Origin of the sequence: Chryseobacterium sp. G0162, from assembly GCF_003815715.1 — a bacterium.
Classification (GTDB): domain Bacteria; phylum Bacteroidota; class Bacteroidia; order Flavobacteriales; family Weeksellaceae; genus Chryseobacterium.
This window is the reverse complement of sequence record NZ_CP033922.1, coordinates 1,372,672-1,430,342: the sequence shown is the minus strand read 5'-3', so window position 1 is coordinate 1,430,342 and position 57,671 is coordinate 1,372,672. Positions and strand designations below refer to the sequence as shown.

General features: G+C 36.2%; 58 protein-coding genes and 1 riboswitch (1 of these 59 running past the window's edge). Of the genes, 19 read left to right on the top strand and 39 right to left on the bottom strand.

What is annotated here, in order from left to right; translation table 11 throughout:
• Nucleotides 1-189 precede the first annotated feature (189 nt).
• The gene (locus EG344_RS06605; protein WP_123859239.1) at nt 190-960 is read right to left on the bottom strand and encodes a DUF3108 domain-containing protein; all 771 of its coding nucleotides are present in this window, start codon (nt 958-960) and stop codon (nt 190-192) included.
• Nucleotides 961-1,111: 151 nt separating this feature from the next.
• Between EG344_RS06605 and EG344_RS06600 the strand changes: the two genes are divergently transcribed.
• Nucleotides 1,112-2,167 carry an NAD(P)/FAD-dependent oxidoreductase gene (locus EG344_RS06600; RefSeq protein ID WP_123908798.1) on the top strand — a complete coding sequence of 352 codons (1,056 nt, stop codon included), beginning with the start codon at nt 1,112-1,114 and terminating at the stop codon, nt 2,165-2,167.
• A 12-nt stretch (nt 2,168-2,179) separates the two neighbouring features.
• The gene (locus tag EG344_RS06595) at nt 2,180-2,509 is read left to right on the top strand and encodes a 2Fe-2S iron-sulfur cluster-binding protein (protein ID WP_045493683.1); all 330 of its coding nucleotides are present in this window, start codon (nt 2,180-2,182) and stop codon (nt 2,507-2,509) included.
• 78 nt (nt 2,510-2,587) lie between these two features.
• Here the strand turns inward: EG344_RS06595 and EG344_RS06590 are convergent, their stop codons facing one another.
• The 4 genes from EG344_RS06590 to EG344_RS06575 form a co-directional block, all read right to left on the bottom strand.
• Nucleotides 2,588-3,169, bottom strand: a complete 582-nt coding sequence (locus EG344_RS06590) for a TIGR00730 family Rossman fold protein (RefSeq protein WP_123908797.1) — start codon at nt 3,167-3,169, stop codon at nt 2,588-2,590.
• A gap of 177 nt (nt 3,170-3,346) precedes the next feature.
• A complete protein-coding gene (locus tag EG344_RS06585) occupies nt 3,347-4,789 on the bottom strand; it encodes an aminoacyl-histidine dipeptidase (RefSeq protein WP_123908796.1) in 1,443 nt (480 codons plus the stop codon).
• 122 nt (nt 4,790-4,911) lie between these two features.
• A complete protein-coding gene (locus tag EG344_RS06580) occupies nt 4,912-5,403 on the bottom strand; it encodes a hypothetical protein (protein ID WP_123908795.1) in 492 nt (163 codons plus the stop codon).
• A 20-nt stretch (nt 5,404-5,423) separates the two neighbouring features.
• On the bottom strand, nt 5,424-6,029 hold the full coding sequence (locus EG344_RS06575) for a hypothetical protein (RefSeq protein ID WP_123908794.1): 606 nt from the start codon (nt 6,027-6,029) through the stop codon (nt 5,424-5,426).
• A gap of 402 nt (nt 6,030-6,431) precedes the next feature.
• Between EG344_RS06575 and recR the strand changes: the two genes are divergently transcribed.
• Nucleotides 6,432-7,043 (top strand): recombination mediator RecR, encoded by a 612-nt coding sequence (gene recR / locus EG344_RS06570; protein ID WP_123908793.1) that lies wholly within the window; start codon nt 6,432-6,434, stop codon nt 7,041-7,043.
• Nucleotides 7,039-7,878 carry a glycosyltransferase family 2 protein gene (locus tag EG344_RS06565; RefSeq protein ID WP_123911773.1) on the top strand — a complete coding sequence of 280 codons (840 nt, stop codon included), beginning with the start codon at nt 7,039-7,041 and terminating at the stop codon, nt 7,876-7,878. Before recR ends, EG344_RS06565 begins: the two co-directional genes overlap by 5 nt.
• A gap of 229 nt (nt 7,879-8,107) precedes the next feature.
• Here the strand turns inward: EG344_RS06565 and secG are convergent, their stop codons facing one another.
• The 3 genes from secG to EG344_RS06550 form a co-directional block, all read right to left on the bottom strand.
• A complete protein-coding gene (gene secG / locus EG344_RS06560; protein WP_123908792.1) occupies nt 8,108-8,464 on the bottom strand; it encodes a preprotein translocase subunit SecG in 357 nt (118 codons plus the stop codon).
• A gap of 270 nt (nt 8,465-8,734) precedes the next feature.
• On the bottom strand, nt 8,735-10,765 hold the full coding sequence (locus EG344_RS06555) for a M16 family metallopeptidase (RefSeq protein WP_123908791.1): 2,031 nt from the start codon (nt 10,763-10,765) through the stop codon (nt 8,735-8,737).
• A 7-nt stretch (nt 10,766-10,772) separates the two neighbouring features.
• Complete coding sequence (locus tag EG344_RS06550) at nt 10,773-12,086, bottom strand: M16 family metallopeptidase (protein ID WP_123908790.1); 1,314 nt, start codon at nt 12,084-12,086, stop codon at nt 10,773-10,775.
• A gap of 252 nt (nt 12,087-12,338) precedes the next feature.
• Here EG344_RS06550 and EG344_RS06545 point away from each other — a divergent pair, with 252 nt between their 5' ends.
• Nucleotides 12,339-14,672, top strand: coding sequence for an ATP-dependent helicase (locus tag EG344_RS06545; protein ID WP_123908789.1), 2,334 nt, complete (start codon nt 12,339-12,341; stop codon nt 14,670-14,672).
• Nucleotides 14,673-14,899: 227 nt separating this feature from the next.
• Nucleotides 14,900-17,671: a TonB-dependent receptor plug domain-containing protein gene (locus EG344_RS06540; RefSeq protein WP_123908788.1), complete on the top strand. Its 2,772-nt coding sequence runs from the start codon at nt 14,900-14,902 to the stop codon at nt 17,669-17,671.
• Between the two features lie 101 nt (nt 17,672-17,772).
• Here EG344_RS06540 and tenA read toward each other — a convergent pair whose 3' ends face one another.
• The 8 genes from tenA to EG344_RS06500 all read right to left on the bottom strand — a co-directional run bounded on the left by tenA (nt 17,773) and on the right by EG344_RS06500 (nt 25,119).
• Nucleotides 17,773-18,423, bottom strand: coding sequence for a thiaminase II (tenA, locus tag EG344_RS06535; protein WP_123908787.1), 651 nt, complete (start codon nt 18,421-18,423; stop codon nt 17,773-17,775).
• Nucleotides 18,410-19,243: a bifunctional hydroxymethylpyrimidine kinase/phosphomethylpyrimidine kinase gene (gene thiD / locus EG344_RS06530; RefSeq protein ID WP_123908786.1), complete on the bottom strand. Its 834-nt coding sequence runs from the start codon at nt 19,241-19,243 to the stop codon at nt 18,410-18,412. The genes tenA and thiD overlap by 14 nt, the downstream gene beginning before the upstream one ends.
• Nucleotides 19,240-19,875: a thiamine phosphate synthase gene (gene thiE, locus EG344_RS06525; protein WP_123908785.1), complete on the bottom strand. Its 636-nt coding sequence runs from the start codon at nt 19,873-19,875 to the stop codon at nt 19,240-19,242. Before thiE ends, thiD begins: the two co-directional genes overlap by 4 nt.
• A complete protein-coding gene (thiM, locus tag EG344_RS06520; protein WP_185145594.1) occupies nt 19,872-20,669 on the bottom strand; it encodes a hydroxyethylthiazole kinase in 798 nt (265 codons plus the stop codon). The genes thiE and thiM overlap by 4 nt, the downstream gene beginning before the upstream one ends.
• 60 nt (nt 20,670-20,729) lie before the next feature.
• Nucleotides 20,730-20,822, bottom strand: a riboswitch (TPP riboswitch).
• A gap of 59 nt (nt 20,823-20,881) precedes the next feature.
• Nucleotides 20,882-22,723: a carbon starvation protein A gene (locus EG344_RS06515; protein WP_185145593.1), complete on the bottom strand. Its 1,842-nt coding sequence runs from the start codon at nt 22,721-22,723 to the stop codon at nt 20,882-20,884.
• 185 nt (nt 22,724-22,908) lie between these two features.
• On the bottom strand, nt 22,909-23,952 hold the full coding sequence (locus tag EG344_RS06510) for an alpha/beta hydrolase (protein WP_123908784.1): 1,044 nt from the start codon (nt 23,950-23,952) through the stop codon (nt 22,909-22,911).
• A gap of 23 nt (nt 23,953-23,975) precedes the next feature.
• Nucleotides 23,976-24,359 carry a DUF3037 domain-containing protein gene (locus EG344_RS06505; RefSeq protein WP_123908783.1) on the bottom strand — a complete coding sequence of 128 codons (384 nt, stop codon included), beginning with the start codon at nt 24,357-24,359 and terminating at the stop codon, nt 23,976-23,978.
• A complete protein-coding gene (locus tag EG344_RS06500; protein ID WP_123908782.1) occupies nt 24,346-25,119 on the bottom strand; it encodes a HipA family kinase in 774 nt (257 codons plus the stop codon). Before EG344_RS06500 ends, EG344_RS06505 begins: the two co-directional genes overlap by 14 nt.
• Nucleotides 25,120-25,219: 100 nt before the next feature.
• Here EG344_RS06500 and EG344_RS06495 point away from each other — a divergent pair, with 100 nt between their 5' ends.
• Complete coding sequence (locus EG344_RS06495; RefSeq protein WP_123908781.1) at nt 25,220-26,062, top strand: alpha/beta hydrolase family protein; 843 nt, start codon at nt 25,220-25,222, stop codon at nt 26,060-26,062.
• 94 nt (nt 26,063-26,156) lie between these two features.
• Entirely contained in the window at nt 26,157-26,672 is a 516-nt protein-coding gene (locus EG344_RS06490; protein ID WP_123908780.1) for a hypothetical protein, read from the top strand.
• A 94-nt stretch (nt 26,673-26,766) separates the two neighbouring features.
• Here the strand turns inward: EG344_RS06490 and EG344_RS06485 are convergent, their stop codons facing one another.
• The 10 genes from EG344_RS06485 to EG344_RS06440 all read right to left on the bottom strand — a co-directional run bounded on the left by EG344_RS06485 (nt 26,767) and on the right by EG344_RS06440 (nt 37,205).
• Nucleotides 26,767-27,372, bottom strand: a complete 606-nt coding sequence (locus EG344_RS06485) for a hypothetical protein (protein ID WP_123908779.1) — start codon at nt 27,370-27,372, stop codon at nt 26,767-26,769.
• 14 nt (nt 27,373-27,386) lie between these two features.
• Nucleotides 27,387-28,208, bottom strand: coding sequence for a flavin reductase family protein (locus EG344_RS06480; protein WP_123859259.1), 822 nt, complete (start codon nt 28,206-28,208; stop codon nt 27,387-27,389).
• 78 nt (nt 28,209-28,286) lie between these two features.
• Nucleotides 28,287-28,598 carry a GxxExxY protein gene (locus tag EG344_RS06475; protein ID WP_262697954.1) on the bottom strand — a complete coding sequence of 104 codons (312 nt, stop codon included), beginning with the start codon at nt 28,596-28,598 and terminating at the stop codon, nt 28,287-28,289.
• A gap of 129 nt (nt 28,599-28,727) precedes the next feature.
• Nucleotides 28,728-29,975, bottom strand: coding sequence for a fumarylacetoacetase (gene fahA, locus EG344_RS06470; protein WP_123908778.1), 1,248 nt, complete (start codon nt 29,973-29,975; stop codon nt 28,728-28,730).
• 56 nt (nt 29,976-30,031) lie between these two features.
• Nucleotides 30,032-30,493 carry a hypothetical protein gene (locus tag EG344_RS06465; RefSeq protein WP_123859261.1) on the bottom strand — a complete coding sequence of 154 codons (462 nt, stop codon included), beginning with the start codon at nt 30,491-30,493 and terminating at the stop codon, nt 30,032-30,034.
• A gap of 73 nt (nt 30,494-30,566) precedes the next feature.
• Nucleotides 30,567-31,697 carry a 4-hydroxyphenylpyruvate dioxygenase gene (hppD, locus tag EG344_RS06460; protein WP_123908777.1) on the bottom strand — a complete coding sequence of 377 codons (1,131 nt, stop codon included), beginning with the start codon at nt 31,695-31,697 and terminating at the stop codon, nt 30,567-30,569.
• Between the two features lie 237 nt (nt 31,698-31,934).
• Nucleotides 31,935-32,726 carry a hypothetical protein gene (locus EG344_RS06455; protein WP_123908776.1) on the bottom strand — a complete coding sequence of 264 codons (792 nt, stop codon included), beginning with the start codon at nt 32,724-32,726 and terminating at the stop codon, nt 31,935-31,937.
• A gap of 138 nt (nt 32,727-32,864) precedes the next feature.
• A complete protein-coding gene (locus EG344_RS06450) occupies nt 32,865-34,139 on the bottom strand; it encodes an acetyl-CoA hydrolase/transferase family protein (RefSeq protein ID WP_123908775.1) in 1,275 nt (424 codons plus the stop codon).
• 220 nt (nt 34,140-34,359) lie between these two features.
• A complete protein-coding gene (locus EG344_RS06445; protein ID WP_123908774.1) occupies nt 34,360-35,871 on the bottom strand; it encodes a succinate CoA transferase in 1,512 nt (503 codons plus the stop codon).
• A 182-nt stretch (nt 35,872-36,053) separates the two neighbouring features.
• Nucleotides 36,054-37,205, bottom strand: a complete 1,152-nt coding sequence (locus EG344_RS06440) for a homogentisate 1,2-dioxygenase (protein ID WP_123908773.1) — start codon at nt 37,203-37,205, stop codon at nt 36,054-36,056.
• Between the two features lie 122 nt (nt 37,206-37,327).
• Here EG344_RS06440 and EG344_RS06435 point away from each other — a divergent pair, with 122 nt between their 5' ends.
• Together EG344_RS06435 and EG344_RS06430 are read left to right on the top strand one after the other, a co-directional pair.
• The gene (locus EG344_RS06435) at nt 37,328-39,397 is read left to right on the top strand and encodes a TonB-dependent receptor plug domain-containing protein (protein WP_123908772.1); all 2,070 of its coding nucleotides are present in this window, start codon (nt 37,328-37,330) and stop codon (nt 39,395-39,397) included.
• Nucleotides 39,398-39,447: 50 nt separating this feature from the next.
• Entirely contained in the window at nt 39,448-39,855 is a 408-nt protein-coding gene (locus EG344_RS06430; protein WP_228412871.1) for a thioredoxin family protein, read from the top strand.
• 365 nt (nt 39,856-40,220) lie between these two features.
• On the opposite strand, the gene EG344_RS06425 is transcribed toward EG344_RS06430, so the two are convergent.
• Nucleotides 40,221-40,700: a cupin domain-containing protein gene (locus tag EG344_RS06425; protein WP_123908770.1), complete on the bottom strand. Its 480-nt coding sequence runs from the start codon at nt 40,698-40,700 to the stop codon at nt 40,221-40,223.
• A 3-nt stretch (nt 40,701-40,703) separates the two neighbouring features.
• Nucleotides 40,704-41,696 carry an NADP-dependent oxidoreductase gene (locus EG344_RS06420; protein ID WP_123908769.1) on the bottom strand — a complete coding sequence of 331 codons (993 nt, stop codon included), beginning with the start codon at nt 41,694-41,696 and terminating at the stop codon, nt 40,704-40,706.
• 91 nt (nt 41,697-41,787) lie between these two features.
• Between EG344_RS06420 and EG344_RS06415 the strand changes: the two genes are divergently transcribed.
• Nucleotides 41,788-42,177, top strand: coding sequence for a winged helix-turn-helix transcriptional regulator (locus EG344_RS06415; RefSeq protein WP_123911770.1), 390 nt, complete (start codon nt 41,788-41,790; stop codon nt 42,175-42,177).
• Nucleotides 42,178-42,246: 69 nt separating this feature from the next.
• Here the strand turns inward: EG344_RS06415 and EG344_RS06410 are convergent, their stop codons facing one another.
• The 4 genes from EG344_RS06410 to EG344_RS06395 form a co-directional block, all read right to left on the bottom strand.
• Nucleotides 42,247-43,101 carry a glycine betaine ABC transporter substrate-binding protein gene (locus EG344_RS06410; RefSeq protein WP_123908768.1) on the bottom strand — a complete coding sequence of 285 codons (855 nt, stop codon included), beginning with the start codon at nt 43,099-43,101 and terminating at the stop codon, nt 42,247-42,249.
• Between the two features lies 1 nt (nt 43,102).
• Nucleotides 43,103-43,930: an ABC transporter permease gene (locus EG344_RS06405; RefSeq protein ID WP_228412870.1), complete on the bottom strand. Its 828-nt coding sequence runs from the start codon at nt 43,928-43,930 to the stop codon at nt 43,103-43,105.
• A 1-nt stretch (nt 43,931) separates the two neighbouring features.
• Complete coding sequence (locus EG344_RS06400; RefSeq protein ID WP_123908767.1) at nt 43,932-45,182, bottom strand: glycine betaine/L-proline ABC transporter ATP-binding protein; 1,251 nt, start codon at nt 45,180-45,182, stop codon at nt 43,932-43,934.
• A gap of 543 nt (nt 45,183-45,725) precedes the next feature.
• Nucleotides 45,726-46,091 carry a DUF1304 domain-containing protein gene (locus EG344_RS06395; protein WP_123908766.1) on the bottom strand — a complete coding sequence of 122 codons (366 nt, stop codon included), beginning with the start codon at nt 46,089-46,091 and terminating at the stop codon, nt 45,726-45,728.
• 65 nt (nt 46,092-46,156) lie between these two features.
• On the opposite strand from EG344_RS06395, the gene EG344_RS06390 reads away from it, so the two are divergent.
• The 3 genes from EG344_RS06390 (at nt 46,157) to EG344_RS06380 (ending at nt 47,675) form a co-directional block, all read left to right on the top strand.
• Nucleotides 46,157-46,729, top strand: coding sequence for a Crp/Fnr family transcriptional regulator (locus EG344_RS06390; protein WP_123908765.1), 573 nt, complete (start codon nt 46,157-46,159; stop codon nt 46,727-46,729).
• 63 nt (nt 46,730-46,792) lie between these two features.
• Nucleotides 46,793-47,224 carry a DoxX family protein gene (locus tag EG344_RS06385; RefSeq protein WP_164464397.1) on the top strand — a complete coding sequence of 144 codons (432 nt, stop codon included), beginning with the start codon at nt 46,793-46,795 and terminating at the stop codon, nt 47,222-47,224.
• Nucleotides 47,225-47,231: 7 nt separating this feature from the next.
• Entirely contained in the window at nt 47,232-47,675 is a 444-nt protein-coding gene (locus EG344_RS06380; protein WP_123908764.1) for a carboxymuconolactone decarboxylase family protein, read from the top strand.
• A 124-nt stretch (nt 47,676-47,799) separates the two neighbouring features.
• Here the strand turns inward: EG344_RS06380 and EG344_RS06375 are convergent, their stop codons facing one another.
• From EG344_RS06375 to EG344_RS06355, 5 genes are read right to left on the bottom strand one after another with little or no spacing between them, the layout of a single operon-like run.
• Nucleotides 47,800-48,783, bottom strand: a complete 984-nt coding sequence (locus tag EG344_RS06375; protein WP_123908763.1) for an aldo/keto reductase — start codon at nt 48,781-48,783, stop codon at nt 47,800-47,802.
• Between the two features lie 3 nt (nt 48,784-48,786).
• Nucleotides 48,787-49,542, bottom strand: a complete 756-nt coding sequence (locus EG344_RS06370) for a type 1 glutamine amidotransferase domain-containing protein (RefSeq protein ID WP_228412869.1) — start codon at nt 49,540-49,542, stop codon at nt 48,787-48,789.
• 2 nt (nt 49,543-49,544) lie between these two features.
• Entirely contained in the window at nt 49,545-49,832 is a 288-nt protein-coding gene (locus EG344_RS06365) for a putative quinol monooxygenase (RefSeq protein ID WP_123908762.1), read from the bottom strand.
• 2 nt (nt 49,833-49,834) lie between these two features.
• Nucleotides 49,835-50,719, bottom strand: coding sequence for an NAD-dependent epimerase/dehydratase family protein (locus tag EG344_RS06360; RefSeq protein WP_123908761.1), 885 nt, complete (start codon nt 50,717-50,719; stop codon nt 49,835-49,837).
• Nucleotides 50,716-51,333, bottom strand: coding sequence for an NAD(P)H-dependent oxidoreductase (locus tag EG344_RS06355; RefSeq protein ID WP_123908760.1), 618 nt, complete (start codon nt 51,331-51,333; stop codon nt 50,716-50,718). The genes EG344_RS06360 and EG344_RS06355 overlap by 4 nt, the downstream gene beginning before the upstream one ends.
• 288 nt (nt 51,334-51,621) lie before the next feature.
• Between EG344_RS06355 and EG344_RS06350 the strand changes: the two genes are divergently transcribed.
• Together EG344_RS06350 and EG344_RS06345 are read left to right on the top strand one after the other, a co-directional pair.
• Nucleotides 51,622-52,368: a metallophosphoesterase family protein gene (locus EG344_RS06350; RefSeq protein ID WP_123908759.1), complete on the top strand. Its 747-nt coding sequence runs from the start codon at nt 51,622-51,624 to the stop codon at nt 52,366-52,368.
• Between the two features lie 40 nt (nt 52,369-52,408).
• The gene (locus EG344_RS06345) at nt 52,409-53,314 is read left to right on the top strand and encodes a LysR family transcriptional regulator (RefSeq protein ID WP_123908758.1); all 906 of its coding nucleotides are present in this window, start codon (nt 52,409-52,411) and stop codon (nt 53,312-53,314) included.
• A gap of 17 nt (nt 53,315-53,331) precedes the next feature.
• On the opposite strand, the gene EG344_RS06340 is transcribed toward EG344_RS06345, so the two are convergent.
• Entirely contained in the window at nt 53,332-53,796 is a 465-nt protein-coding gene (locus EG344_RS06340) for a GNAT family N-acetyltransferase (protein WP_123908757.1), read from the bottom strand.
• A 484-nt stretch (nt 53,797-54,280) separates the two neighbouring features.
• Between EG344_RS06340 and EG344_RS06335 the strand changes: the two genes are divergently transcribed.
• The 3 genes from EG344_RS06335 to EG344_RS06325 all read left to right on the top strand — a co-directional run bounded on the left by EG344_RS06335 (nt 54,281) and on the right by EG344_RS06325 (nt 56,882).
• Nucleotides 54,281-55,156: an aldo/keto reductase gene (locus EG344_RS06335; protein WP_123908756.1), complete on the top strand. Its 876-nt coding sequence runs from the start codon at nt 54,281-54,283 to the stop codon at nt 55,154-55,156.
• Nucleotides 55,157-55,322: 166 nt separating this feature from the next.
• Nucleotides 55,323-56,384, top strand: coding sequence for an NAD(P)H-dependent flavin oxidoreductase (locus tag EG344_RS06330; protein WP_123908755.1), 1,062 nt, complete (start codon nt 55,323-55,325; stop codon nt 56,382-56,384).
• Between the two features lie 48 nt (nt 56,385-56,432).
• Complete coding sequence (locus EG344_RS06325) at nt 56,433-56,882, top strand: lipocalin family protein (RefSeq protein ID WP_123908754.1); 450 nt, start codon at nt 56,433-56,435, stop codon at nt 56,880-56,882.
• 98 nt (nt 56,883-56,980) lie between these two features.
• On the opposite strand, the gene EG344_RS06320 is transcribed toward EG344_RS06325, so the two are convergent.
• Nucleotides 56,981-57,671: the 3' portion of a UDP-N-acetylmuramate--L-alanine ligase gene (locus EG344_RS06320; protein WP_123908753.1), read on the bottom strand. Its footprint extends 647 nt past the window's final position; the window shows 691 of its 1,338 coding nt (coding positions 648-1,338); its start codon lies off the right edge, out of view — the gene reads right to left on this strand; the stop codon is at nt 56,981-56,983.

Below are 57,671 nucleotides of genomic sequence, written 5' to 3'. Positions count from 1 at the left end.
AAAATTTACACGTGTCTGTTTCTTATATCCATACTTCGGGTACGCTAGGGATCCAAACGAAGTATTGACATGGCAGCCTCATTGCTGCTTCTATTAGTAAGACAATCTGTATTTGGAATCTATTACATTCAAAATAAAAAATGTCTGTAAAAATTACAGACATTGATTCTTTAAAAAATTGGTATACGTTTACTTAGTAAATTTTAAAGGATATTTTACGTTTTTGTAATCATCAATACTTGCTTTAAGAGACCCTACCGCTAATTCAGCTTTCAAAAGCATTGGCAGGTGGTTGGCGTCATTGGAAACCCACATTGTTACCCCTTCTTTTTCTTTGAAAACCCTTCCGCTTTTTACAGACGGAATAATTTTTAAACAATTGATCGTACCGAATTTTGTCTTTAAATTCTCAGTTCCTGTCACTTTAAGCTGAAAAGGGAACATTTCATCATCAATCCATACATTCATATTGATTACTGTTCCTACTTTTAATTCATCCGGGCTTTTGCTTCGCAGATAATAGAAACAGGAAAGCATATCCTGAACACCTTTCACAGATTTGATAACCTTTGAGCCATTGGCCGGCGTTTTCTTATCCGTTAAAATTAAAGTATTGTTATCGTGATTAAAAGCGGTTTCAAAATGCTGACGGTAGCTTCCTTCACGTACATTTCGAACATAGTAGCTAGGTAATCCGCTTGCGCTATCAATAAAACTTTCATAGAGGTCTTCTACTTTGAAGAAAGCCTTTACTGCACCTGTAGTTTGCCCGGTACCTTTTACATAAAGATGAGGAGCACCTTTATAAGTAGTCTTTTTAGTAGTAAGATTGGCGGTTCCGGCATTTAAGAAGCCGTAGTGGATTCTAAGGGTGATGGATTCGCCGTCTGCGATGTTATCAATCTGGGCAGAGCCTAAAAAGAATATAAATACTGCAAAAAGGTTTAAAATTTTCTTCATGATAAGACATTTACAAAAACATTGCCAAATTTAATATCTTAAATAATAGATATTTGACAAATCTCAGGTTTTTATTTAGAATCAATTAAATATGCTTCGCATTAAAATTAGTAAATTTGCAGTTACATGTATAATTAAATTATCTTAAATTATGATAACCACTGATATATTGATCATAGGTGCAGGGCCTACAGGGCTTTTTGCCGTTTTTGAAGCAGGTCTTTTAAAAATGAAGTGCCACATTATTGACGCACTTCCACAACCGGGAGGGCAATTGGCTGAACTTTATCCGAAGAAACCTATTTTTGATATTCCGGGGTATCCTTCAGTAAACGCTGGAGAATTAGTGGATAATTTGATGGAGCAGATCAAGCAGTTTCAACCTGGATTTACATTGGGAGAAACAGCCGTTTCTTATACAAAAGTAGATGATGAGTGGTTTGAAGTGGTTACTAACAAAGGAACTGTTCACAGATGTAAGGCGATTGCTATTGCAGGTGGATTGGGAACTTTTGAGCCTAGAAAACCTACGTTCGAAAATGTAGCTGATTATGAAGAGAAAGGGTTGGAGTATTTCGTTAAAGAACCTGAGCACTTCAGAAATAAAAAAGTAGTGATTGCCGGAGGCGGAGATTCTGCCCTTGACTGGAGTATTTTCCTTTCTAATGTAGCCAGCGAAGTTACTTTGATCCACAGAAGAAATGAGTTCAGAGGAGCTTTGGATTCTGTAGAAAAAGTTCAGGATCTGAAAAACGAGGGAAAAATCAAGTTGATTACTCCTGCTGAAGTAACTGGTATCAGAGGAGATGGAAAAGTAGAAGCAATTACTGTACAAAAAGATGGTGAGGATGCTTTTGAAATTGAAACAGATTACTTTATTCCATTATTCGGATTAACTCCAAAATTGGGTGAGATCGGAAATTGGGGACTGAATATCGAGAAGAATGCCATTGTTGTAAACAATGCTCTGGATTATCAGACTAACATTGATGGTATCTATGCAATCGGAGATATCAACACATATCCTGGAAAGCTGAAGTTGATTCTTTGTGGTTTCCACGAAGCAACTTTAATGTGTCAAAGTGTTTACAACAGATTGAATCCTGGTAAGAAATTCGTACTAAAATATACTACTGTAAGTGGAGTAGATGGGTTTGACGGAAGCCGTAAAGAAGCAGAGAAGGCTGTTGTGAAAAAAATTGACTAATTTTGCAGAATTATGTCAGATATTAATATTAAAATCACCGACAGAGAAGGTGTAACCCACGATGTTATTGCTCCAACGGATATGTCCATGAACTTAATGGAGATTATCCGTTCCTATGAATTGGCTGAAGAAGGTACTATTGGTGTATGCGGCGGAATGGCGATGTGTGCTTCATGCCAGGTTTATGTAATCAATGATCCTGGTCTGGAACCAATGGGAGATGAAGAAGATGCTATGCTTGCTGAAGCTTTCCATGTGAAAGATAACAGCCGATTAGGCTGCCAGCTGCATATTGCAGATGCCATGGAAGGGCTTGAAGTGGAAATTGCTCCTTATCCCTAGAAAATATTTTTTAATCTTAATAATAAACCCGTTCGAGTTTTTCGAACGGGTTTTGTTTTTTATTTAATTAAGAACAGATTATATTTCTTCCTTAGAAATCCATTTTCCAACGGTGGGAGCCTGATAGTTTTTCATTTTTTCTAATAGCTCGTCTATATTATCACTTACTAAAAGCATATCTCGATTTACAGCCTTTAAAAAACCTTTGTTCACCATATTTTCTACCAAATTGATGAGGTCATTGTAGAAGCCGTCAATATTCAGAATAGCAATAGGTTTTTTATGAAGACCAAGCTGTGCCCAGGTAATCATTTCGAAGAATTCTTCCAGTGTTCCATATCCTCCGGGAAGCACGATTACGCCATCACAAAGCTCACTCATTTTCGTTTTTCTTTCATGCATTGTTTCCACGAGAACTAGTTCAGTAAGGCTTTTATGAGCAATTTCCTTAGCCTGTAAAAAATGAGGGAGAATACCCGTTACCTTTCCGTTTTCACTTAATGCTCCATTGGCTATCGTTCCCATTAAACCGGTTTCCGAACCGCCGTAAATGAGTTGTATATTTTGTTTTGCTAACGTTTGTCCAAGTAAAAATGCCTGCTCTTCATAGATTTTATCTGTGCCGAAACTTGAACCACAGAATACCGTAATACTTTTCATATTTGAATGTCTTTTTATTAAAGCTAAAAAAGGTAAGAAAATATTCATTGAAATTCTAAATTTTAATTTACAGATTCTTATTATTCTTAATTTCTTAATATAGCTTAATGATTGGGTTAAATTAAAAATATCCAAAATCATAAGACTTTGGATATTCAATATAGATATTTTCCTATTCTATTTCTGAGGAATATTCGCTAAAATATCTTTCAGGAAGCTCCAGAATTTCTGAGCTGATGGAATATTTGCTTTCTCATCAGGAGAGTGCGCTCCTCTGATGGTAGGTCCGAAACTTACCATTTCCATTTCAGGATAATTAGCACCAATGATACCACATTCTAAACCTGCGTGACAAGCTACTACATGAGGTTTTTCATTGAACTTCTCTGTATAGATCTTTTCCATGATCTTTACGATTTCAGATCCTGGTCTAGGTTTCCATCCTGGGTATGAACCGCTGAATACTACATTCATTCCCGCTAATTCTGCTACAGATTTCAATTGTTCTGCAGTAGAATATTTAGAAGAGTCTACAGAAGATCTTGTAAGGTTAAGAATCTTCAATTCCCCACCTTTCAATTCAACTCTAGCTACGTTGTTGGATGCTTCTACAAGGTCCGCTACATCCGGGCTCATTCTGTATACTCCGTTGTGAAGAGCTTTTAAAGTAAGGATTACTTTTTTAGAATCACCTTCGGAAATCGCTTTATCAGAAGACGTAGAGTTTTCAATATTGATTTGAAGACCTGCTTCTACAGATGCAAATTCTTCTAAAATTTCTTTTTTAAGAGCAGTGGCATCTTCAATGAATTCCTGTGCATTTCTTACAGAGATGATGGCAACCCCTTCTCTTGGAATTGCATTTCTTAATCCGCCACCATCAATAGAGATTAATTCCAGATTTTGCTTTTCCAACCCTTTGTAAAGAAGTCTTCCCAAGATTATGTTTGCGTTTCCGAAACCTTTATGGATATCCATTCCTGAGTGACCTCCCTGTAAACCTTTCACTTCAATTCTTACCACTTGTCCTTTCGCAGCTTCTGTTGCATAGTTTTGAGTGATGGTCACATCAACACCTCCTGCACAGCCGATGTCAATTTCATCATCTTCTTCCGTATCAAGGTTTAATAGGATTTCTCCTGTAAGCTGTCCTGGTTTTAAACCGATAGCTCCAGTCATCCCTGTCTCTTCATCAATGGTAAATAAAGCTTCTAGTGCAGGGTGAGGAATATCTGAGCTCTCAAGGATAGACATAATGGTAGCCACTCCTAAACCGTTATCAGCTCCTAAAGTGGTTCCTTTTGCTTTTACCCAATCACCATCAATTTCCATTTTGATTCCTTCTGTTTCGAAATCGAAATTAACGTCATTGTTTTTCTGACAAACCATATCCAAATGCGACTGAAGCACAATCGATTTACGGTTTTCCATTCCTGCAGTAGCAGGTTTTTTAATAATTACGTTTCCTACTTCGTCTACAGTAGTTTCTAACCCTAAATTTTCACCAAATCCTTTGATGAAAGCAATTACTTTTTCCTCTTTTTTAGATGGTCTTGGAACTGCATTTAATTTGGAAAAGTTTTTCCAGATTATTTGCGGTTCTATAGTAGATAATTCCATTGAAATTTATTTTTCTCAAATTTACAAAATAAAAAATGCTTCCGTGGGATACAGAAGCATTTTTATGAATTATAAAAGAACGAATAAGCAAATTGTTGGATGAGCTTATTCGTTTTTAATTGTTAACATCCACATTCTCCGTAGATGGGTGTTGTAATAACGCTGCCATCCGGTTTTTCAATCGTAAGGGTACCTTCGAAGAGTAAGGCTTCTTCACCTTTGATCTTTTTGCCTTTTACGGAGATTTTGTAATCATTATTTTCAATTTCTTTGGTCAGCTCTTCATCTACTTCCATATCACTTGAAGAGATAAGGTTCATAGAGAGTCTTTTACCATCCAGTTTCATGTAAGCTGTTTTTCCTGCATCGTCTGCATAGATGTATTTTTCAGCTTCAAAATCAGACTTATTTCTTGCAAAATAGCATGAACATTCTTTGATTTCCTCAGGAAATGAAATGGTTTCAATCTGGATTTTTCCAGAAGGAATACTTGCTGTAGCAGAATCCTTAGCAATATTTGAAGAATCGGCTGCAACATTTGCAGAAACTGTTTCTTTGTCCTTTTTACAGGCTACTAAAAGAAATGCAGAAAATAAAATGATTAGATATTTCATGTGTTTATGGTTTTGAAATGTTAGCCTCTTGCTCTTTCAAGAAGGGTCATCATTAATAATGAAAGGATTACTAAACTTTCTTCCTCATCATCAATGTCAATCAATCTGTCTAATTGGAATCTTCTTCCAAAGAATGAAGGCATTTTTTTAAGTTTGAAGTATGCTTTTCCGTCAATACCGGTAACCGTATAAGATGGGTTAAGGAAGTATCCTGTAAACATTCCGATGATAGGAAGCTCACCTACAAAACTGTCCCAGAATCTTACCCATGCACTGTCTTCCTGTACTTTGAACTTAGGCTGGTCTTTAGGATCAAGGATATCATAGCTGGCTTTCCAGATAGAACGCATTCCTTTTCTTGCCAGTCTACCGTAGCTTTTGTTATCTACAATATCATTTAAAGAATAAGAAGCATTGAAATCAATCCATTGATTGGCTCTGATTCTGAAAAGTTCTTTTGATTTGCTTTCGTCATTGAAAACGATAACGTCTTCTTTCAGTTTGAACATTTTTTGACGTACGTAAGCTACGTAGTTCCCATTTTTGTCAGTAATGTTGAAGTCACTGGCTAGTGTCGAAATTTTAAACTTGAAATCCAGTGGATAATTTAGGTTGTTAAGTACCATGTGTTAGTTAATTTTTTTCATATTTAATTTAAGCCGCAAATATAACGGTTTTTTTAGAGTTATGGGAAATAAGGATAGAATAGGTATTTAAAATATCAGAATGGGACATTAGGGAGGTGAAAGTTGTAGAGATGAGGTTTGGAAATGATGGATAATACACGGTGGGCTGTGAAAATGAGAAAAAATTATCCTGAACTTTATAGGGCAAAAGTTAATTAATCGGTAATCCTAAATATTAAGCTTTAAACATGAAAAGTGAATTTTTGTTTCGCAATTGAATAATCACTCAAGATAGGAATTAAAAAGCGTGCCGGATTGAAGGTTGACCATTCCCTTTTAATACCTCAAAAACTCCTCTACAGGATAGATCATTTTCTTCAAATAATCCTTATTTTTGTACCTATGGATTACCCAAGTAAAGTGTTGGCAAAGGCGGTTGATGAAATTTCAGGGTTACCTGGGATTGGAAAGAAAACGGCTTTGAGATTAGCATTACATTTATTAAAGCAACCCAGTTCCAGAGCAGTGAGCCTTGGAAATTCCCTGATTAATCTTGTCAACGAGATAAAATACTGTAAAGAGTGTCATAATTTTTCTGATTTTGACATCTGTGAGATTTGCAGTAATGAGAAAAGAAGCGGTGAGTTGATTTGTATTGTTGAAGATGTTCGGGACGTAATTGCCATTGAAAATACAGGGAAGTACGGTGGGAAATATCTGATTTTGGGTGGGAAAATCTCTCCGATGGAAGGCGTAGGGCCAAGCCAGCTGAATATTCCAAGTATTGAAAGAAAACTGAATGAAGGGAAGGTAAAGGAGTTTATCTTTGCGCTGAGTGCTACGATGGAAGGAGATACCACAGCCTATTATATTTATAAAAAGTTTAAAAACTTTAATGTGAATTTTTCAAGTATTGCAAGGGGAATTTCAGTAGGAGATGAACTGGAATATGCTGATGAAATTTCACTCGGAAGATCTATTATCAACAGATTACCATACAACGAAAAGGATTAATATGAAGCTGTCTATCATTATTGTTAATTACAATGTTACCCAATTACTCAGAAATTGCCTTTGGTCTATTCAGAAATATGTAAAAGAGGTGGAATATGAGGTAATTGTAATCGATAATGCTTCTACAGACAGTTCATGGCGGGATCTCATCTCAGAATTTCCCGAAGTACAGTTTATTGCTTCGGAAATGAATGGTGGTTTTTCAAAAGCTAATAATCAGGCTATACATTATGCAAAAGGAGAATATATACTGCTTTTAAATCCCGATACGGAATTCGAAGGTTTTTATATGAAGAATCTTTTAGACTTTTCTGATAGCCAACCGAATTTTGGGTGCCTTGGAATACGGATGCATGATGCAGAAGGAAATTTTCTGCCGGAAAGCAAACGTTCGGTTCCGGATATGTTTAATTCCTTTGAAAAACTGTTTACCAATTTTAAAAAAAATAATTCCAAATCTTACTACAGGAATGACTTAGAAGAGGATGCTGTGGCTGAAATAGAAGTGATGACGGGTGCATTTTTATTGGTGAAAAAAGAGGTGTATGAAAAGATAGGAGGATTGGATGAAGCCTATTTTATGTATGGGGAAGATATTGATCTTTGCTATACTTTAATAAGAAACGGATATAAAAACTATTATTATGGTCAGGCTTCTCTTCTTCATCACAAAGGAGAAAGTACAATAAAGAATGATATTTATTTGCAGCGCTTTTATGGTGCTATGCAGATCTTTATTGATAAATATTATAAAGAATCAAAACCAATGCAGTATTCTTTCTTAAAAGCAGGTCTAAAGCTTCGTTACCAGATTGAGAAGATTAAGCTGAAGTAATTTTAGGTTGGAAGGAAGCTGGAAGAGAGAATCTGGAGGTTATTGATGAATGATATACATTTATTTGTGTTATTCTAGGATGTAATGGAATATATGAGCTTCTTCCTTCGTCAGAATGACAATGGATATACACTGAGACAATCACCCAAGACTAAATATTGAAAATACAGGATAATAAAAAAGCAACTCAATCTGAGTTGCTTTTATTATATGTAGAAAAATTATCTTCTTATTTAGCCGGTGCAACTGGTGCTGGAGCCGGAGTAGTAGTTGTAGAAGAAGCAGGAGCAGATTGTTTTGCCGGAGCTTCTTTTTTAACTGGTTGCTGTTGAGCTGGAGCCACTTGTGACGGTTTACCAGTAACAACAACGCTTATAAGGATAAGAACGATGATAGTTCCGCCTAGAGTCCATGTTGCTTTTTCCATGAAATCATTGGTTCTCTGTACTCCAAACTGAGCAGAAGATGCCCCTCCGAACGTACTGGAAAGACCTCCACCTTTTGGGTTTTGAGCCATAACAACAATCACTAATAAAATACTAGCAATCATAATAAGAACCATCAATAGTGTAAATATAGTATCCATTAATTCTGATATCTTTTTGAATGGGCAAATTTAATCTTTTTTTACTGAATGACAAAAAAAGATATCGGTAAATATGGCACAACAACAAAAAAATTAGAAATCAAACAATGATTGGATGCTTAGAGGGAAACAAATGTGAAGATAAGAATAACCGCGTTCAAATGTATACGTTGTTGTTAATTTTTCTCACAAGTTGAATGTCCGGTAAAATCAACAATAAAAAAAGGCTATCCCAACATTGAGATAACCTTTTCTATCATTGTTTGTTTATTATTTAAAGTCAGAATCCTTAGCCTGGTTAAGCTGGTAAGACTGTACAGCCAGGTTGATCTCCATTCCACCCATATTCTGGATAATAGTGAACGGAAGTTTCACGCCTGATACGTCTCTATAGTCAGCGAAGTTTGTTGGCATAGAACCTCCTTCTCCAACTTTTATCTCACCCGTTTTTAAACCGGTTTTTACACTGTAATAATAGGTTTGCTTCGGTCCTTTTACCACATAAGAATCTTCATTGTTATACTTTTCGATTCCTGCTAATTTCAATTCTGTTGATTTAGCAAAAGTAAGTTCCGGGAAAAGTTCCGGTTCTGTCATAGAAGCTTTTTGTTTATCATTCAAAGGAATTTTTTGTCCCTGTGCTTCAGCATATCCCTCTTTACCATCAAAAACGATTTTCTGAAGGGTATTGCCCATCATTTTCATTTCCATCATCATTTTTCCACCTTTCCCTTGGATCAGCTTCATGTTCATATCCATTCCCTGAACTTTAGTTGTTGCATCGGCAGTAATGGAAGTTACTTTTTGAACAGTTGCTAAGCCTCCAATTGCATTGATGTATTTATCCGCTACAGATCCAATGGTTACACTAGCATCAACTTTCTGTGCTGATGGTTTTGTTACCGGATTGGCTTCTTTATCAAAATATTTTACAGGATAGCCTAGTTTTTCAAGCCCTTCAGCAATATCAGAAGCTTTCCCTGCAATGAAAATTCTGCTTTGATTCGGAAGAATAGTTGCTTTTACAGCATTAGAGACATCCGCTGCGGTAACCTTGTCAATAGATTTTAAATAATTAGTATAAAAATCTGAAGGAAGGTCCTGTACTTTTTGGTTTAAAGCAAATTTGGCAATGGTTTCAGGTTTTTCCAAAGACATAATGAAAGAACCTTTCAGTTTAGCTTTAGCATTTTCTAATTCTTCTGGCTTAACCGTAGAAATGGCGTTAAGTTCATTCATCATTTCTTTCACGGCCTTATCTGTAACATCATTTCTTACGCTGGTTTCCGCTGAAAAATCAGGAGAATACTTGCTTGCATTCATACTTGAATAGGCCCCGTAAGTAAATCCGTTCTTTTCTCTAAGATTCATGAAAAGCCTTGCTTCGCCACCGCCACCGAGAATATAATTGGCCATCGTAGCAGGGAAGTAATTAGGGTCTTTCATCTTAAGATTGTTCAGGTTGCTTACAGATAATACAGATTGTACAGCAGAAGGTACATCAACCACATTGATCTCTGTTTTGGCAACATTCGAAGCGGGTTCTAAAGCTGCAAATTTTGTATTTGATTTTTTCCAGTTTCCAAAAGCTTTCTCAACCAGAGGTTTGATCTGGTCAAATTTTACATCTCCTACAATGACTAAGTAAGCATTATCCGGAGCGTAGTATTTATTGTAAATATTCTGAATGTCCGCCAGTTGAATTTTATTGATAGATTCAATAGTTTCAAATTCTCCTCTTGATGTATTCTTTCCATACATCAAAGCATTGGATACTTTTTCAGCAATAGAGGAAGCATTTTTTTCATCAGCTTTTAATCCTTCAACAATTCTTTCTTTTGCATTTTGAACTTCTTCAGCAGAGAATTTTGGATTTACGATGGCATCAGCCATGAGTCCCAACACTTCTGGGAAATATTTTGAAAGAGAGTTTGAAGCAGCTCCGTTAGAAGAGAAGTTGATATTAGCTCCCAGAAAGTCTACTTTTTTATTAAACTCATCCTTGCTAAGATGAGTTGTTCCATTATCAAGTTGCTCTGCCATAAGCATGCTTACTCCTGTTATGTTTCCTTCATAATAAGGAGGTCTGTCCATAGAGAGCGTAGTATTTACTCTTGGCAGTTTATTGTTTTCAACAACCATTACGGTTAATCCGTTGCTGAGCTGAAATGTTTTTGGTTTGGCAATGTTGATTGCAGGAGTAGGTCCCGGTTTTGGCATTGCATTAAGGTCAATTTTTTGGGCAGAAAGCATTCCTGCAAATAAAAATGCCGCTGCTATATAAGTGAATTGCTTTTTCATGGGTAAATTATTTTTTCTCAGGAACGTAATTGATGATGATTCTTTGGTTGGAATTCAGATATTTTTTAGCTGCATTCTGGATATCCTGTTTCGTGATAGATCTGTAGATATCAATTTCCTTATTAATAAGGTTAGTATTTCCCATTAATACATGGTTTGTTGCTAAAGATGCCGCGATTCCCTGAATGCTTGAATTCTGATTCACAAATTGATTTTCAAACTGATTCTGAATTTTTTGATAATCCTCATCAGAAATTAAAGTAGTCTGAAGTTTTTTAATCTCCGCATCAATATCAGTCTGTAAAGTCTGCTTAGAAGTTTGTCCCATTGGAATGGCAAAGAAGGCAAAAATACTGTAATCTTCAAGCCCTTGATTAAAAGCAGCTACCTGAAGTGCTTTTTTCTCCTGGTCAACTAATTTTTTGTATAAAACAGAAGATTTTCCATTGCTTAAATAAGAAGAAAGCATGTCTAAAACATAAGCATCTTTTTCTTTATTAGCTGGTGTTCTGTAAGCAAAAACATAAGCCGGAAGCTGAATATTCGGATCAGTAGCAGTCACTTCTTTTTCCTGAGTAATTGGAGCATCTTTAGGGAAATCTTTTGGAGTAACTGTCCCTTTTGGAATAGCGCCGTAATATTCTTCAATCCATTTTTTAGTCTGTTCAGGTTTAATGTCTCCTGCAACCACTAAAGTAGCATTGTTTGGTATATAGAATTTCTTATAAAAAGCCTGGAACTCTTCAAGTTTTGCCGCGTTAAGATCTTCCATGGAGCCAATGGTTGGCCAATTGTATGGGTGATTGGTAAAAAGATTCTTCTGAATTGTGGAGAAAAGGTTTCCATAAGGCTGGTTATCCATTCTTAATCTTTTTTCCTCTTTTACTACTTCTCTTTGGGTATCTACTCCAATCTGATTGATAACAGCGTGACGCATTCTTTCAGCTTCCATCCAAAGCCCAAGCTGCTCGTTATTGGAAGGGAAAGTTTCATAGTAATAGGTTCTGTCGTTGGTGGTATTGGCGTTGTTCTGGCCTCCGTTTGAGGAAACGATCTTAAACCAATCTCCTCTTTTAATGTTTGGAGTTCCTTCGAATAAAAGGTGTTCAAAGAAGTGGGCAAAACCAGTTCTTCCTTTTACTTCATCTTTAGCTCCTACATGATACATCACACCTGTAGTGACTACCGGAGCTGAATTATCCTGGTGAAGAATTACATGAAGACCATTGGGAAGGTCATACTCTTCGAATTTGATTTGCTGTGCATTCAGCATGAGCCCGAAGAAAGCTACGGCAGCAGCAGAAAGAAGTCGCTTTTTCATAAAGTTAGAAATTGTTTATCAATGAGTAGGAAAAGTGAATTAAATGTTACAGAAATTTTGAAAGCTGATAAGTCAATAGTGGATAGCCAATTCGATGCGCTTGTCAATTTTTTGTGACTGCAATTATTCACGATTCACCTGCGAAGCAGAATTCACGATTCACTTGTAAAGCAAAATCGACTATTGACATTTCATAATTTGAATTCTCCTCTGAATATCTTAATTTTGTCATTCCAAAAATTTTTTTGCTGTATGGATTATCTGAAAGGACTCAATGAATCACAATATGAAGCCGTTACCTCTTTACAAGGACCTTTGATGGTGCTTGCAGGGGCAGGTTCTGGTAAAACACGTGTGCTTACGATGCGTATTGCTCACCTTATCTCTAACGGAATAGATCCTTTCAACATCCTTGCCCTTACCTTTACGAATAAAGCGGCCCGTGAAATGAAAGAACGTATCGCAAAGGTAGTAGGAGACAGCAATGCAAGAAGTCTTTGGATGGGAACTTTTCACTCCGTTTTTGCCAGAATTTTACGGATTGAAGGGCATAATCTTGGGTATCCTTCCAATTTTACCATTTACGATCAGCAGGACGCATTGAATGTGATTAAAAAAGTATTGAAGGATATGAATATCGATGCTGATCTTTATAAACCCAAAAAAGTTCAGGCGAGAATTTCTACTTACAAAAACAACCTGATTACAGTAAAAGCTTATTTCAACAATCCGGAACTGATGGAAGCTGATGAAAAAGCAAATATGAAATTCATTGGACAAATCTATCAAAAGTATGTAGAAGCATGTTTTAGAAACGGATCTATGGATTTTGATGATCTGTTATTGAAAACCAATGAGTTATTGACCCGTTTTCCGGAGGTATTAGCCAAATATCAGGATAGATTCAGATATATCATGGTAGATGAGTACCAGGATACCAACCATTCCCAGTATCTTATTGTAAAAGCACTGGCTTCTAAATTTGAAAATATCTGTGTGGTAGGGGATGATGCCCAATCTATTTACTCTTTCCGTGGAGCTAATATTTATAATATCCTGAATTTTAAAAAGGATTACCCGGATGCCATCACTGTATCTTTGGAACAAAACTACCGTTCCACACAAAACATTGTAAATGCAGCGAATGTTGTTATTGCTAAAAACTTACAGCAGTTTAAGAAAAATGTTTTCAGTGATAACGAAGAAGGAGATAAAATAAAAATATACCGTTCCCTTTCTGATGCTGATGAAGCGAACTTTGTAGCCGGAAATATCTGGGAACTGCGAAACCGTGACCAGAGAAAGTATAGCGACTTTGCTATTTTATACAGAACCAATTCTCAGACCAGAGCATTTGAAGATGCGCTGAGACGTAAAAATATTCCATACAAGGTGTATGGAGGACTTTCATTCTACCAAAGGAAAGAAGTTAAAGATTTAATCGGTTATCTGCGTCTTTTAATCAATGAAAATGATTCGGAGGCATTAATGAGAATCATTAACTATCCGGCCAGAGGAATTGGAGAAACTACACAGAACAAATTAATTGTTTTTGCAGATGCTCAGAATCTTTCTGTTTCAAAAGTGTTGGATAACCTGCCCATGTATGCTCCTCAATTAGGACTTAATAATGGTGTTTTAAACAAGCTGAATGATTTCTGGTCAATGATTAAAGCATTCCAGGTATTGTTGAAAACCGAAACTGCCTACAGTGTAGCTATGGAAGTGGCTAAACGAAGTGGGTTGATTAAGTTTTTAAAAGATGACCAAACCCCTGAAGGAATATCAAGAGTAGAAAACGTTCAGGAATTGATGAACTCAATGCAAGGGTTTATTGAAGAACAAATACAGCTGGAAGACGGAGATCCGAGTCTTTCCAATTTCCTTGAGAATATTGCCCTTTCTGCAGATACTCAGGATAAGGAATCAGAAGATGATATGGTATCATTAATGACCATTCACCTTTCCAAAGGTTTAGAGTTCCCTGTTGTACACTTGGTGGGTCTTGAAGAGAACCTTTTCCCAAGTTTCATGAGTTCAGCCACCCGAGAAGATCTTGAAGAGGAAAGAAGATTGTTCTATGTAGCATTAACCAGAGCTGAAAAACAAGTATTCTTCTCTTATGCAATTTCCCGCTTCCAATGGGGGAAAATTACAGATGCAGAACCATCAAGATTCTTAAGTGAAATTGATGATGAGTATATAGAATTCCTTAATCCGGCTATGGAAAAAAGGTTTATCAATAATTCTGGAGTAAAATCCAATATTTTTGATGAACATCCATCTGAATTAAAATCTTTCAAAAAGGTAGAGAAAAAGACACTTAATAGAAGTGAAGATAATTCAAAACCTGCTCAGGAAGTAAGAAAATTGAAACCGGTAAGCACTGCCAAAATCATCAATCCAAGTGGAGCTTCCTCTCAGGATATTGAAGTGGGAGATAAAGTGAGACACGATCGTTTCGGCGTTGGGGAAGTTACTTTCCTGGATGGGACAGATCCTCAGAATATCAAAGCAAAAGTTGTATTCATGCATGAAGGAGAGAAGAACCTGATTCTGAAATATGCTAAACTTATTAAGATTTAATGCTTTAAAATAGCCTTTAAATACGATAAACGGATTCATTTTTGAGTCCGTTTTTTTATTAAATACCTTTACCTTATTGGAAAAAGTAGTAATTTTAAATAAGGGATAGAAAGAAACGATTATCATTTTTTACAAAAACAAAGTCTATTGATTTTGTAGACTAATAAATATACTTTACATTTGCACCTGCAAAAAACATAAATGTTTAATCAAATTGATGAGATGATATGAGAAATAAAAAAACTATTCTTTCCGCTTCTGTTCTATTCTTTTTAGGAGTTTTTACCTATGGACAGGAGAAAGACAGCATTAAAACAAAAAAAGACAGTGTCACAACCAATAAAGTAGAAGAAGTTGTTATCCTTGGATCCAGAGCCGGAGCCAGATCAAAAGCAGACAGTCCGGTACCTGTAGATGTATTCAACCTTAAGGAAGCTTCAGTTGTACTTCCCCAGTCAAGTATCGGGCAAATTCTAAATGCCATTGCACCCTCTTTTACCTCTACTGTTCAAACCAATTCGGATGGAACAGATCATTTGGATCCTGCCCAGTTGAGAGGATTGGGACCGGATCAGGTATTGGTATTGGTCAACGGAAAAAGAAGACACACTTCTGCACTGGTTAATGTAAACGGAACACCGGGAAGAGGAACTGTAGGAACTGACTTAAATGCTATTCCTTCTTTTGCTTTAAACAGAATAGAAGTCTTAAGAGATGGAGCTGCCGCGCAATATGGTTCTGATGCAATTGCCGGAGTGATGAACCTTGAATTAAAAAGAGATACCGGAAAACTAACCGGTCAGATCAGCTATGGTGGAAACTTAACGCCTGCAGCGAACGATCATACCGGGAATTTTGACGGACAGAATATTCAGCTTGACCTGAATTATGGAAATAAAATAGGAACCAAAGGTGGTTTTTTCAATATTACCTGGTCTTCACAGTTTAGAAACCCTACGTACAGGGCAGGAACAGAAAATGCTCCTATTTATAATGCTTATAATGCTATTGAGCAACGTGCCCTGAAAAATGGAGTCAATCTTTCTTCTCTTTTTACTGATATTGGAAATACTCCAAATTCTCAGCAAATTGTAAACTATATTCACCAATATGCACCAGAAGTAAGTTATTTTTCTCAGGATTTACAAACTGCTATACAGGGAGCTAATTCTATTTCCGCTTTACAGAAAGTTTTGTCGGATCCTACCAGGTTTACTACCAATTATTTGAATTATATCACCGATCAGGAACTTGCTTACAGAGGGCAGACGAGAAAAGATTTCAACATGCAGGTAGGGCAGTCTAAACTTAATAATCACCAGCTTTTTATCAATGCTGAGGTACCTGTAAGTGATAACTGGAAGGTGTATACTTTTGGAGGATACAGTTTAAGACATGGAGTTTCTGGAGGATTTTACAGAAGACCGAGGGAAAGCAGAACCTTTACAGGCTTATATCCTAGCGGTTACCTGCCACAGATAGGAACCGATATTCAGGATATTTCATTAGCAGCAGGAATTAAAGGAAAATGGGAAGGATGGAATATTGATTTCAGCAATACCTTTGGACAAAACTCCTTTACCTACAATATCAGAAATACCGGAAACACTTCTTTAAGGTTTGCTTCTCCTAATGAGTTTGATGCAGGAGGATTAAGGTTTACCCAAAATACCATCAATTTAGATTTCTCTAAAAAATATGATGTTCTGGAGGGATTGAATGTAGCATTTGGAGGAGAGCACCGTTTTGAGAATTTTAAAATGACTGCTGGTGAAGAAGCATCATATACTACCTATGATGTTTTAGGAAATCCATGGAATAATACTACATCAAGGCCTACAGACTTTTTTGGAGCTTCTTTGCCAGGAGGTTCACAGGTATTCAGTGGTTTCAAACCTGAAAATGCGGTGAATAAGAATAGACAGTCGTTGGCAGCGTATGCAGATGTAGAGTTAAACTTTACCAGCTGGCTTTTAGTGGATGCAGCAGCGAGATATGAGAATTATTCGGATTTTGGATCTACATTTAATTATAAATTAGCTTCAAGAATCAAAGTAGCTCCTAATTTTAATGTGAGATTTGCAGGGTCTACAGGATTCAGGGCTCCATCTATACACCAGATTTACTATAATGTAACTTCTACCTTATTTACAGGAGGACAGCTTCTGGAAGTGGGAACATACAGTAATGATTCCCGATTGGCAGGACAGTTGAATATCCCAAAACTTAAACAGGAAACCTCAAAGTCAGCGAGTGTAGGATTTACGTATAAAATTCCATCAGTGAATTTGACATTCACAGCGGACGGTTATTTTACTAAGATTGATAACAGAATTATTCTTACCGATCAGTTTTTAAGAAAAGATGTACCTACCGATGCTCAAATAGAATTTGATAAATTAAATGTAAATGCAGCTCAGTTTTTCACCAATGCCATCGATACGGAAACAAAAGGGTTGGATATTGTTATTTCCCATAACGCAAGATTTTCAGGCGTAAAACTGGATAATAATTTTGCGATCAACTTGAACCAGACTAAGCAGGTGGGTGAAATTCATTCAGCAGGGCTGTTGAAATCTCCGGCTCTTGAAAAGGTCTATTTCTCTGAAAAATCAAGAATCTATCTGGAAGAGGCCGTACCAAGAGTAAAAGCAAGCCTTTCTCACACATTAACATGGAAAGGAGCAAGTTTCTATCTTAGAAATACTTATTTCGGAAAAGTAACCGGTGCCGATGTTCTTGATGCTAACGGAGATGGAATTATAGGATTTAATGAGCATCAAACAATAGGAGATAAGATTATCACCGATATTTCTGCAGCGTATCAGTTTACCAAAAATATCGGGTTGACGGTAGGTGTTAATAACCTGTTTGATATTTATCCTACTAAAAATTTACCGGCTTCAAGTAATAACGATCAGTTTATTTATTCGCGCTCCACTTCACAGTTTGGGCAGAACGGACGGTATGTTTTCACAAGACTTAATTTCAATTTTTAATCAAATTTTATATCTATAAAAAAACGGAATCAAAAGTTGGTTCCGTTTTTTGTTGTAGTGGTTGATAACATAATGGATGATTGAGGTATTGTGTCTCTTCTTTACTTCCATCTTTTCAATTCGTAAGCAGCTTCCCAAAAGTGGAATTCCATTCTGGATGCCATAATAAAAGCTTCGGTCATTTTTTTTCTGGTTTCTTCAGTACTATTTTCTGCTATTTTATCACCTATAGCAATAGCCTGTTCCACTGCCGCTGAAAACTCTTCTCCAGCATAGGTGGCGATCCATTTTTCATAGGGATTGTTAACGGTGTTTTGAATCTCGTAAATATAATTTCCAACCTCACGATAAATCCAGAAGCAGGGGAGAACTGCGGCAACTGCAATTTCCACAGATTCCAGAGCTGCCGTACTTCTCAGAAAGTGAATATAATGATGGCAAGCAGGTTCTAAAACCCCTTTATCACTCAAACCAAAATCTTTGAAGTAAGATTCATGCAGGGCATTTTCTACTACAATGGCATTTTCAGCGAACCGCATAAAAGTGAGTACATCCTGAAGATCAGTAATCTTTGCAGCAATGATTGAGAGTGTTCTTCCAAAGTGCTCCAGATATAAAGAGTCCTGAGCCATATAAAAACGGAATTTTTTCTGTGGTAGGGTACCATCAGAAAGTTCTTTGATAAAAGGCATATCAAGGATAGACTGATAATGTTTTTCTATAGCGTTCCAGGTTTGTTCAGACCATTTCATTTTTGATAAGTTTTTGTGGATTAAAAAAGTGATTAAGAGGACCATTTCCTAGCCCTGTTTGCACATCTATGCCGTTTTTTATGGCTTGATAAATATATTCTTGTCCCAGTGAAACAGCATTATATAAGGATTTTCCCTGAGCAATATATGCTGCTATTGCTGAAGAAAGTGTACAACCGGAACCATGAGTATTGTTCGTGTCAAATTTTATTGTTTCGAAAGAATGAAAATTCTCATGTTCATCATAAAACAGTGACGTAATCGTTGAGGTTTCCTGATGACCACCTTTAAGAAGAATTGTTTTACACCCCAGCTTTTTGATTTTCTTTCCGGCTGTGTATAAATCTTCTAAAGTTTCTACTTTCATATCTGCTAAAATTGCAGCTTCATCCATATTGGGAGTGATAACATCAGCAATGGGGAAAAGCATTTCAGTGAGTGCTGTGATGGTTTCTTCTTCAATTAAACGATGTCCGCTGGTGGCAACCATTACAGGGTCAAAGACAATAGGTATTTTAGGATATTCTGCTAATGTGGAAACAATAGTTTCTACCAGTTGAGGCGTATGAACCATTCCAATTTTTATAGCATCGGGAACAATGTCTTCCAAAATGGCTTTGATCTGGTCAGCAACTGCCTCTACGGGAATAGGATATATTTTTCGTACTCCCTGTGTATTTTGTACAGGCAAAGCCGTTAATACAGATGTGGAAAAGCAACCTAGAGCAGAAGTTGTTTTAATGTCAGCCTGAATACCAGCACCGCCGCTTCCGTCGAAACCTGCAATAGTTAATACGGAAGGATATTTGTATTTTTTCATTTTACAATTTCATTTTTTAATTCATAAGCTGCTTTTTGAGGATCAGCAGCACTGCATATTGCGGAAACTACTGCGAGACAATCTGCTCCGGCATTGATTACTGCTCTTGCATTTTTCAGATGAATATTGCCTATTGCAACCAAAGGCTTTTCTGTAAGCTGCCTGATTTGAGTAATTCCTTCCAATCCCCATTCTATAATAGTATCTGTTTTGGTTTTTGTTTTAAAAACAGGGCTTATTCCCAGATAGTCGGCTACTGCAGTTTGTTCGTTGCCAAGCTGAGCCAGGTGTTCTATAGAATAACCAATCATTTTATTCCCGATCAAAGGTCTCTGCCTTAGACCCCGAGGAGTTGCATCGCTGCTGCCAACGTGTATTCCAGCTGAATTTACTTTTTCAGTAACAGTGATATTATCGTTGATGATAAGAGGAATACCATATTTATCTGTAATCTCAATAAGCTGTGTGGCTTTTTGAAGGAATATTTCATTGTTGTCATTTTTTTCACGAAGCTGTATAATATCCACACCTCCTAATATGGACTGTTCAGCAACTTCCAGGAAGTTTTTTCCCATACAATCTGCTTCAGAAATTACCAGGTATAATGAGTAAGGGAAAGTATTTATACTCATGATCTTTCAATTTTTAAATGACCGTTAAATTCTTCTTCTGTAATGTTGTATAGTTTATCAATCAAGTTGACTTGAAGACTGCCTGGGCCTTTGCTTTCACGAACAGCCATTTCGCCTGCTATTCCCAATAATGACATTGCAGCGGCAGTTCCAGATATTGTATCTTCCGTAACACTTATAAATGCTCCGATTAATGCTGTTGCAGAACATCCCAGACCCGTTACTTTGGTCATGAGAGCATGTCCGTTTTTGATTTGTATAGATTGATTTTGGCTCAGGATAATATCCGTTTCACCCGAAATACATACGATAGTGTTGTATTGGTTAACCAGGATGTGTGCAGCTTCAACAGCGTCATTACTTTCTGCTGTACTGTCTACCCCTTTGGTGACTGTTGTATTGGTTTTGGCGAGTGCGATAATCTCAGAAGCATTACCCCTGATTACTGTAGGATGGAATTGTAACAGCTGATGTAATACCTGATCACGAAAAGAGGTAGCTCCTGCACCAACCGGATCCAACACCCAGGGTTTATGGAGTGTATCAGCAGTTTCAGCAGCTATAAGCATAGATTCTGCCCAGTATTCATCAAGAGTACCAATATTAATAACCACCGAATGGGCTATATTGATCATTTCTTTGATTTCAGAGTGGGCATGTGCCATAATCGGAGAAGCTCCTGCAGCCAAAAGAGCATTGGCAGTATTGTTCATCACTACATAGTTGGTTATGTTATGAACAAGAGGAGACTTTTGTCGTACAAGTTGAACTTCTTGCCAAAGATTTTTTTCCATTGTTATCATTAAAATAAAAATAGCTTTAGGAAAAAATCCGAAACAAAAGACATCAAGAAATCACGTCATTTTGCTTTTTCCTACGTCGGTGTAAGCCGTATCAGGTTCAAAGGGACTCTCTCAATTCTTTTCAGAATACCCCTAAAGCAAAACAAATGTATAAAAATTATCAGAGGAAGCAAAAGGCTTTAACAGATTTTGTAGAAAGCATATTATCTCTCTACCAGCTCTTTTACCGGTTCTCCGTAATAATCAATTTCTGTTGTATTGATCTGAAGAAGCTGGTACCATTTCCTGAAAGCCCCTATGAAAACAATCAGCATCAGTATCATTGCTGTTACAGCTAAAGCAGCCAGTAGATATTGTTCTTTGGGAATATAAATGCTGGTCACCTGAATGTATCCTGCCCAGAAAGTAATGATTGCCATAAAAACACCGGGAATGGCAGAACATAGTGCATATTTTCCCCTGTTCATTCTGATGAGCATCGTAGTACAGACAATTAAGCCACAAGCAGCCAACAGTTGATTACTGATTCCAAATAATGGCCAGATACTGCTTACATTTCCGGTATATACCAAATATCCCCAGGCAAAAGTAAAGAGTAAACTACTGATGATAATTCCGGGAACCCAGTTTTTATCATTAAATTTTGGAACAACAGATCCTAACATTTCCTGTAAAAAGAAACGTCCTACTCTGGTGCCGGCATCAATAGCTGTAAGAATAAAAACAGCTTCAAACATAATGGCAAAATTATACCAGTAGGCGGTCAGTTGATCCATATAAGGGATTTTGTTAAAAATGTGAGCCATTCCTACCGCCAGAGATACGGCACCGCCCGTTCTTCCATAAAGGTCAATACCTATTTTTTGAGAATAATAATCGATGTCTACTCCATGTAATGAAGGGTGCGTTGCAAGGAATGAATCATAAGCCTCTTTCGGGGTATTGATCGCGAAATAGTCGCCTGGCATCAGGGTGCAGGCCGCAATTAAAGCCATGAGTGCGACAAAGCCTTCTACCAGCATGGCGCCATATCCCACGAAAAGAATTTCTCTTTCTTTGTTGAGCATTTTCGGTGTTGTTCCTGTAGCAATCACGGCATGAAATCCTGAAATTGCTCCACAGGCAATCACAATAAAAATAAAGGGAAGTACAGGACCTCCAATGACAGGGCCACCACCATTTACAAATGCTGTAATAGCTGGCATCTGTACAGTAGGGTGGATGACAATAACGCCAATGGCTAGCATAATGATCGTCCCGATTTTAAGATAAGTTGAAAGGTAATCTCTTGGAACGAGAAGCAGCCAAACAGGTAATACCGATGCCAGGAAACCATAAAGAGGTATAGCAATAGAAATGGTTTTAATATCCCATGAAAATAAATTATTCAGGGTAGGATTCTGCATAAGACTATGCCCACCGATAATTCCGGCAATTAATAGGATTCCTCCCAGAATACTGGCAAAAAGAACACTATTTTTTTTATAACGCATAATCAGCCCCATAATGATGGCAATAGGCATTGTAATGATTACCGTAAATAATGACCATGAGGCTTCGTGCATCGCATTGATACAGGCAAGTGACAATCCTGCCAATGTGAGAATTAATATGAATAAAATGGCAAAACCGGCTACTGTTCCGGTTGTTTTACCAATTTCTTTTGAAGCGATGGTAGCAAGACTTTGCCCCTTATGCCGAACCGAAGCAAATAAAACAACCATGTCATGCACTCCTCCGCCCAATACACAGCCAATTAAAATCCAAAGAGCGCCGGGCAAATACCCGAATTGAGCCGCCAAAACAGGTCCCACAAGAGGTCCGGCGGCAGCAATAGCAGCAAAATGATGTCCGAAAAGTACATTTTTATTCGTAGCTACATAATCTTTTCCATCTGCAAATTCTACTGCGGGAGTGGTGTGATGATCATTAAGTTTAAGTACTTTGTTGGCAATGAAAATACCATAAAACCGATAGGCTATGGCAAAAATAAGTACCGATGTAAATATAAGAGTAAGTGCATTGATATTGTTCAAGAAATCCATATCCTTTAGTTTTTTTTAAGTGAATAATATAAAGTATCGGCTTTTTTATTGAGAATGAATCAAATATTAGCCAAGGTAATTATTTTTTCAATAAAAACAGATGATATGTATATCAATCTAGCAGATTTGTCCTTTTATTTTTGATCGTATTTCTAATAGTGGGGGTTCTGGTTATTTTGGTAAATCTAATGTATAGTTTTATTTTTTTGAGAAACGATAAAGTCTACCGTTTGATCTGTCATTGTATCAAGAGCTGCTTTATCTGTTGTAGAAAAACTGTGTACTCCATTATCAATGATAATTAAAGAAGTTTCTACTTTTGCGCGTTTAAGTCTTCTGTGTAATTTTTTAGATTGACTTAGAGGAACTATTTTATCTTTATTCCCCTGAACAATTAAAGTCGGAACTCCCGTTTCTGTATAGGTTGCAGGAGATATAGTTTTTAGATAATCGATGGCTCTATCCTGATCTTTTGTTAAATCATATCCTGAGATTCCTTTTACCAGGCCTTGCTGTAAATTAACAATCTTTTTTGAAACCATTCCAATCATGGCTACCGGAATTATTCCCAGTCTGGTATGGAAAAGTTTGTTCAGATCAACAGGTCCGTAATGGTCAACTACATAATTTACTTTTGCCGAATAAGATGAAAGGTCAGGACTTCCTTTAAATGCATCATCTGGGGTGTAGGCTGCTACAAGAGACAGATGGGCTCCTGCTGATGCCCCAAACAGCCCTATATTATTAGTGTCGAAGTTATATTTTTCAGCATTCTTTCTTACCCATCGCACGGCATCCTTAGTATCTTGTAATGGGAGAGGAAAGTGGGTGTTGTCATTCAGAAGGGTATAATTGATACTGATCACGACATATTGCTTTTCCATCAGTTTGGCAATCGTTGTTTCAAGATAATTGTCAGCATAAACGGCTTTACTGCCTTCTATCCATCCGCCTCCGTGAACATAAATTAGTACAGGGAGTTTACCTGAAAAGTTTTTGGGAGTATACAGGTCCAGCATCAGAGAATCTCCTTTTTTACTGGTTTTATAAATGATATTTTCAGAAACCATTGCTATTTCCGGTAGAAGTGTACTTTTTACCCGTTTAGCTTTTTCCGGTGATTGAGAAAATGATTGAGAAAAAAATAAACCTGAGAAACTTAAAGATAAAATAAAAAACAGGTTTGTGAAAAACCTGTCAATTGATATGTTGTTATTAGATGATTTCATAAGATTTTTTTTAGAGGGAAGTATTACTTTACTAACTCCTCAAAAAGTTTACCAAAAGTAATATTCAGGTCCTTAGATTTTCCGGGATGAGGTCTTGAAGTTTGTACAACAGCACTTCTTACAGCAGTAAGCCAGCGGAATCGTTCAGGAATATCAAACTGAGCAATAGGCCCGCCATCCTTATCTCCATTGGCAATTTTCTGAAAGCTCTCCAGGTTTTGGATGATATCATCATAATCCAGTTTGCTGTGCATCAGCTTGAATTTATCAGGACATAAATAAAATTCCACCCGGATAAATTTTTCTTTTTTGGAAAACATAACCAGTCCGATATTGAAAAATTCTTCTCTCTCAACTTTTGGTACCAAGCGTATTACCGCGTATTCGTATATTTTATCCTCTTGCATTTTTAGCTTCGTTTACAAAGATTTGAGAATTTTCTAATCGGGTTTTCAGGAACTGAAAATAAATGTCACGGATCTCTTCGGGAGTTTCATCCGCATCGTTCCAGTGCAGCCAATCTTCAGGAATAGCATTCACAATATCCCTGAAAAGAGTTTCGTTCAGTACTTCATGCGCAAACTTATCTGCTTCATCCAGCATTTTAGCCTTAGGAAGAAGAATATGATCTTTCACATATTTGAACGGAGTTTTAGCCGCTGCATCAAAATTCTGCCATGAATGATGAAAATAAAATGAAGCACCGTTGTCAATGATCCAAAGCTCTTTATTCCACATCAGCATATTGGCATTCTTAAATGTACGGTCAATATTGGTAATAAAGGCATCCAGCCATACTACTTTTGAGGCAAGAAGCGGATCAACACTTACTCCCGGATCATAGGTGATGGAGCCGGACAGATAGTGCAATCCTAGATTTAAACCCTCAGAAAACTTTAGCAGATCCTGTATTTCCTCATCGGCTTCTGTTCTTCCGAAATCCGCATCAAGGTTAACAAAGACCAATTCGGGAATTTTGAGTCCCAAAGCTTCTGTAATCTTTCCACCTATAAATTCTGAGATCAGCATTTTAACTCCATGACCCGCGCCACGGAACTTTAAGACATACTTAAAGTCATCATCAGCTTCTGCCAGGGCGGGAAGGGAGCCTCCCTCTCTCAATGGCAGAATGTAACGCATTACCGTTACTGTTCTTAAATTCTGCATGTAGCAAAAATAAGGTTATTTTTTAATAATTTTTTTCATAAATTTCAAATTAAATTAGTGTTTTAAATATTGAGAATATTAAATTAAAACCTGTTGTTTTATGAATCTGATTAGGGAAAAGAATATTTATTTAGAAAATAAAGAAACAAAAGGGTTTCTTGCTGATGCTTTTTATAGTGATACTCAAGAAAAACAGCCTTTGGTCATTTTTGTTCATGGGTATAAAGGCTATAAAGATTGGGGAGCATGGGATTTAATGGGAGAGAAGCTTGCAGGAGAAGGTTTTTTCTTTGTAAAGTTTAATTTTTCTCACAATGGAACCACTGTAGATGACCCTCATCATTTTGGCGATCTTGAAGCCTTTGGAAATAATAATTATACCAAAGAATTGTCTGATTTAGGGATTGTTATTGACCATTTTATCCTGGATCCGCATGTAGATTCCGAAAAGATCATTCTGATGGGGCACAGTAGAGGAGGAGGGATTTCCGTTATTAAGACTTTTGAGGATGAAAGAATCAACGGATTGATTACTCTCGCCAGCGTAGATACCTTGGATCGTTTTCCCACAGGTGATTTTTTTGAAAACTGGAAAAAAGAAGGCGTTTATTACGCTTTGAATGGACGTACTCAACAGGAAATGCCTCATTACTATCAGTTTTATGAAGATTATGAGCAGAATATACACCGTTTTGATGTAGAACGGGCTACAGAAATGGCTAAAGCGCATATGCTGATTATCCATGGAACCCGTGATGAAGCTGTTGATGTAAAGCACGCAGAGCATCTTCACATTCTTAATCCGAATTCAGAACTTTTTCTTATTGAGAATGGAAATCATACCTTTGGAGCTAAAGAACCCTGGACAGACTCTACGTTGCCGGAAGATCTGAACATTGTAACAGAAAAGTGTATTGATTTTTTAGTTAAAAATCTAAAATAAGAAGTCTTCAGAAATAGTGCTCAAAATGTAAGTGATTTAAAATAAATCTATTAGAATCACGTTGTAATAAATTACCACTATACTAAATTTTATTATGAAAAAAACGATTACGAGCGCATTAGCGCTGTTGTTATTAGGAACTGTTATTTCCTGTAAAAAAGAAACCAACACTCAATCTTCTGTAAGTACAGATACGCTGGCTACCGTAATGCCAAAAGATTCTACTGTTAGTGCAAAGATGGATTCAGTAACGGATACTGCTTCTTCAGCAGCAGTTCAAGTTGAAATTATTACCAAAAATGATGGAAAGTATCCTCATGATATCAAATTATTTGAAGACAAGGGCCTAACTGAAAGATTGAAAAAATTGGTAGGAAAAGATTATGATGAAATGATAAAAAATTTCGACGTAGAGAGTCCTATTGTCTCTGAAGGTGGAATCTATAAACTTCATGGATGTAAACAGCATGATTGCCCTGGATATGCTACTTCTGTTTACTATGATTCCAAAAATGATAACCTAAATGTTTCCATCGATAAAAACGGTAAAGTAACTGAGTTTGCAGAAAAGGGAAAAATTACCGTTTCAAAAACATTGGATACTAAATAATTATTTGGTATTCGTTGCAGGAATCATATAATATTAAAATAAATATTGCTTTTCAATAAAAAAGGAGTGAAATTTTCACTCCTTTTTTATTGAATTATTGTTCGGTTTTTACCGCATTCTTTTTTATTGACTTTAAAAGGCTTCTGAAGTTTTTCATCGTCATCATTTCACTTGTCGGAGTAAAAATGGTTGCCTTTTCACCTTTTTCCAGTGATACTTCAGAAGACGCTTTCAATGAATATATTTTTTTCATAGTTTTAATATCATAAACATCCATCATCGCAAAGGTTTCATTTTTCTTATAGTCATCCAGTTCACCAATAGAACGGTCTAAAGAGCTACGAAGCTTCATGGTATAAATGTTAACCAGAAAATTAAAATCAGAACTGTTTTTCAAGGTCTCAAGATCTTCCACTTCAGGCTCAAACGGAATACTGTTTTGAATTATATGTTCAGCTTTGGCCATTTTTAAATCAAAAGCATTGCCACTACTTAAATCTTGAAATAGCTGCATTGCTTCTTTACTCATCATTTCTCTGTGGTGCGAATCTACACCCGTTTTGATGTTGTTAATCAACCATTTTTTGTCTTTTGAAAACACCAATGATTTACTGTAAATCCCATAATCTTTTTTAATAGGGTAATAAACACATGATTGTAAAGTGATTGATAAAAAAAAGAAGAAAGCATATTTTTTCATGATTTGTATTCAGATTATTTAATTAAAATCTTCCAGGCTTCTTCAATGTTGCTTTCCAACAATAGCTTTTGGGCATCTTCATGAATATTTTCATCAGAATAATATTCTCCGGAAGGTAAAACTTCAACGTTCGCCAGCATTCCCAAATCATTTCCTGTAAATACTTTACTGTATTTGATAGCATCCGGCAAAAGATCAAAGCCAATTCCTTTTGTTACCAAAGGTTTAGGAACTTCAAAAAGGCTGTTTTCATTACTTCTGGAATACCAGTTGCTCCCTAAACGGGCGACCATATCCAGTTTTTGCTGATCTAAATTTCCTGCTTCATTCAGGTATTCTTCCCTAATATGAATCTTCTGAACCTCACAGATTACAAGATTTCCTGATCCTCCTTGGTTTCCTAAATGTTTTATTTCTAAGACTTTACATTCAAAGTTCACAGGGCATTCTTCAATCAGTTTGGGTTGTATCAGGTCAGCGTCTTTCATCGTAAGACCAGACTTTACAAATTCATTGACTCCTGTTTCATACTCCGTAGAGGCCAAAGAAATCTGCTGTACGATTGGAAAGTTTACTGTTCCAATAACAACTTCCGGTACTTCTAATACATTTTCAAGCGTATGTTTTGTAGTATTGTCACGTACTCTCCTCGATGGTGAAAAGATCAGAATTGGAGGAACCGTACTGAACATATTGAAAAAACTGAATGGAGATAAGTTATGATTGCCGTCTCCATCCACCGTAGAAGCCAATGCAATAGGACGAGGTGAAACGGCGGTTTGCATGATGGTCTGAAGCTGTACGGCGGTTATCTCAGAGGGGGTTACTGTTTTCATATTTTTAGTTAACTATAAAAATGATAAAACCACAAAAGTCACAAAAGTTTTTAAGTAAATAGCTTTAATCTTTAAAAATCAAAAAAACATGTCGTAGTATTTATTTACAAAGGTTTCCTGTCTGTCATGATAAAGATTTTTTACATTAAAATCAACTAAGATGCCTTTAGGTTTCTTCATTAAGTTGATGTAATTTAGAAGCTGAGCCTTATGAATATCATTTAATTGAACAACTGATTTGAGCTCAATAACAATTAAATCTTCAACTAAAAAATAGCAAAAGAAATCACAATCTATTTCTTTTCCTTTATAATTTACAGGAACCTTCAGTTCAGATTTAAAACTAATATTTCTTAATCTTAATTCATCTTCCAGGCATTTATGATACACACTTTCCAATAAACCAGCGCCTAGAATTTTGTGAACTTCTATGCAGGCGCCGTTTTATTTTATAGGTCAAATCAGTTAAATATGGCTGTGTAATTATAAATCCTTTTGTGACTTTTGTGGTTAAATTAATTAATGTGTTGGGATAATTTTACCGGAAACTTCACCGAAACCTACTCTCACACCATCTTTCTCAGCCCATGCCTTCATGGTAACGGTATCACGATCTTCAATGAATTTTCTTTCTTCACCGTTGCTTAATGATAAAGGATTTTGACCTCTCCATGTTAATTCAAGCATAGAACCGAAAGATTTTGGATCACTTCCTGAAATTGTTCCACTTGCATACATATCGCCAACTTCTACATTACATCCATTTACGGTATGGTGAGCCAATTGTTGGGTCATGTTCCAGTACATATGTTTGTAGTTACTTTCGCAGATCAGATTTTGTTCCCCATTTTCAGGCTGGATATAGACTTCAAGGTTGATATCGTAGTTTTTGTCTCCTTCAAATTTTAAATAATCTAAAACTTCAGGATCCTGTGTAGGAGAAGCGGTTCTGAATGGTTCCAAAGCTTCAAGGGTAACTACCCATGGAGAAATAGATGAACCGAAGTTTTTCGCTAGGAATGGCCCAAGTGGAACATATTCCCATGATTGGATGTCTCTCGCAGACCAGTCGTTAAATACTACCATTCCGAAGATCGCATCTTCAGCATCTTTAGTAGAAATACTTTCTCCCATCTCCGTATTTTTGTTGATGATGAAAGCCATTTCCAATTCAAAATCCAATTGTTTACTAGGCCCAAAAACAGGTTTATCTGCATCAGCTGGTTTTGTCTGACCTTTAGGACGGTTAATGTCTGTTCCGGAAACAACAATAGATGAAGCTCTTCCGTGGTAACCTACCGGTAAATGTTTCCAGTTAGGAAGTAAGGCATTGGCAGGATCACGGAACATTTTTCCTACGTTGGTAGCATGTTCAATGCTGCTGTAGAAGTCTGTATAGTTTGGAATATGAACCGGCATCATCATTTTTACTTTATCAAGATCATAGAAAGCCTCTTCAATTGTTTTCTGGTCTTTTGACAATGCCGAACCTTCCTGTAATAATGCCTGAATCTTTGTACGAACAGCATTGGTAACAGGTTTACCCAATTCGATAAATTCGTTGATGGTATAGGCTTCAAAAACATTGTCATCCAATCCTTCGATATCTTCAAAATAGCCAAGATCATAAAGGGTAGCAAGATCAATAACCTGATCTCCGATTCTTGTACAGCATCCGATATATTCTTTATTGAATACTGCGACTCCAAAAGGAATATTATATATAGAAAAATCCGAATTTGAGGAATAGTCTACAAATGATTTCATAAGTTTAGATTTTAGTTAGATTAAAATATCATCCCGAGAAACTTTCCCCAAGATGTTTATTTTGCCTTTTTTGAGTAAGAGGCTTCATCAATCCATCGGTCTCTGGTATTGATATCGATAAGATAGAGAATATTGTCCTGTTGGGTAAGCAAAAGTGTTTTTGTGACAGGCATCGGGACCTTTTTGCCCTCAAGCATATCCGCTCGTAAAGAAACGATGTTCTTTTTTCGGATAATATCACCGGTAAAGACATTAGAACTGCTTTCCCCCGTAGATTTATCATCAAAAACCTCAACATAGGTTGCATTACTTCCTTTAATTACAATAAAATCTCTTTCTGTGTGGTCTGCTTCATCTTTAATGAAAACAAACTTTTTGTTGTTGATATCTACCTTTTCAAGATTTTGATTGATACCTCTTCTTGCTTCAAGTCTGTCCAGAATTGCATTCAGTGATCCATATTGTGCTTTTACACCTAAGGTCCCAAAGAATAAAATTCCAATTAAAAGTTTTCTCATTATGCTGTGTTTTATAAAAAAGTTTTGTCAGAACTTTGCATCCTGACAAAACTTACTATTTCTGGTTGTAAAATTAAAGATTTCCTCTTCTCTCCTGTTCTCTTTCTAATGCTTCGAACAATGCTTTGAAATTTCCGGCACCAAAACTCTGTGCACCATGTCTTTCAATGATTTCGAAGAATAGAGTAGGACGGTCTTCTACAGGCTTAGTAAAAATCTGTAACAGATATCCTTCTTCATCATGATCAATAAGTATACCTAAGTCTTGAAGTTTCTTAAGATCTTCATCAATATGACCTACTCTTTGAGGAACCATATCGTAATAAGCCTCTGGTGGAGCAGAAAGAAACTCTACACCACGTTTTTTAAGTTCAGTTACCGTATGAATAATGTCTTTGGTAGCAACAGCAATGTGTTGTACTCCTTCTCCCTCGTAGAAATCAAGGTATTCTTCTACCTGAGATTTCTTTTTACCTTCTGCAGGTTCGTTGATCGGGAATTTTGCAAATCCATTTCCGTTTGACATTACTTTAGACATCAATGCAGAATATTCTGTGTTGATCTGCTTGTCATCAAAAGAAAGGATGTTCACAAATCCCATTACTTTTTCATACCATTCCACAGTAGGGATCATTCTGTTCCAGTCTACGTTTCCTACACAGTGGTCTACATACAATAAACCAGCTTCCTCAGGTCGGTAGTCACTTTCCCATTTTTCATATCCAGGCATGAAAGCTCCATTGTAATTTTTTCTTTCCACAAACATGTGAACAGTTTCTCCGTACGTATAAATACCGGACATTCTTACTTCACCATGCTCATCAGTTAAAGTTACAGGCTCTAAATAAGGTTTTCCTCCTCTTTTAGTTGTTTCTTCGAAAGCTGCATATGCATCATCTACCCAAAGTGCCAAAATTTTTACTCCGTCACCATGTTTTTTTACGTGTTCGCTGATAGGAGATTCAGAGGTAAGCCCTGTTGTAAGTACCAATCTGATTTTTCCCTGTTGAAGCACATAAGATGCGCGGTCTCTTACTCCTGTTTCAGGACCCGCATATGCTACAGACTGAAAACCGAAAGCGGTTTTGTAATAATGGGCAGCCTGTTTTGCATTTCCTACATAAAACTCAATATAATCTGTACCATTAATTGGTAAGAAATTCTCTGCTTGAGCAATTTTCTCGGCAAATGTAAGTGTTGACATATTTTCTCTTTTACTTTTATTTTATTGGTATGCAAATTACAAAATTCTTGGATATAGCGAAAATATTACGGCTGATTCATTGAATATATTTAACATAAAGTGTAAGAAGTGTTCACTTAAGTATATTTAAGTTTCTTAAGTTCGAAATAAGCTGAGTACATTTGTAGAACAAAAAACAAGTGAGAAAAAAATATTTCGAACATGAAAGCCGCAGAGATCATCTGCGGCTTTCTTATGTTATATCGTTTCTATCTTTCTGTTGAGCATTCCTGCATCCGGATTATAGTTGTCCCAGATCTTCCAGGTATTATCTATTTTCTTGAAAAAATAAATCTGTGTACTGAGTTGGTTTACAAAATGTTCTTCTCCGCTTTCTCCAACTTTAAATAACAGATTCCAGAATTCTTGAGATTCCAGAATTTTTTTATTCGGTTCATCTGTAACCACATGAATATCAAAAACTTCATAGTTAGAACGATTGTTTTTGGTTACCAACTGAAAGTCTTTGTCGCAGAGCTCTTTACTGAATTGTGAAACTCTTTCCAGGAATGGAGAATCATCAAATACCAAATCTTTAAAAAGCTCAGTATTATGATTGGGAAACTGTTTGCAGAATTCGAAAGCGATGGCACAGTAGTCATATACCAAGCTGGTCATGAACGACAAGTCGTCGGTTTCGGTCTGATCCTTTTTCTTATGTCTTATGGAAAGGATATAGTCATTAAGGTCTTTATAGCCCAGAAAAATGCATATTTTATCCAGTGTTTTTAAGAATCTTAAATCACTGTGGGTTTTGTCCTGGTAATCATTTTCAAAAAAACGCTGCAGCGTAACGTGTGAGATCGTGCTTCCGATTTCAAATTTTTTACCTCCTTTAAGTTCTTCAGCTTCAGATAGCTCATCTTTAATGATTTCGGAAAGAATAATATAATGGCTTCTCTTCCATTCACTCACATTCCCCAAAACAGAATTCCTTACCTTCGAATGCTTTACAACTTCTTCTCGTATCGAATTATATATAGTCTTCAATTTCCTTGTTTTAAAAAGATTTTTATCAAAAACATTGCCAAAATATTAAGGCTTTTTTATGTTTTATTGGTATAAGTTAAAGATATTTTTTAAAACTCTAAATAAAAATTGAAGTTAAAATATATTATTAATTGATTATCAATGTTTAAACCTTTCGAAAGCCGCTTTTTCAAGCATCTCTCTGTCATCAGGATGGGCAATGCTAATCAGCTCCTGCGCTCTCTGGCGAAGGTTTTTCCCATATAGATAAGCAGTACCATATTCTGTAACAACATAATGGATATGGCCTCTTGTAGTGACTACACCTGCCCCTTGTTTCAAAAAAGGAACAATCCTTGAGACTCCTTTTTTCGTTCTTGCAGTGATGGCAATGATAGGCTTTCCATCTTCACTTAATGCAGCCCCACGCATGAAATCCATTTGACCACCAATACCACTATATTGCAATGTTCCGATAGAGTCTGCGCATACCTGTCCGGTAAGGTCAATTTCAATGGCAGAGTTGATGGCTACCAGTTTTTTATTCTTCATGATATTGATCGGGAAGTTGACCTCACTCACATCTCGGAAAGCGAAAACAGTGTTGTCATCCACATAATCATACAATTTTCTGGTTCCAAAACAGAAGCTGGTAATGGTTTTATTGTCGTTGTAGCCTTTATATTTATTATTGATTACATCATCCTGAATCAGATCTATGACTCCATCACTTAGCATTTCGGTGTGGATACCAAGGTCTTTATGGTTATGCAAACATTGTAAAACAGCATCAGGAATCGTTCCTATACCCATTTGTAGGGTAGAACGGTCTTCAATAAGTTCTGCTACATTTTTCCCTACCAGCATTTCTTCAGGGCCAACTTTTGAACTATAATCCACGGTGTGAAGTTCTTCTTCATGCCAAACCAGTTTATGGATTCTGCTGATGTGAATCATTCCGTCCCCATGAGTTCTGGGCATTCTTGGATTAACCAATGCAACAATAATTTTCGCGGTATCTACAGCAGCTCTTGCAATGTCTACAGATGTTCCCAATGTACAGAAACCATGTTTGTCTGGTGGCGAAACGGTTACCAAAGCCACATCCAGCGGGAGTATATTCTTTCTGAATAAAATAGGAATTTCACTTAAAAATACAGGAACAAAGTCTCCTCTGTCTGAATTTACAGCATCACGAACCGGCGTAGATACGAATAAGGAATTGACAAAGAATTTGTCTTTATACTCAGGTTTTGCAATTTCTATATTTCCTTGCTGGGTAATAGAAACCATTTCTACCTTGTCTAACCTGTGAGCTTGTCTTGCCAGTTCATCAATCAGATAATTGGGAGTACATGCGCTGCCGTGGAAAAATACACGGTTACCGCTTTTTATCGTATATATCGCTTCTTCTGCGCTGATGTAATTATTCATATTTTATCTTTTTTATTATAAAATTCCTGACTAATTTCTATTTCATAAAATGCCTAACCTCTCTCAAAGATAGTCTTTATATCCCTATTTATTTCAAATCTTATAAAGGAGATTAAAAGACTTTTATCATATTAATGGATCTTATAAATTTAATAAAAAATAAAGGACCAAATGAATAACATCTGGTCCTTTTATAAGGTTCAATTGAAATATAACATTCTTAATTGGAAACTTCGGCTGCTATTTCCTGCTTCATACTTCCGGTTTCTGAGAAACGTAAATGCCAGCTGAAGGCTTCTTCCAGAAGATGAGGCGTATGTCCTCCACGTTCACAGGCTCTGTCAAAATAAGATTGCAGTTCTTCTCTGTAATCAGGATGAACACAGTTATCAATAATTTTCTGAGCTCTTTCTCTTGGGGCTAATCCCCTTAAATCAGCCAGTCCTACATCAGTAACCAGAATATCAACATCATGTTCTGTATGGTCTGTGTGAGAAACCATTGGAAGCACGTGGGAAATATTGTTGCCTTTGGATGCTGCCTGGGTTACAAAAATACTTAAGTAAGCATTTCTTGCAAAGTCTCCGGAACCTCCGATTCCATTCATGATTTTTGTGCCGCCAATATGGGTAGAGTTTACATTTCCGTAGATGTCAAATTCAATAGCAGTGTTGATGGCAATTACTCCTAATCTTCTGATCAATCCCGGAGTATTGGAAATATTCTGAGGTCTTAAAACAAACTTATCTTTATATTTTGAAAGGTTTCCTAAAACTCTTTCATAACATTCTTTGGAAACCGTAATAGATGATGCAGAGGCAAAACTTAATTTACCAGAATCTATCAGGTCAAAGGTGCTGTCCTGAAGTACTTCGGAAAACATTGTTAAGTCATAAAAATTACTATCCTTAAATCCTGTAAGTACAGCATTAGCTACTTTTCCGATGCCTGCCTGAAGAGGAAGTAATCTGTCTGTAAGACGTCCTAGCTGGACTTCATTTTCAAAGAAGGCGAGAAGGTGTTTGGCGATGGCTGTCGTTTTCTCATCCGGTTCTGCAATATCTGCAGGACTGTCTTTAAGATTGGTGAAAACAATTGCTTCAATTTTATTGGGATCTACAGGAATACTTTTTCTTCCGATTTTATTCCATGGAGCTACGATAGGAATTACATTTCTGTAAGGATAATCTTCAGCCTGGTAAATATCGTGGATTCCGTATACTTCTTCCGGAACTTCCGTATTGATTTCAATAATCACTTTTTTAGCCAAAGCAGCAAAGGTCACTGAATTTCCTACTGAAGTGGTAGGGACAATACTTCCGTCTCTTTCGATATAAGCTGCTTCTATAATGGCTACATCAATGCTTTGAAGATTTTTGGTGTGTAGAAGTTCGGCACTTTCACTTAAATGCTGATCGATGAAAAGAATTTCACCTTTATTGATTTTATTTCTTAAAGTAGGGTCTACCTGGAAGGGCATTCTTTTTTTTAAGACATTGGCTTCTGCCAGTTTTCCGTCTGTGCCGTGTCCCAATGAAGCTCCGGTCATTAAAGTGACTTTAAGATCTTCTGTTTTTCCTCTTTCTGCAAGTGCCGGCAAAATGGCTTTGCTGTCACCTGCTTTTGTAAAGCCGCTGGACCCTATGGTCATACCGTCTTTAATCATTTTTACAGCATTTTCAGCCGTAGTTACCTTTTCGTGTAGACTTTCTAATCTGATTCTTTCTAACATGTAATATTGATTTTTATTAAACCACCATTACTTAGGATGCGATATGAAAAATAATGATGGCCATATGTGAACCATACCTTACAAATTTACGAAAAAAGCTGCTTTAAATAAAGGATTTAAAGCAGCTTTTATATGTATTCAGTAATAGTTTTTCTTAATAAGAGAAAAGATCTTCTACTGTTTTATTCCAACCATGAAGTTTTGTAAGACGGATCTTCCACTTTTAAAGCTTCTTCCGTAATTTTTAAAGGACGGAAAGGGTCAACCATTACCGCGTATTCCTCCGTAAATTTTTTCCCGATACTTCTTTCCATAGCTCCCGGGTGAGGACCATGAACGATTCCTCCCGGATGAAGGGTGAAGTCCATTAAATCGATATGATTACGGCTCATAAAATCACCTTCCGTATAGAATAATACCTCATCGGAATCAATATTGGAGTGGTTATAAGGTGCAGGAATAGCCATTGGATGGTAATCATACATTCTTGCACAGAAAGAGCATACTACAAAATTATGCGCTTCAAAATTCTGATGAACCGGTGGCGGTTGATGGATTCTTCCTGTAATAGGTTCAAAATTTTTGATATTAAACTTATAAGGATAGAAATATCCGTCCCAGCCTACCACATCAAATGGATGAGTAGCATAAATAAAGTCTGTGATCTGGTTTTCCTTTTTTACTTTAATTAAAAATTCTCCTTTTTCATCTTTAGGTTCTTTAAAAGAAGGAGCAATAATGTCTCTTTCACAAAACGGAGAATGTTCTAAAAGCTGCCCGAATTCATTTCTGTATCTTTTGGGAGTGTAAATAGGAGAGTGGCTTTCCAATACGAAGAATACGGTATTTTCAGACTGTAATTCTACCTGATAAATGGTTCCTCTTGGAATAATAAGATAGTCACCAACACCAAATTCAAGATCTCCCACAAATGTTTTCAAAATTCCGGTTCCTTCATGGACGAATAAAAGCTCGTCGCATTCTGCATTTTTGTAGAAATAATCCATCGATTTTCTTGGCTTTGCCAATCCCATTTTCAGATCGTTATTCATCAAAAGGATCTTACGGCTGTCCATGAAATCGTCTTCAGGAGTGACATTCATTCCTTTGAACATTCTTGGCGTAATGTTTTTCTCCACCGCAATTTTTGGAGTTACATCTTTCGGTTCCCCGATTGATTTGATCTGTGTAGGGCGGTGGATATGGTACAATAGAGAAGAGATCCCATGAAAACCCTCGGTTCCGAAAAGTTGTTCATAGTAAAATTTATCTTCCGGAGATTTAAAGACGGTATGCCTTTTTTGTGGGATGTTTCCCGATAGATGATATCTCATTTTACTTTCATATGTAGTTTCTCAAATTTAATCATTTTTCATGAATTGGCTCAATCAAATATTTACTGGCAAGTTTTGTAATTAAAAAATAATTGTTAGATTTGTCTAACAATTTTAATTTCATGAAGCGAATATTATTTTCTATTACTTTTTTATCCTCTTATTGTTTTGCCCAGGAGACAGACAGTTTAAATTTAAATCAACATAAAAACACAGATTCTGCAAGGGTTTTCAAAAAAGAGATCAAAACAAGTACTATTGAGGATGTAGTGGTAACCGGAACTATAAAACCAATGAGCAGATCCAAAAGCCCGGTGGCGGTTGAGATCTACAGTCAGAAATTTTTTCAGAAAAATCCTACTCCAAGTATTTTTGAAGCCATCAGTATGGTAAATGGAGTAAAACCACAGTTGAACTGTTCTGTATGTAACACCGGAGATATTCATATCAATGGTTTGGAAGGGCCTTATACCATGATCCTGATTGATGGAATGCCCATCGTAAGTTCACTTTCTACCGTATATGGATTGAGTGGAATTCCCAACAGTTTGGTAGACAGAATAGAAGTGGTAAAAGGTCCGGCATCTTCTATTTATGGCTCTGAAGCAATGGGGGGAGTGATTAATATTATTACTAAAAATGCTTTAACGGCTCCAAAACTGAGCGTAGATATGATGACCAGTACATGGGCTGAAAATAACCTTGACCTTTCTACAAAATTTAATCTTGGAAAGAATGTAGCTTCCTTATTAAGTTTAAATTATTTCAGTTTTAAGGAAAGAATAGATCAGAATAAAGACAATTTTACAGATTCTACTTTACAGGACAGAATTTCTATTTTTAACAAATGGAATTTTAAAAGAAAAGATAACCGACAGGCGAGTTTTGCGATGAGATATCTTTATGAAGACCGTTTTGGAGGTGAAATGCAGTGGAATAAATCTTTCCGTGGTAGTGATGAAGTGTATGGAGAAAGTATTTATACCAACAGAGCGGAAATTTTCGGGTTGTATGAATGGCCGATGAAGGAGCATATCGTGACTCAGTTTTCCTATAATTATCATGACCAGAATTCTTTTTACGGATCTAATCCGTTCAATGCTCTTCAGAAAGTAGCTTTTGTACAAACGTATTGGGATAGAAGTTTTGGAAAACATGATATTACAGCCGGGATAACTTTTAAAAGAACTTTTTATGATGATAATACTCCGGGAACTCTGGCATCAGATGGCATAACCAATGCACCCATGAAGTCCCCGATCTGGGGGGCATTTGTTCAGGACCAATGGGAGATTAATGATAAAAATACTTTGTTATTAGGATACCGTTATGATTACGATAAAGTGCATCACTCCATACATTCTCCAAGATTTGCATGGAAATTCTCGCCGAATCCGTATCATACATTGAGATTCAACTTCGGAACAGGGTTCAGAGTCGTGAATCTTTTTACAGAGGATCATGCTGCGCTGACCGGTTCCAGAGAAGTGGTAGTGAAATCAGATCTGCAACCTGAAAGATCTGTGAACGGAAATTTGAACTATATCTGGAAAATTCCTGTGGGAACCCGAATGGTGAATCTTGATGCTTCGGCTTTCTATACCTATTTCAGTAATAAAATTGTTGGTGATTTCGATTCTGATCCGAATAAAATCATTTATGATAATCTTCATGGATATGGAATTTCCAGAGGTGCTTCATTGAATGTGGATTTCAGTTTTTCATTTCCTTTAAGTGTCAATGTAGGAGTAACCTATCTTGATGTTTATCAGAAATATGATGATGAAAATCAAAAAACACAGCAACTGCATGCTCCAAAATGGAGTGGAACCTATAACCTGACCTATAAATTTCCTAGTAATCTGACGGTAGATTTCACAGGACAGTTTTATGGGCCTATGAGACTTCCGGTTTTGCCTAATGACTTCCGTCCTGAATATTCACCATTTTATTCGTTAGCTAATATTCAGGTTTCAAAGAGCTTTAAATCCGGATTTGAAGTTTATTGTGGCATTAAAAACTTATTCAACTTTACTCCTAAAGACCCTCTGATGAGGCCTTTTGACCCCTTTGATAAACATGTTGATGATCCGGTCAGCAATCCCAATCATTATACTTTCGATACCGCTTATGGATATGCTCCAATGCAACGTATCAGAGGGTTCCTGGGAGTGAAATATACCCTAAAATGAGACCTTTTATTTTATTTTTAATGTTTGTGCCCTGTCTTTATTTGTCTCAGATGAAGACAGGGACTTTTTCTGAACTGGAACGTTTACAAAAAGATTCTCCAAAACCTGTTGTAATTCATCTATATACGGATTGGTGTTCGGTCTGTAAAATCGAATCTTTTCGTTTGAATAAGGATAAAGAGTTAGTCGAAATGATGAATAACAATTTTTATCTGATCCATTTTGAGGCTGAAAAAACAAAAGAAAAGATCAATTTTCAAGGACAGGAATTTGAATATTTATCCAATGGTAATTCCGGGATTCATGAACTGGCGTTGGCATTGTCAAAAAACAAGGAACAGCCAGTTTATCCGCTGTGGATTTTCCTGGATAAGAATCAGAATTTGGTGTATTATCAGGAAGGATTATTGTCTCCTGAAAAAATGAAACAGAAATTGAAGGAGATTTCGGCTTTGTAGTATGTTGAAAATTGATAAGATGTAAAGTTCTGAAGCGTTGTATTTAAGGCGTCAGGGTTTTATCTGCGATAAAATTTGCATGCTGCTTATTTAAATGCCACGAATGCACGAATAAAATGATACTTGCAGAACTTCATGAATAAGATCTATGTGCTTATGTGGTTTAATAATTTTTACCCCATAGGCACATAGTTTTTTGAAATATATTAGAAATATTTATTCGTGCATTCGTGGCCAAATATATTGCCTAAAATCTTAGATTTTCTTGTCTCTTTGCGATTTCCAACAAGGATTAAGGCTCTCACAGATTACGCAGACCTTTTTCATCTGTGAAAATCTGTGTAATCCGTGGGGAAAAATAATCTTTAATCAATATTTTCACTCGCATCTATCAGTACAGCCAGTTGTATACAAGGTTCATCAGAACGGTTACTCCATGCATGGTTTGTTCCTCTTTGTATGACAATATCTCCAGGCTTGAGCAGGGTTTCTCCTTCTTCCATCATCAAATAAAGTTCACCGGAAAGGATGATAATATAATCTAATGTTGGTGTCTGGTGCATCATAGGATGAGGTTCTCCTTTTTTGAATTCGACGCCGAGATCTTTATCAGGAGGAATAACTACATATCGGAAATAGGTTCCGTTTTTGGGTGTTTGTGGAAATCCGGTATTGGGAATTCTTGTTTCATGATCCAGGCTTGCAGGAGTTGTTTGAGTATTCCAGATATCTGAAATAATGAGTCCAGGGAAATGTTCTATGGCATTTTCTACCTGTTGATCTTCTGCAATGATGGATTTTCCGTCTTTAATTCCTGTTACGATGCGTCTTGGTATTTTGTTCATTGGTTACGAGTTTTTCATGATAAGTTTATGACCTTGAGTCTGGTTATTTTTAAGAATGGAGTGTGCCTCTAGAACAGTTTCCAAAGAAAGATTACCTATTATTTTATGTTGTGATGGAACGATGGAACCATTTTCAATAAGTTTTGTAATTTCCTCTAAACTGTTTTTATAATAATCATATTGTTTAGCCATGCCGTAGGTGTAATTGGAGATATTCATCATTACAGTTCCTTTGTTGAAAAGAAGTTCATGAGCTTCCTTGGTGACAAGAGCAGTGACATCTACATAAGTACCATTGATTTTTAATACTTCAGCTGTGACTTTAGCCATATAATTTCCTACCAGATCAATTCCGATATCAAAAGATTGATGGTGATTGGCCTTTAAAATATTGTCTATAAGGTTTTCTTCTTTATAATTAACGATTTGATGGTCTTTTACCCCCAGGCTCAAAAGCATTTGTCTATTTTCTTCACTTCCAACCGTTGCAATAAAGTTCTCAATATGATGAGCTAATAAAATCTTAAGTAAAAAAGAACCTACTCCTCCGGCAGCACCTGTGATAAGAATCGTTTGTTGCGGCTGTAATTTTAACCGGTTAAAAATTTGTAAAGAAGTTAAACCTGCGGATGGAATAGAAGCTGCCTGTTCGAAGGAAATATTTTTAGGTTTGAGCGAAACAATGGCTTCCGGAACAGAAATGTATTCTGCATAAGTCCCATTGCTTCCCATAGAGCCACTGCCACAGAATACTTCATCTCCAATGTTGAATTGAGTAACATCAGCTCCTTTTTCTACAATAATTCCAGATAATTCCCTTCCTAATATAGGTGAACTGATTAACTTTCTTTCCAATTCATTTTCCAGCATCTGATAATCGATAGGATTGAAGCCACTTGCCTTGATCTGAATTAATACTTCATTGTTTTGGGGTTGAGGTTGTTCTGTAAAACCCTCTTCAAGTTTAAAATCTTTATTTAAAATAACTGCTTTCATATTGTTAATTTGATGTACAAATGTAAAACGGGAATAGTTTATATTTGCTACTAGTTAACAAATGGTAACTAGTTACCTTGATGAAACTATTATGGCAAAAATTATTGAAAACGGAACCGAAAGAGAAGCGACCTGTACGGAGGAATTATTCGCCATGCGTGATAGTTTGGATGTTCTGGGTGGAAAATGGAAATTGATGATTCTCAGATATCTGACCAACAGAACCGATCAGCAGATTCATTTTAAAAAACTTGAGCGTGGCATTGATGGAATTTCTGCTAAAATGCTGAGCAAAGAACTGAAAGAACTGGAAACGAATCTTCTGATTACAAGAACAATACAGGATACAAAACCGATTACAGTGACTTATGCAGTGACGGAATATGGAAAATCAGTATTTCCGGTTACGGAGACACTGGTAAACTGGGGAATACTTCATAGAGAGAAGATTAAGGAGTCCATGACTACTTCAGGATCGTAAAAGAGCAATAAAAAATCCTCAGACTCAGTAGAGTTGAGGATTTTTAGTTGTCATACATGATTTTCTAAATTACTTTTTATCTAACCATGTATTGACCAGCTCAGCATGTTCTTCCACCCATTTTTGTGCAGTGGCTTCTTTATTTTTACTCTGTTCCATTTGGATTAAAAGATCAGACATCGTTTCATCATCAAAATGGAGGTTAGAAAAGAATGTTGCCAGTTCCGGATAATCTGTACCAAAGCTTTTTCTTGAATAGGTTTTAATCTGTTCCGCTTCACCAAATATCTTTTTGGAATCGTCAAGAAACTTAAGCTTCATTTTACCAAACATCCAGTGAGGCTGCCATCCTGTTACCACAATCCATTGTTTACGCTGTATGGCGTTCTGTAATTCGGTGATCATGGCAATGGTAGAGGAGTTGATCTGTTGATAATCCAGTTTATAATCAATAATTGCTTTATCTGTTCCTGTTGTCAATCCTGCGCCCTTTTCAATCCCAATGATTCTGTGATTGAACTGTTCCTGATGCTGGTTAAGTTCTTCAATAGACTGAATGGAAACATATTCGGGAACTACCAATCCTATACGGCCATTGTTATAATTGGTTCCCAGATGTGTTAATCCCGGAAATTTAGCCAGTTTTTTAGCATGGGTGTAAGGAAGCCAAACTCCCATGAAAAGGTCTGTATCTTCATTGTTCATGGAAGCCAGAATCATATCTGTAGAGGCTTTTTGAATAATGACATGATAGCCTTGTTGATCCAAAATTGCTTTAGCTACATGCGTCATCGCCACATCTTCTGCCCAGCCATCTACCATTCCTATGGTAATATATTTGGAGTTTTTTATATTTCCACATGAATTTAATGAACCAAATAGGATCATTAAAATGGGAAAAAATAGATATTTTAATTGTTTCATCTTATTGTTTTTTCTTTACAAATCCTTGGGTAATCCTGTCGAGGATAATGGCTAAAATGACAACGGATAATCCGCTTTCAAATCCTAATCCGATATCCAGATTATTAATTCCTTCCAGTACTTTCTCACCCAGACCACCTGCGGCAATCATTCCGGCAATCACAACCATAGATAGGGATAAAAGGATGGTTTGATTAATCCCTGTTAAAATAGTTTTCATGGCCAGAGGAAGTTCCACTTTAAATAGGATCTGACGGTTGGTTGCTCCAAAAGCACGTGCTGCTTCTACAATATCTTTCGGTACAGATTCTATTCCCAATGTTGTTAAACGTACCGCTGGAGGCATTGCAAAAATGATTGTTGCAAAAGCGCCGGGCACTTTTCCGATGCTGAAAAACAGTACCGCAGGAATCAGGTAAACGAATGCAGGCATGGTTTGCATTAAATCCAATAAAGGACGAATAATTTTTGCGGCAATCTTGTTTTTGGCAGCTAAAATTCCCAGAGGGATAGAAAGGATAAGGGCAGTAATGGTTGCTACGAAGATAAGTGCCAGCGTTTCCATGGTTTCTTTCCATAATCCCATCAAAAATATCAGGCTTAATCCTGCTGCCGTAACAATGGCGATACCTTTCCCGGCTTTCCACAATGCTAAAAGTGTAATGAAGAGGATGATTACATAAAATGGAGTATTTATAAGTACCCATTCAATCCCCATGATAGAGGCGTTTCCTACATGTTTTATGACATCAAATACAGGTTTTCCGTTTTCTGTGAGCCAATTGATTGCAGTTTCTACATATTGACCTATATCTATAATTTTATTCATCTTATTGATTGTTTGCGATTTCTTTTAATTCAATGATTTCTTCTTCGTTAAATTTGGTAGCTTCTATGACAAGAGAAAGTTGGGTAACAAGGCCTAAAAATTTATTGTTTTCATCTACAACAGCAATGGCCGATTTACTTCCTGAAATTAATGGTAACATTTCTTCTACCGTAACCTCGGGATAAACTGAAGGTACATTATTGTTGATAATAGATTCTACTGTAGGTTCTTTCTTTTTGGCAATTCTGACAACATCATTAAGCGTTACAAAACCAAGAAATTTATTTTGAAAATCTACAACGGGCAGGTTTTCTAATCCTGTTGCTCTCATTTTTCGTAAGGCTCCTTCGGGACCATCTTTTCTAAAACGCACCACTGTAGCTTTATCGAACATCAAAGATCTGGCGGTAATAATTGTTTTACGGTCTACTTTCTCTACAAATGCTTTTACATAATCGCTTGCAGGGTTGGTTAAAATATCTTCGGCAGTTCCTATTTGTTCTATGACGCCATCCTTCATAATGACGATACGGTCTCCAATTTTAATGGCTTCGTCGAGGTCATGGGTAATAAATACAATGGTTTTTTGTAAAGTGTTTTGCAACTCCAGCATTTGGTCCTGCATTTCAGATTTTATCAAAGGATCCAGCGCGGAGAAAGCTTCATCCATAAGCAATACTTCCGGATCGTTGGCCAAAGCTCTTGCTAATCCTACTCTCTGTTGCATTCCTCCCGAAAGTTGGGAAGGATATTGATTTTCGAAACCGTTTAATCCAACAATATCCAGAGCTTTCTGTGCTTTTTCATCGCGGGAAGCTTTACTTTCTCCTCTGATTTCAAGTCCGAAACCTGCATTATCTAAGATATTGTGATGAGGCAGTAAACCAAATTTTTGAAATACCATACTCATTTCCGTTCTTCTTACTTCCAGAAGTTCTTTATTGTTTTTACCGGTAATATTATCATCATTGATATATACTTTACCTGAAGTAGGTTCGTTCAGTCTGTTAAGACAACGCAGTAAGGTAGATTTTCCGCTTCCGGACAGCCCCATGATGACAAAGAATTCACCCTCATAGATCTCAAAACTCGCTTTGTTGATTCCTACAGTGCAACCTGTTTTTTCTAGAATTTCCTTTTTGGAAAAACCTTTGTCTAAAAGTTCCTGTGCTTTTTCTTTGTTTTTACCAAAAATAATCGTCAGATCTTCAACTTTAAGTTTTACTTTTCTACCGTTTTCATTTTTTTCCATATTCAGAATTTTTTAATTAATAATTGATACACAATATTGTATATAATTATATGATTAAACATTTAACTTTGATGTTGTTCTTTTGGTAACGAGCGTACAAAATAATCTGCCGAGCTTATAATGATAAAAGCTTTTAGCAAAAAAATAATAGCATAAAGCTCCGTGGCCTTATGTTTATTTTAAATATTTCAATAGATTTTACTCTAGAAAAAGAGTGTCATGTGTAAAAAGAGGTAAATCTTTTACATGGATTCTACAATTAAATTACTGATGAGGTAATAAAAGATATGTGTACAGAACAACTTGAATTCCTACATTTCATCAAAATGCGGATCATTATAAAAAACCTGTATATCAGTTTTTTACGACGTTGCAAATTTACGAATTTTATTTTAAATGGATTTTTTGGAGTCTAAAAAGCTGATTTTGAGTGTGATTATAGAATGATATATTCATAGGGATTTTACCTCTGTCACTAAAGATTAGAGAGTTTTGATCGTGCAGATTTTTTGTAGAAAAATCTATATCCTATGATGAGTAGAATTACTTCAGTAAAACAGCAAGAATTGCCAATATTGCAGGCAATGCCTGAACAAAAAATATTTTCTTCGTAGCAGAAATAGCACCATAAATACCTGCTACAGCCACACAAATTAAAAAGAATAATGCAATATTATCCTGCCATTGCGGATCTTTAATCAGAAAAGACCAGATCAGCCCGGCAGCCAGAAAACCATTATACAATCCCTGGTTGGCAGCCAATCCTTTAGTGGGCTTAAACATTTCCGGAGGAAGAGCAGCCTTGAAAACTTCTTTTCCTTTGGTTTCCCATGCAAACATTTCCATCCAAAGAATATAGAGATGTTCCAGTGCAACGACTGCGATAAGGATTTTAGCAACGAGTTCCATGATTTCATATTTTGTCATTGTAAAACTAAAAAAATAAAGTTAAGTTTGAGTATTCAATTCTAAAGATGGATAATTTCAAGGCACATTTAAATAAATTCATTACGGTAACAGACGAAGAGTATCTTTCAATTTTTTCATTCTTCGAAGTATTGAAGGTGAAGAAGAAGCAAAGTCTGATGTTGGAAGGTGAGATTTGTCGAAACATGTATTTTGTGGTGGAAGGTTGTCTGAGAAAGTATTTTATTAATGAAAAAGGAGTAGAGCATACCACTCAGTTTGCTATTGAAAACTGGTGGATCACAGATACGTTTGCTTATGAAAGACAGTTGCAGACAGATTTTAATATTCAGTCTGTGGAAAAGTCTATTATTCTTGTTATTGATTTTAAAGGCCAGGAACTATTACTGGAAAAACATCCTGTGATGGAAAAATATTTCAGAATTATTTATCAGAGAGCCTATGCGGCTTCCGAAAGGAAACTTCGGTATCTGACTGAATATTCACGAGAAGAGTTGTACGTTCATTTCAGTACATTATATCCTTGGTTTATTCAACGGATTCCCCAATATCTTATCGCTTCGTTTCTTGGTTTTACTCCGGAATATTTAAGTGAAATCAAAGCAAAATTACGTTCTTAAACCAGTTTAAGTTTTTTACGGATCAGATATCGGAAATTTGCCATGTGATTAAAAGCTAATGCAATGACAAATACACAAAAACAATTTCCGCAGCTATTTTTAAGACTTGCTCTTTCTGTAACCATGCTTTCTGCAGTAGCCGACCGATTCGGGTTATGGAGTGCAGAAAATTCATCATGGGGAAACATGAAAAGTTTTGAAGAATATACAAGATCACTGACCTTTTTTCTTCCGGAAGCGTTGAGTACTTTTTCCGCTTATGCAGCCACATTTTTGGAAATACTTTTCCCATTGATGCTGATCTTAGGTTTTAAAACCAGAATTGCAGCCTATGGAAGCAGTATTTTATTATTAGTTTTTGCTATATCAATGACTATTGCATTAGGTTCTAAAGCTCCGCTCAATTACTCCGTCTGGGTGGGAAGTGCGGCAGCTCTTTTATTGGCTGTTCAGCAGGAATATTCTTTTAGTATAGATCAATTAACCAAAAAATAATTATATAATGAGCGCAAGATTAAATATTGCAACAGTAGATTCAGCAGCGTATAAAGCGATGATGGGATTAGAAGGATATTTACAGACAACTTCTTTAACCCATATTCAAAAGGAATTAATCAAAATCAGAGCTTCACAGATCAATAAATGTGCTTTCTGCCTTGATATGCATACAAAAGATGCCATCAAATATGGTGAAACGCCTCAAAGAATCTTTATTCTGAATGGATGGACAGAAGCTAAAGAGTTTTTTACAGAAGAAGAACAGGTGCTTTTGGCTATGACAGAGGAAATTACACTGATCAGCCAACAAGGATTAACTGATGAGATTTACCAAAAAGCTAAAGCATTTTTTGATGATGCTCAGATTGCTCAGATTATCATGGCGATTGTGACGATCAATGCATGGAACAGAATTGCAGTTAGTACCCACATGCCGATAGCAAAGTAATAAAGTAAGGAAGCTGGAAGTTAATGAAGTCTATATGATTTACTAAAGCTCAATTTAATTATTAATTTAAATTAAGCTACTAGTAGCAATTCTAATAGACAATAGTACTTCCAGCTTCCTTTTATTAAAGCTCTTTCAAAGCAGAATTGATGAAATTCAATTCTTCCTGAGCAAGATCAATAGACATCGCTTTAGCGTTTTCAATAGCCTGCTGTGCATTTCTTGCTCCTGCCAATACGACTGTAATTGCCGGTTGTAGGGTAGTCCATTTTAATACCAATTGAGAAAGGCTGGCTCCTTTTTCCTGAGCAATAGGTTCAATTTTTTCTAAGAAAGTTTTTACTTTATTTAAATCAAACTGAGAAAAATAACCGTTTCTGTGGTCGTTGTCTTTTAATGTATTATCCTTAAAATATTTACCTGTTAAAAGACCTCTTTCCATTGGACTATATACGATAATTCCTGAATTTTGCTCTAAAGAATAAGGAACCAGATCGTTTTCAATGGCCCGGTTTAGCATACTGTAAGAAACCTGGTTGCTCGCTAATTTCAATGTTTTGTTAGCTTCTTCCATTTGAGCAACACTATAATTACTTACTCCAGCAGCACGAATTTTTCCTTGCTGAATTAATAGTTCCATAGCTTCCATCGTTTCACTGATGGCTGTTGTGCTGTCTGGCCAGTGAAGTTGTAAAAGGTCTATATAATCTGTACCCAGTCTTTTTAAACTTTCTTCAACTTCTTTGATAATGTTTTCTTTGGAAGCGAACTTATAAACCGGAATTGTTTTTCCATCCTCTTCGACATCAAAGAAAAATTCTCCTTTTCCATTGTTGCTTCCATCCCAAACTAAACCGAATTTAGTTAACAGCTGGATTTTTGAACGATCTTTTCCATTAATAGCTTCACCTATCATTTCTTCACTTAATCCAAAACCGTAAAAAGGGGCCGTATCAATAGAGGTGACTCCATGATCCAATGATGCATGAATAGAGTTAATAGAATCCTGTTTTTCATTACCACCCCACATATTTCCACCGATGGCAAAAGCTCCATGCGTAATTACAGATAGCTCGAGATCAGTGTTTCCTAATTTTCTGTATTCCATTTTTTATTTATTATTTAATTCTTTTAAAATTGCTTCTCCAACACTCTTGGCAGATTGTGGATTCTGTCCCGTAATCACTCTTTGATCCGTTACCACATGGTTTTGCCAAAGTCCTGATTTTTCAAATTTTGCTCCTCTTTCTTTTAATTTATTCTCCAGTAAAAAAGGAACAACATCCGTTAATTGTACAGCAGATTCTTCTTCATTGGTAAAAGCATTGATCTTTTTTCCATCTACCAGGTATTTTCCATTATTCAGTTTGATATTAACCAAACCTGCCGGGCCGTGGCAAACGCCTGCTACAATACCTCCGTTTTCATAAATTGTTGAAGCAATGTCTGCCAGTTCTGTATTGTCTGCAAAATCCCACATGGCTCCATGGCCCCCTGCATAAAAAATAGTTGAATACTCTTTGGGATTTACCTGTGATGGTGTTAAAGAATGATCGATTTTGTTTTTATAGTCTGTGTTTTCCCAGAACTCTTTGTTTACAGGATCTTTTAAATCAAATCCGTCTACTGGTGGCGTTCCTCCTTTCGGGCTTACAAAATCAATTTCATAGCCTGCCTTGTGAAGAACTTCCCATGGGTGAGAAACTTCTCCCAGATAATATCCTGTATCTTCACCGGTACTGCCCTTTTTATCATGGCTGGTGACAACGAATAATATTTTCTTTTTCATATTTTTTGATTTCTTGGTCTGGGCCTGTATAAATCCTATCGTAAAAATGGCCAGTATTAAAAACGCTATTTTTTTCATATTTAAATGATATGAGTTAAATATATTTGTGGTTTTTCCTTAAGCTTTTCATCCACTAAGGTTCCGAAAGACTGAATGTAAGGCTGTTGATTGTGGCGATCTAGTCCTTCTTGGCTTTTCCAGATCTCATAGAAAACAAATTCGTTTTTGTCTTCAATTCCCTGATGTAGGTTGTAAAGCTCACAGGCTTCTTCTTTTCTTGTTTCCTTTACCATATTCTGAAGAACTGCCGATACTTCTGCCTGATATTCTTCTTTGGTTTTTATAATAGCTGTAAGATGAATTTTCATAATTAGATATAATTTTCAATGGAGATATAGATGGGTTTCCATTCCAGTTCTGTTCTTGCTTTGTCTGCGCTGCATATACTATTGGAGGCAAAACCGAAATAGCCGCCTGCCGGACCAAAATTGTCAACGGCTTCCTGTACGCTTAAAGATCTGGCGGGCTCCAGATTATATTTTTTGCTGATAATTTCAGCAATGTTTCTTAAAGATGAAGAACCGTTTTCTGCATAATAGATGGAACCGCTTTTTGCTTTTTCCAGTGCCAGTACATAAAGGTCTGCCAAATCTTCAATATGTAAATTTGACCATATATTTTCACCCTCTCCAAAATAAACACCGTGTCCTTTTTTCTCAGAAAAATGAATCAGGGCAGGGATTTGGATGCTGTCTTTTTTTAAGCCAAGACCTTGTCCATACACCATTGTGGGAACAATCACAATACTTCTTATTTCCTTCTGAGCTGACTGCAGAACATAATTATTGATAAGGACCCTTGATGCCATTTCCAGTCTTGGAATCAAAGGATAATCTTCTCTGAAAACAAAATCATTTTTTTTACCATTTTCTTTACCTCCGAAAATAGCAGATCCAGAAGTGAATATGAATGTTTTATGGCTTCCTTCCAATGCTTTGATAAAGCTATCTGCAGCATAGGCATCATCTGCGGAATCAGCATTATGGATGACAGCATCAACACTGGTAATGACTTCTTTTATAAGATCTTCATGATGGATATTCCCAATAATGGTCTTGATTCCCATCGATTCCAGTTCCTGCACGCGGGCTTCATCACGAACCAGCCCGATCACTTCATAATTCCTGTCCAGTAATTTTTGAGCGATACTGCCGCCTATATAGCCGGTAATCCCTGTGATCAATATTTTTTTCATGATACTAATTCTGCTTTTAATTCTTTTTCAAAAACGGTTTTCACATGGTTTCTGTAAAGCTTCATATCGCGCTCTATATTGGCATTTTTCTCTACATCATGGAAGTGGAAACTGTCCATTTTTTCTAATGAGACGAAGGCATTCATTCTATGGAACCCAAATAACGGTCCTTCATCTACACTTTTCTCATTAAAGAATTCTCCGGGAAGGGTAAAAGCTGTTTTAGGAGCATTCCAACTAGTTGTTAACATATATTTTCTTCCACCAAGCATTCCACCAGTACCATAGTTGATCTCTGGATTTGCTGCATTTCTACCGTCACTCATATAAATACCTTTGGCGTGGCCGGCTGTGAAAACTTCATCAATATACTTTTTCAACCCGTTCGGAAGTTGAAACCACCAGATGGGAGTGTGGTAAATGATATAATCTGCCCAAACGAATTTTTCTACTTCTTCATGTTTGTCATAACCTTCACTTACATTAGTGATTTTTACTTCAACATTATCAAATTCTTTAAGAACGGCGATTGTATTTTCTGCGATTGTTTGATTATATTTTCCTCCGGAATGTCCGAAATTTTGTCCTCCGTTAATGATTAGTACTTTTTTCATTTTTTTATGATTGTTTAAATTTTACTCTGCAAAGTTAGAATGAGATTACGTATAATAAAAATAATATAAATTATAGCAAAGTATCAGAATATTTATACATTGGAATTAGTGCTTAGTATTAATAAAATAGAAGAGTTCAAAATTTGAGTTTTTTCCCAGCCACTCCCAAAAATGTACTTACTAAGCAAAATTCATCCTTATTAATTCTTTTTCATGGTAAAAAGTCATGCCGTATCTGAACGGGAATTCCCTTTCGTCTTGTAAATTTGATTAACAAATTGACAGAGAATGATACAGATAGCAGTTTTCAGTGATGTACATGGGAATCTTCCGGCATTGGAAGTGGTGTTGAAGGATATTGAACAGAGGGGAATTCATCAGAAATTCTGTTTAGGAGATTTGGTTGATTTTGCCCCTTGGGGAAATGAAGTAATAGAAAAGATTAGAAGTTTAAATATACCCTGTCTTCTGGGGAATCATGATGAAAGAATTGCTTTTGATCTACCTGTTTTTCCTTTGCCTAAACATTCCGAAGCAGAAACAGAGGCAAGATTTATTGCGATAGATCATTCTAAAAAAAATATTACGGAAGACCATAAACAGTTTCTTTCCGAACTTCCTTTTCATTTAAAATTAAATTATAAAATAGGGAATAAACATTGGAATATTCAGTTGGTACATTCTGGTCTTACAAGCAATGATACTTATTGGTATGAATCTGAGAATAATGAAGTTTTTTCTGACATGCTGAAAGAATCACAATCTGATCTTATCGTGATGGGACATACTCATTTATCATTTATAAAACAGCTTGAAAATAAAAAATGGGCTGTCAATTGTGGTTCTGTAGGACGCTCCAAAGAAGAAAACAGGTTGGCTTCCTATTTAATATTGACTTTAGATGATGAAAAGATCATTCCTGAAATTGTACAGCTGAGTTATCCGTTGGAAGAAACCGCCTGTCAGATCGAGGAAAGCGGGATTCCGGATTATTATGCTTCCTTTTTAAGAAATGGAAATATATTAGTATTGTAATTATTTTGTAATTTTGTATCAGAATATTAATAATTAAGTCATGGTCAATTTAGAATGGTATCGTACTTTTAAAGCGATCTATAAAACCGGGACATTAACAGGCGCGGCAGATGCCTTATTCATTTCACAACCTGGGGTAAGTTTGCATTTAAGTTCACTCGAAGCCTATGTTGGGTATAAATTATTTGACAGGACCGGGCGAAAAATGATTCCTACAGAAAGAGGAAAAGTATTATTCAATGCTGTAGCAGAACCTCTTACCAAGCTGGAAGATGTAGAGAAAAATTTTCAGAAATCTATAGAAAAGCATACCCCAACAATTAGTGTTGGAATGTGTTTTGAAACTTTTCAGACCACCTTGGAGCAATATGTTTCTTCATTACCTTTTAACTTGATTATCAGTTTTGGAGAATATCCTGAAATGCTGGATCAGCTGGATAAAGGAATCCTTGATCTCATCATCACGCCCAAAAAGGGATCTTCACCTAATATACAGCATGAAGCATTTTCTTCGGAACAGATTATATTGGTAGGAGGAAAAGAGGTAGATACGGAAGCTTTTAAAAAAGTTTTAAAAACAAAAGATGCTGAACAGATCGAAGCATGGCTGAAGAATGAGAAATGGTATGGAACTACCGGAGATATGGAACATCTTTTCCAGTTCTGGACTTTAAATTTTGGTCACAAACCGAATTTCCGCCCCAATTATATCGTTCCTAATCTCAATTCTATCATCCGTTGCCTGAAAGGAGGTACAGGATTAGCCGTTGTACCGGATTTCTTGTGCAAGAATGCAATTGACAGTGGAGAGGTGAAGCTGATCTGGGAGGGAAAGAAAAAGCTGGAAAATACTTTGTATTTCGGATGCCGAAAAAAGACCAATTATCAAACGGAAATAGAACATATTAAAGGATTATTCCGTAAAGTAATGGGCACAAAGGAGTAATATACAGTATTGAAAAATTAGATCAGGGTATATTCTAAAATAATCATATCCCGCATCTGTAACCCATTTTCATAAATTGGAGTTGGATAATTTTCAATGAAAAAATCTTTACGTATTCTTGTTTTCATGAAACCGTTTTTTTCATAAAATCTAATTTGTTGGAATCCGGTATCGGAAGTTCCCACGCTCAGAATTTCATACTGATTGTTAGCTGCAATTTCTTTGGCCTTATGAATCAGAATACTGCCAATTCCTTTGCTTCTATAGCTTTCGATTACTGCAATATTTTTAATCTCCAGTTCAGTATCACTGTTTTTATATAAAGCCATCACAGCAATATTTTCTGTTCCGTCATGTAACAGATAGATATCACATTTGAAGATGTATTGATTAATAGCTTCAACGGTTTCGTCAGCTAACAATAGTAATTCATAAGGGATCTCCGAATCTTTGGCAATTTTATTAAAAGTATACTGTTCCATTTACAGGCTTATATGAAGGATTTAAGAATCATCACTTCCACAAAAATAAGGAAAATAGAGATTTGAACCCAGTCATAGATAGAGTGACAAATATTTGGAGGTTGGAAATAGCAAAGGCGCAAGAAAATCGAAGATTTTCGGGAGTGTGATATTGATGATATTTCGCCACCAATGCACGAATAATTTTATTTGCATTTATCATCTATGTTGCTATGTGGTTCAAAAAAAATAAACCACATAGCAACATAGATTTTATAGATAAAACGGTTCATATACAATTTTATTTGTGCATCCGTGGCTATTAAATATGCAGAATTCATTTTATCGCAGATAAAATTTTTGTACCTCCGCATTTTTCAACCTATCTCAAACATTCATCAAATAACATTTTTAACAATAAACAGTAAAATTGGTAAGCCAGAATTCCGTTTTTTTATCGCAAATTTGTTTCATCACTTTATATTAATGATAAAAATAAAGATTTATGCAAAAGAAAACTTACACAGGACAACCTGTAGTAACCTTAAATAACGGAGTGGATATTCCTGCTTTAGGCTTTGGAGTATGGCAGATGGAGGACCTGAAAGAATGCGAAAATGCTGTCATTAAAGCTATTCAGACAGGGTATAGAATGATTGACACTGCTGCTATTTATCAAAATGAAACGGCTGTAGGAGATGCCGTAAAAAACAGTGGGATTGATCGAAATGAATTATTTATAACCTCTAAAGTCTGGGTTCAGGATCATGGGTATGAAAAAGCAAAGCGTGCATTTCAGAGAACGTTAGACAGACTACAGATGGATTACCTGGATATGTATCTTATTCACTGGCCTTATGGTGATTTTCTGGGAACATGGAAGGCTTTGGAGGAGCTGTATCAGGAAGGAAAGATTAAAGCAATTGGAGTTTGTAACTTTACCGTTGAAAAGCTTGAAGAGTTAAAATCGAACTCAACGATTCTTCCGGTCATCAACCAAATTGAACTCCACCCGGTTTTCCAACAAAAAGAATTACAGGTGTATGACAGGGAAAATAATATTATAACACAGCCTTGGAGCCCGCTTGGTAATGGAAATGCTAGCCTTTTAAATAATCCTGATCTGAAGGCAATTGCTGAGAAATATGGAAAAACAGTGGCCCAGGTAATCCTGAGATGGCATTTACAGGAAGGTTTTGTAGTCATTCCGAAATCTGTGACCCCATCAAGAATTGAAGAGAATTTTAATGTATTTGATTTTGAACTGACGGCAGATGAAATGAATGTTGTCCGTTCTTTAGATACAGGGAAAAGATTATTCTTTGATCCAAAAGACCCGGAATGGGAGCAAAAGATGCTGAATTCTGTAGCGGATATTTAATTACAATAACATATCTCCCGCAGATTTCACAGATAAAGCAGATTTTGATCTGTGAAGTTTGTGAGATCTGCGGGATTTTTATTTTCTGCTCAGCGTGAGGAATATCATATCCTCTTGAAAATGAGGTGTTCTTATTTTTTGTACCTTTTTATTTAAAATAATTTCTATGTTTTGGCCGGAAACAATCAGTAAAAAATTAGGAGTAAAATACCCTGTTATTCAGGCTCCGATGTTTGGAGTGAGTACTGTACCAATGGTTGCTGCTGCAACTCGTGCAGGGTGTCTGGGATCGTTGGCATTAGCTGATCTTTCAGCAGATGAATCTATTGAATTGATCAGGGAGACAAAAAAGTTAACAGATCAACCTTTTGCAGCTAATATTTTTGTACATCATATTCCCAAAATAACAGAGGTTTTAAAAGATCAATTTGTTAAAACCAGAACGTTTTTAGAGCAACTTGCAAAAGACAATAATATTGAAGTCAGTTTTCCTGATCTGGAAGATCTTAAAGTGAGATCTTATCATGAACTGGTGGATGCGGTAATTGAAGAAAATTGTAAAATTTTAAGTTTTACTTTTGGGAATCTGGATCATCAAAGCATTCAGAAGCTTAAAGAAAATGGAATCAGACTTATTGGTACCTGTACTTCTGTAAGTGAGGCTTTAATTTTAGAAAAATCAGGGATTGATATCATCTGTGTGCAGGGAACAGAAGCTGGTGGTCACAGAGGAACTTTTGATCCGGAACATGTTCCACAGATCGGAGGTTTGTCTTTATTATCACAGGTATACGATCACGTAAAGGTTCCGCTGGTCTATGCAGGTGGAATTTACAACGGGAAAACTTTACGGGCAGTAAAAGATTTGGGAGCACAAGGATTCCAGGTAGGCAATCTTTTATTGGCTTCCCAGGAAAGCGCTTTGCAGCCTTTTGAAAAAGAAAGGCTTAAAAAAGTAAGAGAAGATGAGATCATGTTAACAAAAAGCTTTTCAGGCAGATATGCCAGAGGAGTTAAAAATAAATTTATTGATACGGTTGAAAACTCTGAATATATTCTGCCTTATCCTTATCAAAATAAACTGACAAACGCATTACGGAAAGCTGCTAAAGCTAAACAGAATGCAGACTTTGTGGGGATTTGGACAGGACAATCTATTCATGATTACAGCGAACTCTCTACTGAACAAATTCTGAAAAATCTCATATTTCAAGCTCAGGAGAAGTAAATGAAATTGTAGTATCTTCGAGGTTTAAATACAATTTTAAATTATTTCATGAAAAAATTATTTCTATCATTAGCTGCATTTTCAACAATTGTAGCATGCAGCAGCAGTAATGATGATGAACCACGAACGAATAATGCTTCTATTGTTGGAAAATGGTATATAAATAAAGCTGAAAAATATACATCAGCAAATAAACAAACAGAAGTCCATGTCTTCAGCGAATGTGAGAAAAAAGGGACTCATGAATTTAGAGAAAAAGATATGACTTCCACAACTTTTGCTCCTGAAAATAATAATTGTGTGCAGACAGACGTTGTTACCAGAAGGTATACTTTTGATCTGGAATCTAAAAAGTTTTGGTATGATGATGATAAAGATTTTCCTTATACTATTTCTCAATTAACGCAAACAGATATGGTGTTTGAAGATCATCTTGCGGATGTTGATGGCGACGGAATAAAAGATGTTATTAAATTTTATTTTAAAAGAATCAAATAAAATAAAAAATTCCTTTCAAAACTGAAAGGAATTTATTTTATTTGGAAATTTGAGGTATTATTATCAAATTCTTAAATTAACTCATTCTCAAATTGAATTTATTTCGTCAGATCCAGACCGCCAAAATTTCCTGAACTCATCATCAGATAAACTCCGTTGGTTTTATCCAATGTATTCCAGTAAGCGTGAAGATCTTCAGCATTTGTGAAAACCCTTAGATTCTCATTCTTGAATTTTTCTTTAATAAATTCCGGAGAAATAGGCTCCATTCTTTTAATTTTTAAAGCATCTTCAGAATAGAAAACGACCGCTTCCTCCAATCCGTCCATAGCGTGGTCATACTGCTCTAAAAAGGCGGGATTTAAGCTAGAGTAGGTATGAAGTTCAAGGAAGCCATATTTCTTTTCATTCTTAAACTGCTCTTTGAATGCTTTTACAGCAGCCTTTACTTTACTGGGAGCGTGGGCAAAGTCTTTATACAATATTCCTTTATCTTCTCTTTCTACCTTTTCAAGACGTTTAGAAGCTCCTTTGAAGCTCATAATTGCTTCATAGAAATCTTCGTCCATAATACCCAGCTGTTGGCAAATATGCCTTGCCCCTTCCATATTCAACAGGTTGTGTGCTCCAAAAACAGAAAGAGGAACATCTCCCATTTCCGTTTTTAGGTATACTTTTCCGTTGCTGATCTCATATTCAGGAGTTTTGTAAGGGATCTTTCTGAAATAATTTTCAGCATTTTCCACTACTTTCACCACTTCCAGATCTTCTTCATTGTACACTAAAACA

What these genes read in the sequence shown, in the direction of transcription:
- EG344_RS06605 (WP_123859239.1), bottom strand. Translation starts at nt 960, where the DNA reads ATGAAGAAAATTTTAAACCTTTTTGCAGTATTTATATTCTTTTTAGGC.
- EG344_RS06600 (WP_123908798.1), top strand. Translation starts at nt 1,112, where the DNA reads ATGATAACCACTGATATATTGATCATAGGTGCAGGGCCTACAGGGCTT.
- EG344_RS06595 (WP_045493683.1), top strand. Translation starts at nt 2,180, where the DNA reads ATGTCAGATATTAATATTAAAATCACCGACAGAGAAGGTGTAACCCAC.
- EG344_RS06590 (WP_123908797.1), bottom strand. Translation starts at nt 3,169, where the DNA reads ATGAAAAGTATTACGGTATTCTGTGGTTCAAGTTTCGGCACAGATAAA.
- EG344_RS06585 (WP_123908796.1), bottom strand. Translation starts at nt 4,789, where the DNA reads ATGGAATTATCTACTATAGAACCGCAAATAATCTGGAAAAACTTTTCC.
- EG344_RS06580 (WP_123908795.1), bottom strand. Translation starts at nt 5,403, where the DNA reads ATGAAATATCTAATCATTTTATTTTCTGCATTTCTTTTAGTAGCCTGT.
- EG344_RS06575 (WP_123908794.1), bottom strand. Translation starts at nt 6,029, where the DNA reads ATGGTACTTAACAACCTAAATTATCCACTGGATTTCAAGTTTAAAATT.
- recR (WP_123908793.1), top strand. Translation starts at nt 6,432, where the DNA reads ATGGATTACCCAAGTAAAGTGTTGGCAAAGGCGGTTGATGAAATTTCA.
- secG (WP_123908792.1), bottom strand. Translation starts at nt 8,464, where the DNA reads ATGGATACTATATTTACACTATTGATGGTTCTTATTATGATTGCTAGT.
- EG344_RS06555 (WP_123908791.1), bottom strand. Translation starts at nt 10,765, where the DNA reads ATGAAAAAGCAATTCACTTATATAGCAGCGGCATTTTTATTTGCAGGA.
- EG344_RS06550 (WP_123908790.1), bottom strand. Translation starts at nt 12,086, where the DNA reads ATGAAAAAGCGACTTCTTTCTGCTGCTGCCGTAGCTTTCTTCGGGCTC.
- EG344_RS06545 (WP_123908789.1), top strand. Translation starts at nt 12,339, where the DNA reads ATGGATTATCTGAAAGGACTCAATGAATCACAATATGAAGCCGTTACC.
- EG344_RS06540 (WP_123908788.1), top strand. Translation starts at nt 14,900, where the DNA reads ATGAGAAATAAAAAAACTATTCTTTCCGCTTCTGTTCTATTCTTTTTA.
- tenA (WP_123908787.1), bottom strand. Translation starts at nt 18,423, where the DNA reads ATGAAATGGTCTGAACAAACCTGGAACGCTATAGAAAAACATTATCAG.
- thiD (WP_123908786.1), bottom strand. Translation starts at nt 19,243, where the DNA reads ATGAAAAAATACAAATATCCTTCCGTATTAACTATTGCAGGTTTCGAC.
- thiE (WP_123908785.1), bottom strand. Translation starts at nt 19,875, where the DNA reads ATGAGTATAAATACTTTCCCTTACTCATTATACCTGGTAATTTCTGAA.
- thiM (WP_185145594.1), bottom strand. Translation starts at nt 20,669, where the DNA reads ATGGAAAAAAATCTTTGGCAAGAAGTTCAACTTGTACGACAAAAGTCT.
- EG344_RS06515 (WP_185145593.1), bottom strand. Translation starts at nt 22,723, where the DNA reads ATGGATTTCTTGAACAATATCAATGCACTTACTCTTATATTTACATCG.
- EG344_RS06510 (WP_123908784.1), bottom strand. Translation starts at nt 23,952, where the DNA reads ATGAAATCATCTAATAACAACATATCAATTGACAGGTTTTTCACAAAC.
- EG344_RS06505 (WP_123908783.1), bottom strand. Translation starts at nt 24,359, where the DNA reads ATGCAAGAGGATAAAATATACGAATACGCGGTAATACGCTTGGTACCA.
- EG344_RS06500 (WP_123908782.1), bottom strand. Translation starts at nt 25,119, where the DNA reads ATGCAGAATTTAAGAACAGTAACGGTAATGCGTTACATTCTGCCATTG.
- EG344_RS06495 (WP_123908781.1), top strand. Translation starts at nt 25,220, where the DNA reads ATGAATCTGATTAGGGAAAAGAATATTTATTTAGAAAATAAAGAAACA.
- EG344_RS06490 (WP_123908780.1), top strand. Translation starts at nt 26,157, where the DNA reads ATGAAAAAAACGATTACGAGCGCATTAGCGCTGTTGTTATTAGGAACT.
- EG344_RS06485 (WP_123908779.1), bottom strand. Translation starts at nt 27,372, where the DNA reads ATGAAAAAATATGCTTTCTTCTTTTTTTTATCAATCACTTTACAATCA.
- EG344_RS06480 (WP_123859259.1), bottom strand. Translation starts at nt 28,208, where the DNA reads ATGAAAACAGTAACCCCCTCTGAGATAACCGCCGTACAGCTTCAGACC.
- fahA (WP_123908778.1), bottom strand. Translation starts at nt 29,975, where the DNA reads ATGAAATCATTTGTAGACTATTCCTCAAATTCGGATTTTTCTATATAT.
- EG344_RS06465 (WP_123859261.1), bottom strand. Translation starts at nt 30,493, where the DNA reads ATGAGAAAACTTTTAATTGGAATTTTATTCTTTGGGACCTTAGGTGTA.
- hppD (WP_123908777.1), bottom strand. Translation starts at nt 31,697, where the DNA reads ATGTCAACACTTACATTTGCCGAGAAAATTGCTCAAGCAGAGAATTTC.
- EG344_RS06450 (WP_123908775.1), bottom strand. Translation starts at nt 34,139, where the DNA reads ATGAATAATTACATCAGCGCAGAAGAAGCGATATATACGATAAAAAGC.
- EG344_RS06445 (WP_123908774.1), bottom strand. Translation starts at nt 35,871, where the DNA reads ATGTTAGAAAGAATCAGATTAGAAAGTCTACACGAAAAGGTAACTACG.
- EG344_RS06440 (WP_123908773.1), bottom strand. Translation starts at nt 37,205, where the DNA reads ATGAGATATCATCTATCGGGAAACATCCCACAAAAAAGGCATACCGTC.
- EG344_RS06435 (WP_123908772.1), top strand. Translation starts at nt 37,328, where the DNA reads ATGAAGCGAATATTATTTTCTATTACTTTTTTATCCTCTTATTGTTTT.
- EG344_RS06430 (WP_228412871.1), top strand. Translation starts at nt 39,448, where the DNA reads ATGAAGACAGGGACTTTTTCTGAACTGGAACGTTTACAAAAAGATTCT.
- EG344_RS06425 (WP_123908770.1), bottom strand. Translation starts at nt 40,700, where the DNA reads ATGAACAAAATACCAAGACGCATCGTAACAGGAATTAAAGACGGAAAA.
- EG344_RS06420 (WP_123908769.1), bottom strand. Translation starts at nt 41,696, where the DNA reads ATGAAAGCAGTTATTTTAAATAAAGATTTTAAACTTGAAGAGGGTTTT.
- EG344_RS06415 (WP_123911770.1), top strand. Translation starts at nt 41,788, where the DNA reads ATGGCAAAAATTATTGAAAACGGAACCGAAAGAGAAGCGACCTGTACG.
- EG344_RS06410 (WP_123908768.1), bottom strand. Translation starts at nt 43,101, where the DNA reads ATGAAACAATTAAAATATCTATTTTTTCCCATTTTAATGATCCTATTT.
- EG344_RS06405 (WP_228412870.1), bottom strand. Translation starts at nt 43,930, where the DNA reads ATGAATAAAATTATAGATATAGGTCAATATGTAGAAACTGCAATCAAT.
- EG344_RS06400 (WP_123908767.1), bottom strand. Translation starts at nt 45,182, where the DNA reads ATGGAAAAAAATGAAAACGGTAGAAAAGTAAAACTTAAAGTTGAAGAT.
- EG344_RS06395 (WP_123908766.1), bottom strand. Translation starts at nt 46,091, where the DNA reads ATGGAACTCGTTGCTAAAATCCTTATCGCAGTCGTTGCACTGGAACAT.
- EG344_RS06390 (WP_123908765.1), top strand. Translation starts at nt 46,157, where the DNA reads ATGGATAATTTCAAGGCACATTTAAATAAATTCATTACGGTAACAGAC.
- EG344_RS06385 (WP_164464397.1), top strand. Translation starts at nt 46,793, where the DNA reads ATGACAAATACACAAAAACAATTTCCGCAGCTATTTTTAAGACTTGCT.
- EG344_RS06380 (WP_123908764.1), top strand. Translation starts at nt 47,232, where the DNA reads ATGAGCGCAAGATTAAATATTGCAACAGTAGATTCAGCAGCGTATAAA.
- EG344_RS06375 (WP_123908763.1), bottom strand. Translation starts at nt 48,783, where the DNA reads ATGGAATACAGAAAATTAGGAAACACTGATCTCGAGCTATCTGTAATT.
- EG344_RS06370 (WP_228412869.1), bottom strand. Translation starts at nt 49,542, where the DNA reads ATGAAAAAAATAGCGTTTTTAATACTGGCCATTTTTACGATAGGATTT.
- EG344_RS06365 (WP_123908762.1), bottom strand. Translation starts at nt 49,832, where the DNA reads ATGAAAATTCATCTTACAGCTATTATAAAAACCAAAGAAGAATATCAG.
- EG344_RS06360 (WP_123908761.1), bottom strand. Translation starts at nt 50,719, where the DNA reads ATGAAAAAAATATTGATCACAGGGATTACCGGCTATATAGGCGGCAGT.
- EG344_RS06355 (WP_123908760.1), bottom strand. Translation starts at nt 51,333, where the DNA reads ATGAAAAAAGTACTAATCATTAACGGAGGACAAAATTTCGGACATTCC.
- EG344_RS06350 (WP_123908759.1), top strand. Translation starts at nt 51,622, where the DNA reads ATGATACAGATAGCAGTTTTCAGTGATGTACATGGGAATCTTCCGGCA.
- EG344_RS06345 (WP_123908758.1), top strand. Translation starts at nt 52,409, where the DNA reads ATGGTCAATTTAGAATGGTATCGTACTTTTAAAGCGATCTATAAAACC.
- EG344_RS06340 (WP_123908757.1), bottom strand. Translation starts at nt 53,796, where the DNA reads ATGGAACAGTATACTTTTAATAAAATTGCCAAAGATTCGGAGATCCCT.
- EG344_RS06335 (WP_123908756.1), top strand. Translation starts at nt 54,281, where the DNA reads ATGCAAAAGAAAACTTACACAGGACAACCTGTAGTAACCTTAAATAAC.
- EG344_RS06330 (WP_123908755.1), top strand. Translation starts at nt 55,323, where the DNA reads ATGTTTTGGCCGGAAACAATCAGTAAAAAATTAGGAGTAAAATACCCT.
- EG344_RS06325 (WP_123908754.1), top strand. Translation starts at nt 56,433, where the DNA reads ATGAAAAAATTATTTCTATCATTAGCTGCATTTTCAACAATTGTAGCA.